Below are 57671 nucleotides of genomic sequence, written 5' to 3'. Positions count from 1 at the left end.
GGCATCGATATCGCCACTGGGAGCCGGCATATCAGAAACAATGCGCTCCAAGACTTCCGGAATGCCCAGGCCAGTTTTCGCACTGGTCAAAATGGCTTCCGAAGCATCCAGACCAATCATTTCTTCAATTTCTTCTTTGACGACATCCGGCTGGGCGCTTGGCAAATCGACCTTGTTGATGATGGGCACAATTTCCAAGTCATCATCGAGCGCCAAGTAAACATTTGCCAGCGTCTGCGCCTCAACCCCTTGCGCCGCATCCACCAGCAACAGCGCCCCTTCACAAGCTGCCAGGCTGCGGCTGACTTCATACGAAAAGTCGACGTGCCCTGGCGTGTCGATGAGGTGGAAGATATAGGTTTCGCCGTCGTTGGCTTTGTAATGCAACTCAACGGCATTTAACTTGATGGTGATACCGCGCTCACGTTCCAGCGGCATATCATCCAGCACCTGCGCCTGCATATCGCGCTTGGCAATGGTGTCCGTTAGCTCCAAAATCCGATCCGCCAAGGTCGACTTGCCGTGATCGATATGCGCCACAATGGAAAAATTGCGGATATGCTTTTGCCGGTCTAATAATTCTGCTTTATCGATATTTTCCATACGTGCCCACTTTCCTGAAAGTCATGTCACTCTATTATAGCAAGCCCGCCAACCGGACTCAAACAGAGCCTTTGCCACACGCCAAGCATGAATTGATTGCTGTGTCGCGCCCCAGCGCCGCCTCAAGCGGACCCGCGGCACAAGCCAAAACAAAAGGAGACCAGCCTCAACTGATCTCCATTCGTTTATTTACCTTTGAATGCATCCTTGACGCGGTCGAACAGTGAACCTTCATGCGGGGTGACGTCTTCGCCGCTCGCCGCAGCAAAGGCCATCAACGCATCCTTTTGCTTCTGGTTCAGCGTCTTTGGCGTCTTGACCGTCACCGTGACGATTTGATCACCAATGCTGGCTGGCCGATTCGGATTCGGCGCGCCTTTGCCGCGCAAGCGGAACTTGGCTGCGGTTTGGGTGCCGGCCGGAATCTTCAGTTCCACTGGGCCATGGACGGTGTCGACTTTAATCGTGTCGCCCAGCGCCGCTTGCGCGAAGCTGATTGGCAGTTTGAAGTAAATGGTCGAGCCATCGCGTTCGAACTTGTCGCTTGGCGCCACGCGGAAGACGATGAACAAGTCACCATAAGGGCCGTTGTTCGCGCCAGCTTCCCCGGCGTCGCGCAAGCGCATCTGCTGACCATCTTCAACGCCACCTGGAACTTTGACGTCGATGGTGTGGCGCTGCTTTTCATGGCCGGTGCCGTGGCAAGTTGGGCACTTTTCTTTGATTTCTTTCCCGGTGCCGTTGCAGGCGTCGCAGACCTGGCGCGTCATCATGGCGCCAAGTGGCGTGTTGCGCTGGACCTGGATGTAGCCACTGCCATGACACTTCGAGCAAGTCACAGGACTGGTGCCAGGTTTGGCACCAGAGCCGCCGCAAGTGTGACACATGGCTTCCCGGTCATAAGAAATCTTGGTGTCTTTGCCGAACACCGCTTCTTCAAAGGTCAGATCCATCCGGTACTGAAGATCTGCCCCTTGCCGTGGTGAAGTCGCGCTTTGGCCGCCTTGACCACCGCCGCCAAAGAATTGACTGAAGATATCGTCGAAGCCGCCAAAACTTTGACCGCCGCCAAAGTTGGAGAAGCCTTGACTATAACCGCCCTGGCCGCCGAAGCCTTGCGGGCCATCAGCCGAGCCGTATTGATCATAAGCGGCGCGTTTTTGCGGGTCGGATAAGACTTGATACGCCTCATTGATGTCTTTAAACTTCTGCTCCGCCCCGGGTTCATGGTTAATATCGGGGTGGTATTGTTTCGACAGGCGCCGAAAGGCCTTTTTGATTTCATCATCACTAGCATCACGACTGACGCCAAGTGTTTCATAGTAATCTTTTTGATCTGCCATTATTGCCTCCTCGATTTGGAGCTGCGTGCCCCAAAAAGCTTATTCAGGATAACATACCTCGTCGATCCAATCAAAAAGCCAAAGCCGCGTGGCCTTGGCTTTTTAACGTGAGGCAAGCTGATTACTTCTTGTCGTTGTTGACGTCTTTGTATTCGCCGTCAAACGTTTGGCCATCGTCGCCGGAATCCTTGCCTTGGGCGTTCGTGTTGTTGTCAGTGCCGCCTTCAGCTTGACCCTTGGCTTGTTGTTCCTTTTGGGCCTGTTCGTAAAGCTTGACTGTCAGATCTTGCACGATCTTGTTGAGGTCATCGCGCTTGGTCTTCATGTCTTCGATGTTGTTTTCTTGTTGCGCCTTCTTCAAGGCATCTTCAGCATCCTGGGCCTGCTTGATTTCGTCGTCAGAAACCTTACCCTTGAGATCCTTCAGGGTCTTATCAGTCTGGAAAATCAGTTGGTCAACATCGTTCTTCAAGTCGACTTCTTCCTTGCGCTTCTTGTCGGCTTCTTCGTTTTCCTTGGCTTCTTTCATCATGCGATCGATTTCATCATCGGACAACCCTGATGAACTCTTGATCGTGATGTTCTGAGACTTGCCAGTGCCAAGATCCTTCGCGGAAACCTGCACAATGCCGTTCTTGTCAATATCGAACTTAACTTCGATTTGTGGAACGCCACGTGGAGCGGCCGGAATGTCGGTCAACTGGAAGCGGCCTAGGGTCTTGTTGTCCGCTGCCATTGGGCGTTCGCCTTGCAGGACGTGGATGTCAACGGCAGGCTGGTTATCAGCGGCCGTAGAGAAGACTTGGCTCTTCGAAGTAGGAATGGTGGTGTTGCGGTCGATCAGCTTGGTGAACACGCCGCCCATGGTTTCAATCCCTAAGGACAGTGGCGTAACGTCAAGCAAAACGACGTCCTTCACATCCCCGGAAATGACCCCACCTTGCACCGCCGCGCCAAGCGCAACGGCTTCGTCAGGGTTGATGCTGTGGTCAGGTTCCTTACCGGTCCAGCTCTTGACCGCTTCTTGGACGGCTGGAATCCGAGTGGAGCCACCGTTCAAGATGACCTTATCGATATCAGCGTTGGTCAGGCCAGCATCCTTCATGGCGTTTTCCACTGGGATGCGAGTCTTGTCAACCAAGTCAGAGGTCATGTTGTCGAACTGAGCCCGGGTCAACGTGCGTTCCAAGTGCAGTGGGCCATTGGCACCGGCGGAGATAAATGGCAAGGAAATCTGAGTCTGGGAAACGCCAGACAGGTCCTTCTTCGCCTTTTCAGCGGCATCCTTCAGGCGCTGCATGGCCATCTTGTCTTGGCTCAGGTCGATGTTGTTGTCCTTCTTGAATTCAGCAACCAACCAGTCGATGATCTTGTTATCAAAATCATCACCGCCCAGGTGCGTATCGCCGTTCGTGGACAGCACTTCGAACACGCCGTCGCCTAACTGAAGGATGGAGACATCAAACGTCCCACCACCAAGGTCGTAAACCAGGACTTTTTCATCCTTGTCGCCTTTGTCCAAACCATAGGCCAAAGCAGAGGCGGTTGGTTCGTTAACAATCCGGGAAACGTTCAGGCCGGCAATCTTACCAGCATCCTTGGTCGCCTGCCGCTGTGAATCGTTAAAGTAAGCAGGCACCGTGATGACCGCATCTGTCACTTCTTCGCCCAGGTAGTCTTCAGAGAACTTCTTCATGTATTGCAAGATCATCGCAGAGATTTCTTGCGGGGTGTATTCCTTATCGCCGACCTTCACTTTGTAGCCGGCTTCCCCCATGTGACGCTTGATGGAGGTAATGGTATCTGGGTTGGTGATGGCTTGACGCTTAGCGACTTCACCGACTTGGATTTCGCCGTCTTTAAACGCGACAACAGATGGCGTGGTGCGGTTGCCTTCTGGGTTGGTGATAATCTTTGGTTGGCCGCCTTCAAGCACCGCAACCGCAGAGTTGGTGGTCCCTAAGTCAATGCCGATAACTTTACTCATAGTTAAATCCCCTTCTTAATTCAGTTTTTAAAAATTGAGTTGACTAATTTGCGACAACAACCATCGCTGGCCGCAGCACGCGATCCTTCAGCATGTAACCACGCTGCAGGACCTGCACCACAGTGTCTTTGGGATGGTCATCATCCGCCGGCACAGTTTGCACCGCTTGATGCAAGGTCGGGTCAAAATGGCCCTTGGTGTCGATTTCGGTGACGCCATTTTCTTTCAGCGCCGCCTCAAGATGATTGTAAACCATTTCGACCCCTTGCTTCAAAGACACCGCGCTGTCCTCTTTCACGTCGGCCGTTAAGGCGCGCTCCAGATTATCCAGCACCGGCAGCACCGCCTTGGCGAGCTTTTGCCCGTCATACTTAGCGGCGGCCTCGCGCTCTTTGTTGAAGCGCTTGTTCATGTTGTTGATTTCTGCCGCGGCCCGCAGGTATTTGTCTTCGAGCTCATCGCGCTCTTTTTGCAGTGCCTTCACATCGACTTTTTCGTCTTTGATTTCAGCATCCAAATCGGCGGTCATTTCCGCGGCGATTTCTTCTTTCAACGATGGCTGTTTGGCCGGCTCAGCTTTTGGCTGCTCGGCCTTCTTCTTCTCAGTCATGTCGTGCCTCCCTTACCGTTTTACTGATCAAAATGCGAGTAATAATCGGTCAAGCGTTTTGCCAGCTCCTCACGGAAGGCATCCAGTAGTCCGATCATCTTAGAATATGGCATTTGGGTCGGGCCAATCAAGGCAATCATCCCGGTCCCATGCTCGCCGACAGAGTAGTTCGCCGTCAGCAGGCTTAAGTTTGCCAGCACATCTGGCGTCAGCTCTGAACCCAGCTTGACCTTGATGTGCGAGTCATGGAGCGGCCCCAGCAAGGCATTGACGTTGCCCTGCTCGGAATCCATCATGGCCAGCAGGTGCTTGAGCTGATCCACGTCGTTATCGCCTAGGTAATCCATCAAATTCAACCGGCCGCCGACGTAAAAGCGTTCAGCCGCGGCTTTTTTGAGGACGTTCCCGAAGATATCCAGGAAGCCATCAGGCGAGGTCATGTACTTGAACAGTACCGCGGGCACCTCAGTTTGCAGCTTCTGGGCCACTTCACCGAGACTCAAGCCGACCAATTCGTCATTGATGATACGAATGGCCTTCTCGACACCATCGGAATCAACTTCCGGCGGCAAGGTGAACAACTGGCTTTCAACACTGCCGTTGGAAGTGACCAGAATCGCCATCACCTGATGATTGCCCAATGGCACCATCCGAAACCCGGTTAACTTGAGGTTGGTGACCTCAGGCCCAAGGGTGATCGCCGTGTAGCTAGTCAAGTTAGACAAAATCCGCGCACTTTGCGCCACGATTTCGTCGATTTTGTAAAAATGACCGCCGAAACCTTGTTGAATCGCCGCAATCTCATTGGCCGAAACCGCCGTCGGTTCAACTAGGTTATCCAAGTAGAAGCGATAACCCTTGGTCGATGGGACCCGGCCAGAGCTGCTATGCGTTTTTTTGATCAGGCCTTGCTCTTCGAGTGCCGCCATATCATTTCGTATTGTCGCTGAACTGACGTGAATCGGCAGTTCAGCCATCAGCGTCTTGGAGCCGACCGGTTGGCCACTTTCAGTGAATGACCGAATGATCTCCTTCAAGACGAGCAGTTGGCGTTTCGTCAACATAATCCCACCTCTTTTAGCACTGATACTGTTTGAGTGCTAAGTACACTACATAATATAGCAACCACGCTTAGCAAAGTCAACCTCTGCCTGCTAATTCCTTGCCGTTAAGCCAAAAATCGGCCCCAAGACGGAGGCCGATTCATCATACCAACTGATCATCCAGCAGAAACTGCTGAAAGACTTCATTGCCTAAAAACTGGCCCTTGTTAGTGAGCCGAATGCGCTGGTCATCCACTTCTAGGAGCTGCTGAGCAACCAGCTGATCCAATAGCTCGCCATACACCGCCTCCACGCTCATATGGTAGCGGTCGGCAAAGCGCTGGCGCGACACGCCTTCGCGGGTGCGGAGGCCGAGGAACATTTCTTCCTCAACTTGCTCTTCCAGTGGGACCAAGTGATGTTCAATCACCGGCACCTTGTGGTCATGCAGCGGCGCCAGATATTGCTGAATGGGACCAAAGTTGTGGTACCGATCGCGGCCCACATAGCCGAACGCGCCTGCTCCGAACCCGAAGTAATGGTCATTGCGCCAGTACAGCAGATTATGCTGACACTGGTAGCCTGGTTTGGCAAAGTTCGAAATCTCATATTGGGCCAAGCCGTGCGTGGCCATCAAATCAATGGCATCTTGATACATATCTGCTTCAGTATCTTGGTTAGGCAGCTGCAGTCGTCCTTTGCGCATCAAGTTGTAGAAAATCGTTTTGCGCTCCAAAATGAGCGAGTACGTCGAGTAATGCGGCAGCTCCAAATCTAGAGCCTGATGCAAACTCGCGAGAAAGTCTTCGCGGGTTTGCTGCGGCAGGCGGAAAATCAGATCGATGGAGAGATTTTCAAAGCCAACTTTGTGGGCGTTGGCAATGGCCTGGTAGACATCCGCAGCGCGGTGAGTGCGGCCAATGCGCTTAAGAATGTCATCATTGAAGGATTGCACCCCAATCGATAGCCGATTGACGCCATTGTCGTGCAGCACCTGCAACTTTTCCGTCGTCAATAAGTCATTGGGATTGGCCTCAAAGGTAAACTCGCCATCGTCAAAGTGTAGCGCCTCGCGAATCCCGGTAATTAACCGCTCCAATTGCGCTGGCGTCAGTGTCGTCGGGGTCCCACCGCCGACATAGACGGTTTCAATGCGTTCATCGCGGTGACTGGCCATCACCAGATTCATTTCCCGAATCAGCATGTCGACATAGTCATCGACCGGCTGGCCTTCAATGAAGACCTTATTGAAGTCGCAGTAGTAACAAATATGCGAACAAAAAGGAATATGGATATAAGCGCCTGCCATTATGCCTGCTCCTTCAGCGTGCTGCGCGCGTGCTGTTCGTCTTGGGCCAGCTGATCAATCAACCCTTGCGCGCCATCAAACTTCACTTCACCGCGCAAGTAGCGCCACCATTCGACCACCACCGGCTCACCGTAAATATCTTGGTTGAAATCAAACAAGTTGATTTCCAGCGTGATGGGCCGATCGGCGCCAAACGTGACATTACGCCCGACTGATGCCATGCCGCCGTACCACTGCCCCTTCACCTGTAGCCGCACCACGTAAATGCCAATGCCTGGCAAGCGCTCGGCGGCCGGGGTGTCAATGTTAGCCGTGGGATAACCCAACGTGCGCCCGCGCGCCTCGCCATGGATGACCTTGCCAGTCGTTTGGTAGCGATAACCCAGCAAATGATTGGCTAGGGTGATGTCGCCGGTATCCAAGGCCTGGCGAATGCGAGTGGAAGAAATCTTCTGGCCATCGTCACTATCTTGAGGGACCACGATAATCTCAAACCGTTCTTTGGCATACTTGGGCAAATTCGTCATGGTGGCGATATCGCGCTTGCCATAAGTATAATCAAAGCCGGCCACCACCACTTGGGCCTTTAACCCCACCAGGTAATGGTCCACAAAAGCCTGCGGCGACTGACGAGCAAACTCAGGGGTAAAATGGACAAAATACAGCAAATCTACGCCTAGGCCGGCCATCAATTCAATTTTCCGTGGCCGCGTTGACAAGTATTTCACGTCATTAGCCGCCATGCCGCGGTAAATCACTGCCGGATGGACGTCAAAGGTCATCACTGCCAGGGGCAAATCGCGCGCCTGCGCGGCCTGCTTGGCCTGGCGAATCACTTCTTGATGGCCGCGGTGGACCCCATCAAAAAAACCTAGGGCCAGCACAATGGGGCCGGCTGGCACCTGCGCCGCCTGCAGCGGCGGCATGATATCAATCACTTGCATTGTTTTAATCACCTAATATGTCTGACAGTCCAGCATTGGCCAAAAACATGACCGCCGGGCGATATTCGTTTTCTTGTTGTTCGTAAACGGCTTTGAGGATGCCTTGATACGTCAGTCCCACTTGCGGTGCGGTTTGCGGCAAACTCAACCCACGGCCATCTTGCACCCGCTGCCACTGAGTTTCATCCAACGCGGCCAAAGGCAAATGAGGATAAGCAAATTCAATCGGCTGCAAATGCGCGGCTACCACTGCCGGCGCCGTTTCGCGGGTCAAAGGCCGCAAATCCAAGGTATCGGCCAGCGTAAAGCCACCGCTTTGAATCCTAGTCAGCTGCGCCATCACTGCCGGCACGCCGAGCCGGCCGCCAACATCCACCGCCAATGTGCGAATGTAGGTGCCTTTGGACACTTGGGCCTCAAAGCTGAAGGTCTGAGTGCCGGCTGCAGCATCAAAAGTACTCGGCGCCGTGCGGTCAAAGCGATAGACCGTGGCTTGCCGCCGCGGCCGCTCAACAGTTTCACCTTTGCGGGCGTAATCATAAAGCCGGCGGCCGTTGACCTTGACCGCTGAATACATCGGCGGAATTTGGGTAATCTCGCCAGTCAACGTGGCGAGCGCCGCATCAATGGCCCCGTCCGTGAAAGGCTCGACCAAGCGCTGACGCGCCACTTCGGCCCCATCGAGGTCTTCTGTTTCCGTCGCTAAGCCGAACGTGGCTGAACCCGTGTAGGTTTTACCCAAATTCATCAGCGCCGGGACGGCTTTCGTCGCCGCGCCCAAGGCAATCGGCAGCACACCATCCACGCTTGGATCAAGGGTGCCGGAATGCCCGACTTTTTTCATGCGCAATAAATAGCGCAGTTTGCTGACGACATCGGCTGAGGTCATGCCAGCGGGTTTATAGACCGGTAAAATGCCGTCCATGCTTATCCTTTCCCTCCTGCGTTGCGGACATGCTGGCGATGCACCAGCCAGGTGACGAAAAACGCGCCGAAGACGAAAATACTGAAGGCCCAGTTCGGCACTTCAAGATTGATTTGCGGTAGGCTCAGCGCCAGCTTCAAGGCAATCACACCGATCAGCACATACGCCATCACTTCCAGCTCTGGCACCTTGGTGATGAAGTCCGTAATGACTTGCGCGACAAACCGCATAGCCAAAATGCCTAAGCAGCCGCCGATCAGCACAATCACCGGATTATTATCAATGGCCAGCGCTGCCAAAATCGAATCCACGGAAAAAACAATATCCAGCGCCTCGATTTGCGCCACCGTGCGCCAGAAGTGACCGGCGCCTTTTTTGACGGTGGTCGGCTTAGGGCCGCTATCAGGGTGCCGCTGCTCGTAGAAGAAGTGCAGTGACATCCACAGCAGATACGCCGCGCCCAGCGCCTTAATGCCCCAGAAATGCAGCAGATAGGTGCCGAGACCGATGGCGATGAAGCGGAAGAGATAAGCGCCCCACATGCCGTAAATCAGGGCATGATGCTGCTCTTTTTTATCTGGCAGCGACTTGGTTTGCGCCGCCAGCACCACAGCGTTATCCACCGAGAGCAGGCATTCGAGCATGGCCAGAGTCAAAATCGTGACCCAGCCTTGCGTGGTCATCACAGCCTGATGCCAATCTGTGGCCTCAAAGAAAGGCATATATAATTTCTCAATCAAACTCAACCGCGCCACCATCCTTATTCGTCCTATTATACCGTTGTCTGCCAGCTCATGCACCCGGAACTCGCGGGTTGATCTTTGGCGGGCGCGGGTTTGGTGGCGGCAGACTCCGCTTGGCGGGGGTACTGGCTGTGCGGCCGGTCCGAGCCACAGATCGGTCTCGGACCTAGTTTTGAAGCCGCAGTCGCTGCGCTCCGGTGCGTCTTCAAAACTGCCGCGATTAGCTCTGGGAAGCCCAGCGCCAAACCCGCGCCGGTCTTCCTGTCGCTAATCGATTCACTGCCAGACCCCTGCCAAGCTCCGCCCACCACCACCAATCCCACTCGATAACAGTAATGGCTATCAGCCCGACAACCTGCGTCCAGACAATAAATGAATATACTCACAAATAGTGGCCACATCAGGTCCAGAGCTAGCCAACGAAAACCTCTTTCTGAGATAAAAGAACCGCTTGGCCTTCTCTAGCGGGGCAGGTCGGGATGGCAGAGGGGCACGGCGGTCCAGCCGCGAAACGGTCAGCACACGAGGAGACTGCGTTTTTTGCAGGCTGCTCCTGTGCTGACCGGGGGCAACGATGAGACAGCGTTGAGCGCGGTAGCGCGATGCTGGCTCACCGTTGAGGCTGGAGACCGCTCTTTGGCTCCAGCCGGCCCCCGCAGCCGGACCACCGCGCCTCGGCGCCACCCCGACCTGCCCCGCGGCCCGCTGCAGACAAACATCAAACAAAAACACCTCCGTAACTAAACAGTTACGGAGGTGCGGACGGCTATTCGAGGCCGTCTTTTTTGACTTCGTTGAGGAGTTGATCGATATGTGCCCCGTATTGAACAGAGGCATCGTGCGTGAAGGTCAAGGTTGGCACCTTGAACAACTTAATCCGCTGACCAACTTCGCTGCGAATCAAACCCTTGGCTTTATCCAAGCCGGCTTGCGCGTCGGCCAGGGCTTTTTCATCATCGCTCCAAACACTGAAGTAAACTGTGGCCTGCTGGAGGTCGCCGGTTAACTTCACGCCGGTGATGGTGACGCCTTTGACCCGCGGATCGTTGACATCTTTGAGCAAGATATCATCGACTTCGCGCTGAATCTGCGTTTCGACGCGGCCAATTCGATGCTTCATAGGCTGCTCCTTTGATGGTCTGAATTCCTATTTAACCGGGACTTCTTCCATCGTGTAAGCTTCGATTTGATCATCCACCTTGATGTCATTGTAACCATCAATCGTCAGACCCAGTTCGAAGCCTTGACGGACTTCCTTCACGTCATCCTTGAAGCGACGCAGTGAGCCCAGTTCGCCTTCGTAAATCACGATGCCATCGCGAATCAGGCGGACCTTGGAGTCGCGGCGGATGAAGCCGGTGTCGACAAAGCCACCCACAACGGTCCCAATCTTGGAAACTGGAATGGTTTCGCGCACGGTGATCGAGCCGGTGACCTTTTCTTCGTAGGTCGGTTCGAGCATGCCCTTCATCGCGGCTTCAACTTCTTCAATCGCCTTGTAAATGACGCGGTGCAAACGAATGTCAACGTCTTCAGCATCGGCTTGCAGCTTCGCTTGCGGCGTTGGGCGCACATTGAAGCCAATGATGACCGCGTTAGAGGCAGAAGCCAGGGTCACATCGCTTTCGTTGATGGCCCCAACAGCTTGGTGAATGATGTTGACGCGCACGCCTTCGACTTCGATCTTCTGCAGACTGCCAGCCAAAGCTTCAACCGAACCCTGCACATCCGCCTTGATGATGACGTCAACTTCCTTGAGTTGACCTTCCTTCATGGTTTCAAACAGGTTATCCAGCGTGACGTGATGCGTCTGCTGGCGTTCACGGTCTTGCGCTTGTTGCGCCCGCTTTTCGCCGGCGGCCCGGGCGGTCTTTTCATCGTCAAAGACGACAAACTTATCGGCGGATTGCGGCACGTCATTCAAACCGGTGATTTCCACTGGCATGGATGGCAAAGCTTCCTTGACGCGGCGGCCATGATCGTTGGTCATGGTCCGGATGCGGCCGAATGTGTTCCCGACAACGACAGGGTCGCCGACGCGCAGCGTGCCTTCTTGAACCAGCACGGTGGAAACAGGGCCACGACCTTTATCCAGCCGAGCTTCGATGACGGTCCCAATGGCCTTTTGGTCCTTGTTGGCCTTGAGTTCCAAGACGTCAGCTTCCAGCAGAATCATTTCGAGCAGTTCGTCGATGTTCTTGCCGAACTTCGCGGAAATGTTGACGAAAATCGTGTCGCCACCATATTCTTCTGGAATCAGCTCGTACTTCATCAACTGTTCGGTCACGTGCTGCGGGTTGGCGCCTGGCTTATCGATTTTGTTGACCGCGACAATGATCGGCGCATTGGCCGCTTTGGCGTGGTTAATCGCTTCGATAGTCTGTGGCATCACGCCATCATCTGCTGCGACGACGAGGACGATGATATCGGTGATATCCGCCCCACGCGCCCGCATGTTGGTGAAGGCCGCGTGCCCTGGCGTATCCAGGAACGTGATCAGACGATCATTGAGCCGGACTTGGTAAGCCCCGATGTGCTGCGTGATCCCACCGGCTTCACCGGCAGTGACATGCGTGTGGCGCAACTTGTCCAGCAGGGTCGTCTTACCATGGTCAACGTGCCCCATGATGGTGACCACCGGTGGCCGCGGCGTCTGAGTGGCCTTGTTGTCGACTTCTTCTTGGAACATCTTATCCAAGTCGGTGATGTCTTCTTGGACCTTTTCTTCAGCGTCGATGCCATAGTCGGTGGCGACCAGTTCGATGGTATCTTTATCCAAGCTCTGGTTCTGGTTCACCATGATGCCGAGCATGAACAACTTTTTGATGATTTCTGCGGGTTCGCGGTGCAAAATCTTGCCCAGATCCTGCGCATTCATCCCAACAGTGTAAACGAGTTTTTCTGGCAATGGCCGCTCCTTGCGCTGTGGCATTTCTTTCTTCGGCTGACTTTGAATCTGACGCTTGTTCTTACGCTTATTGCGCCGGTTGTTGTTGCCAAAACCGCCTCGGTTGTTATCGAACCGGCCGCGGCCTTGGTTGCTATTGTTCCGAGCAGGCCGACTGTTGGCACTTGGCCGCTCATTGCGGCGGGTTTCTGCCGGCTTGGCCGGCGTTGGCACTGGCGTTGGGGCCACTGGCCGACTTTGTTCAGCCACCAGTTTTTCGGCGACTTTTTCAGCTTCACGGGCTTGCGCCTGTTGGGCCTTTTCGCGTTCCTTCTTAGCCGTTAACTGCTTGATGAACTTTTCATCATTCCCAGCGACTGGCCGCGGATTGCCGTTCGCCTGTGTGGCGCGCCCAGCGCGCGGCATTGGGCTGGTCGTCCGGTTTATGAAGCGATTGTCTCCGCGGCGATCGTCACGGCGACCATTGCGATTGTCGCTACGCTGGTCATTGCTACGCGGATTGCGCTGATCTTGCGGCCGATTTTGCTGCCGGCCGGCGGGGCGATTGCCTTGCGTACCTTGACCTTGGCTGCGCCGGTCATCTTGACCGAAGCGGCCTTTGCTGCGGTTGTTGGCCTGCGTGTTATGCGGCCGGCGAATCGCGGACTTGCTGATCAGTGTTTTGCCATCGGCCGTTTTCTGCGGCATGTGGTGCGTGCCCGGCGCGGCTTTTTTGGCTTCCGCCGGCTTCGCCTCATTGGCAGGCTTGACTGCAGCAGGCTTAGCTGATTCTGGCTTAGCTGCAGTCGCTTTTGCTTCAGACTTAGCTTCGGCTGGCTTGGCAACAGGCTTCGTTGTAGCAGCCGGCTTAGCAGCGGCTTTAGCGGCAGGCTTGGCAGCCGCGGGAGCCCCTGTCTTGCTTAGCGCGCTGCGCAGCGTCTTTTCCTGACCTTCGTCAAGCGTTGACATGTGATTTTTGAATTCGATACCTTGCTGCTTGGCGGTGTCAATCACCGTCTTGCTTGGTACCCCGATTGCTTTGGCAAATTCATATACTCGTTGTTTGCCCATTTCTTCACGCTCCCTGTTAATTTTTAGGTGAGCAGCTTCAGTAACTTCTTGGCAAAGCCGTTATCTTGAACGGCAATCAGCGACCGCTGACTGCCAATGGCATCAGTCAATTCCTCAGCACTGAGGGCAAAGGAAATGGGCACTGCATAGAAGTCACTTTTATCGGAAAACTTTTTCCGGGTATTCGCTGAGGCATCGCTAGCAACCAGCACCAGTTTGGCGCTTTGGTCGCGGATGGCACCGAGGACGAACCCTTCGCCTGTGATCAGGCGGCCGGCACGCTTTGCGAGCCCCAGCAAGTTTAACGCTTGCTGCTTATTCATGCTTGATCGCCGAAAAGCTCTTGACGAGCCTTTTGATGGTCAACATAGGCGAACAACTCATCGTAAAAGCTGGGATCAATCTTGATGCTAAAGGCTTTTTCGATCAGTTGCTTCTTTTTTGCTTTTTGAACCGCGGCTGGATCGAGCGCGACATAGGCGCCGCGACCGGCTGCTTTACCAGTGGGATCGATGGCAACAGTGTTATCTTGTTGCTTCACAATGCGCACCAGGGATTTCTTCGGAAACATTTCGCCCGACAAGAGATCCTTGCGCATCGGGATTTTCCGTTTCTTCATGCGACGGCCTCCTATTCAGCAGCCGAATCAGACGCTGCTTGATCATCATCAGGCAAGTCAACGGTTGCTTCTTCAAGGGCTTCATCGTTTTCTTCGAGTTCTTCGTCATCGACAAACTCAACATCGGATTCGGCCTTGATGTCGATCTTGTAGCCGGTGAGCTTAGCCGCCAGCCGGGCGTTTTGACCCTTTTTACCAATAGCCAAAGACAACTGGTGGTCAGGCACAATGACCGTGCAAGAGCGGTCGTTGTCTTCGTCGTTGAACTGCACCGCAATCACTTGGGCTGGGTTCAAGGCGTTGGCAATGTAATCCACTGGGTCTTCTTCGAATTGAACGACATCCATGTTTTCACCAGACAGTTCGTTCACCACCGCCTGCACTCGCGCCCCGCGCGGGCCAACCGTGGTGCCGACTGGGTCAACGGATGGGTTCGTTGAGCGCACGGCAATTTTGGTGCGATCGCCAGCTTCACGGGCAATCCCAGCGATTTCGACCGTACCATCAAAGATTTCTGGCACTTCTTGTTCAAACAAGCGCTTGACCAAACCAGGGTTGGTGCGACTAACAAAGACTTGCGGGCCCTTGCTGGTGTTTTCCACCTTCGTCACGAACACTTTGATGCGATCATGAGGTTCATATTGTTCATTCGGCATTTGGTCTTGGCGGCCGAGGACCGCTTCGATTTTGCCAAGGTTCACATAGATGAACTTGTTATCGCGGCGCTCCACTTCCCCAGTCATGATTTCATTTTCATACTGAGAGTATTCGTCGTAGATAATGCCGCGTTCTGCTTCGCGCACCCGCTGCATAATGACCTGCTTAGCGGTTTGGGCGGCAATCCGACCAAAATCCTTCGGGGTCACTTCAAACTTAATGTTATCGCCGACTTCGTAAGCCTTGTTGATACTCAAAGCTTCCTTGAGGCTGACTTCCAGCCGCGAGTCGAAGACTTCTTCAGTCACTTCCTTGACCGCATAAACGTGAATGTCGCCTTTTTTGGCGTCAAACTCAACATCCACATTCTGGGCCTGGTTGTAATTACGCTTGTAAGCTGAGGCCAAGGCGTCTTCCAACGCGTCGATCACAACTTCCTTTTTGACTCCTTTTTCAGTTTCAAGGGCGTCAAGCGCTTCAATCATTTCCTTTGACATGTTGATCCTTCCTTTACCAGGCGGCAAACCGCCGGATTAAAATTCAATCGCTAACCGGGCGTTGGCAATGCTGGCGCGGTCAAACACTTGGTCAAACCGGCGCGCCTTGTCCTTCAACGTTAACGTCAGCTCGGTGGCGGTTAAAGCTTTCAAAGTGCCTTCGAACACTTTTTTCCCATCGAGCTTTTGAAACAGTGAGATATGAATATACTCACCGATGGCATTTTCAAAATCCTGCTCAGATTTGAGCGGGCGTTCTGCGCCTGGTGAGGAAACCTCTAAGAAATAGGCTTGTGGAATCGGGTCAGGGTCCATCGCATCAAGTTGCTCAGACAAGCTTTCTGACACCGCCACGCATTCATTCAATGCGATGCCGCCTGGCTTATCAATATAGACCCGCAAGTACCAGCTGCCGCCTTCCTTGACGAACTCGATATCGCTCAGCTCAAAGTGGTTTGCCTCTAAAATTGGATCAACGAGCGTTTTCACTGTATCGACAACCGTGCTCAAGTCTTTCCCCCCTTTTGGTTGTTTGTGCGTGCTACTACCTAGCCTAAGGCGCTAGGCTTAGGCAGCCTGACGCCTACTTTCCAAGAAAAAGAGTGAGCATCTCTGCTCACTCCTTTTCAAAGGATTTAACTACTAGATGTAACTTACCATAGAATAGGCCTTTTTGCAAACGCGATTACTATTGAGGCTTAGTGGGACGGGCCGCGCGTGTGAGCGGGGTGGCTCTGGACGAGGGGCTACTGCGGGGGCCGGCTGGAGCCATAGGGCGGTCTCCAGCCTCAACGATGAGCCAGCATCGCGCTATCGCGCTCAACGATGTCTCATCGTTGCCCCCAGTTGCCCCTCGTCCGCCGCCACTCCACTCTCACCCGCTAGATAACACATCAATCACCCAAGGTATATTCAAGCTTGCTTGAGCATCAGGAACGATTTAGATAGGCCATTTGTTCCAGATAACTCTGTTTGCCTTACTATACTTGAGCGTTTAGCAATTTTCGTGACACCATTTCCGTGGCTGCTACATCTGTATTGCCGGTCACGTGGGCGGAGCTGGGGGCGCGAGGCCAGCCGTGAAACGAAAATAAGCCTTTAACCTGCGCACTTGGCAGGCTAAAGGCTTATTTTCGCGGCAGTTGTGAAGACGCACTGGAGCGAAGCGACTGCGGCTTCACAACTAGGTTGGAGACCGCTTTATGGCTCCAACCGGCCGCACCGCAGGCCTCGCGCCCCAAGCGGAGCCCCCCACCTAGCCATAGAAGGGCTAGAACAGGTTATCGAACAAGGACAGCTGGTTTTCATCCGGCAAATCATCTAGCACGTGGTTTTCAGTCATGTAATCGATCAACGTCTTGGAAACCTTGCCGCGGTTGGCGAGGTCTTCCTTCGACAGAAATGGCTTTTCTTCCCGGGCCGAGACGATTTGCTTCGCAACGTTATCGCCCAAGCCTGGCACGGCGCGGAATGGCGCCAGCAGCGTGTGATCATCCACAATCAGGAAGTCATGCGCATCGGAATGGTTGATGTCGACCATTTTGATTTTGAACCCGCGTTCCAGGCACTCGTTCGCCAGTTCCAAAATCGTGAGCAGACTCTTTTCCTTCGCCGAGGCGTCGTTGCCTTGATCCGTGATGGCTTTGATGGCGGCCTTGGTGGCTTCTTTACCATGGCTCATCGCCACCAAGTCGAAATCTTCGGCGCGGACAGAGAAGTAGGAAGCGTAGTACACCAGCGGGAAGTACACTTTGAACCACGCAATGCGCAGTCCCATTAGGTCATACGCGGCCGCGTGGGCCTTCGGGAACATGTACTTGATTTTCAGGCAGGAATCAATGTACCAGTCTGGCACATTGGGGTTGTCTCGCATCGCCTTCTGCCAGTCGTCAGGAATCCCGCGGCCTTTACGCACGTGCTCCATGATGTTGAAGGCCATGGAGTCATCCATCCCCCAGTGAATCAGGTCCATCATGATGTTATCACGACAGCCGATCACTTCTTTAATGGTGACTTTCCCCTGCTGAATCAGCTCTTCGGCGTTGCCCAACCACACATCCGTCCCGTGAGACAAGCCGGAAATCTGCAGGAGTTCAGAGAATTTCTTCGGATGCGTTTCTTCCAGCATCCCACGCACGAAGCGGGTCCCGAATTCTGGCACGCCCAGCGTCCCGGTTTTCGAATTGATCTGCTCTTCGGTGACGCCTAGGACTTCCGGACTGGAAAACAGGGACATGACACCAGGGTCATCCATGGGAATCGATTTTGGATCGACCCCAGAGAGATCTTGCAGCATACGAATCATGGTCGGGTCATCATGCCCCAGCACATCCATTTTCAAAATGTTGTCGTGAATCGAATGGAAATCAAAGTGGGTGGTTTTCCAAGCTGCGGTTTGATCATCGGCTGGGTACTGAATCGGTGAAAAGTCGTAGATATCCATATCTGCCGGCACAATCAAAATCCCCGCCGGATGCTGACCCGTTGTGCGCTTCACCCCGGTGGCGCCTTTGGCCAAGCGGTCAATTTCCGCCCCGCGCAGCATCTGCCCGGTGTCGCGTTCGTAGGCTTTGACGTAACCATAAGCGGTTTTATCCGCCACGGTGCCAATGGTCCCGGCCCGGAAGGCGTGATCTTCCCCGAACCGCACTTTGATGTAGTTATGGGCCACTGGTTGGTAGTCCCCGGAGAAGTTCAGATCGATATCAGGCACCTTATCACCATGGAACCCAAGGAAAGTTTCAAAGGGAATATCCTGCCCGTCTTTGGCTAGCTCGGCGCCACACTTGGGGCACTGCTTGTCCGGCAAGTCAAACCCGGAGCCGTACTCCCCTTTGGTGAAGAATTCCGAGTACTGGCACTCTGGGCAGCGGTAATGTGGCGGCAGTGGATTGATTTCGGTAATCCCAGACATGGTCGCGGCCAAACTCGAACCGACGGAACCACGAGAACCAACCAAGTACCCGTCTTTGTTCGATTTTAAAACCAGCTGTTGGGCGATGTTGTAAATCACCGAGAACCCATTGCCGATGATGCTCTTGAGCTCTTTATCGAGCCGCGCCTGCACGATTTCTGGCAGCGGATCGCCGTAAAGCCGGTGCGCCGTCGTCATCACGTCATTTTGCAGGTGTTCCTCCACGCCGGGAATATCTGGCGTGTAGAGCTTGGTTTTAACTGGCGTAATGTCATCATCGATCATATCCGCCACTTGGTGCGTGTTCTCAACGACTAGGTGGTGTGCCAGTTGGTCGTCCTTCAGCCAGGCAAAAGCATCCAGCATCTCTTGGGTCGAGCGAAAATGCACATCTGGCAGCTCATGGCGATTCAGTGGATTGGCCCCGCCTTGACTGTGAATCAAAATCTTGCGATAAATCGCATCGGTGGGATCAAGATAATGCGCATCCCCTGTGGCCACCACCGGCTTGCCTTGTTCCTGGCCGATTTTGATGATTTGCTTGATGATTTCTTGCAAATGGGCCTGGCCTTGAATCAAACCGCCCTCAATCAGGGGCTGGTAGTTGGCCAGCGGCTGGACCTCCAGGTAGTCATAGAACTTGGCCTTGGCGGCAGCTTCGGCATAGCCTTTTTGCATGGCGGCCACAAAGACTTCGCCAGAAGCACAGCCAGAGCCAACCATTAGGCCTTCACGCAGCTTCTGGAGCTGGCTGCGCGGCACCCGTGGCAGGCGGTAGTAGTATTTAACATTCGACAGTGAGACGAGTTTGAACAAGTTTTTCAGTCCAGCTTGGGTCTTGGCCATAATCACCGCATGCACTGGCCGGCTTTGCTTGTAAGCATCGTCTTCACCAATGCGGGAGTTCAGTTCATTAAGCTTGGTGATGCCGTACATGCTCTTGGCTTCTTTTTCCAAGGCATACATCAAATAACCGGTCGCCTCGGCATCGGCGTTGGCCCGGTGGTGATGATTCAGGCTGATTTTGTAGGCCTTGCTCAACGTATCCAGTTTATGATTTTTCCGTTCCGGATGCAGCATCCGCGAGAGCTCCAGCGTATCAATAACCGGATTTTGAATGGTTTCTTCATTCATCCGTTGATAAGCCGTGTTCAAAAAGCCCACGTCGAAAGTGACGTTATGGCCACACATGATAGTGCCTTCACAGAACTGGCGGAAGAGATGTAGTACATCGGCTTCAGACTTGGAACCGCGCACCATTTCATCGGTGATATGGGTCAAATTGATGGTGGTTTCCGACAACGCGAACCCTGGGTCGATCATTTCCTCGAAATTATCGATCACCTTACCGTCTTTCATCTTCACAGCGGCCAATTCGATAATTTTGTCGTAAACGGCAGACAGTCCGGTGGTTTCGATATCAAACACGACATAAGTGTCTGATTCCAAATCCCGAGGGTCATCAGCTTGATAAGCCACCGGCGTGCCGTCATCCACCAAGTTGACTTCCACACCGTAGAGCATTTTCAGTCCGGCCTTGGTCGCGGCTGTATGCGCTTCTGGATAGGCTTGCAGCCCGGCATGGTCAGTCACCGCAATGGCAGAATGGCCCCAGGCTTTGGCGCGAGCCACATAAGCCGAAATGCTAGGCATGGCGTCCATCTGGCTCATGTTGGTGTGCAAATGCAACTCGATGCGCTTCTCACCCTCAGCGGTATCTTGGGGCGCGGCGTGATGCACTTCTTCAATCGCTTGGGCGTTCACCGTGAGTTCGCGCGAGTAGTTATCTTCTTGAACACTGCCGCGAATGCGCAACCAAAGCCCCGGTTTGATGCGCTCAAACGCAGCCTCATCGTCGGCGTCATTGCTGAATTTTTTCACCACAAAACTCGAGGTGTAGTCGGTCACTTTGAAAATCAAAAGCGAGCGCTTTGAGCGCAGTTGCCGCACCTCGGCATCAAAGGCATAGCCCTCGATGACCACTGAGCGTTCTTCTTGGGTAATGGCCACCATTTGGGTCGGTTCATCGCTGGCCTTGATGTTGCGACCAAGCTGAATCGGGCCGTTGCTAGCGGCTGGCGCTTGTTCGCGCTGTGCCACCACCGCCTGCGCTCGTTTGGCCAAGGCTGCGGCTTGCTCAGCTTTTTGAGCCTGAAAAGCCGCCAGTTTGGCCTGGGTTTCCCCAGCATCCACTCGGGCCACCAAGTTGACCCCAGGGAGACCAACTTGCGCATAGGTTTCGGTGAGTTTACCCAGCCCTTGGTTGATCAAAAAGCCTCGCACCGGCTCATTTTCCGCTGTGAGTGTGATTTTACCGTCCTCAAACTGCGGGGTTTGGCGCATGCAGGTTTCTTGAACAATTGCGGACTCAATCTGCGCATGGGCCACGACATAAGACCAATAAGCGGACAGCTTGTCAGCACCCAGGTCGACCTGCCGCGGGTTGATGCGCAAGGTGGTTTTGGCGATGGTTTTGAACGCCGCCGTCAAATGCGCCTCAAGTTGCACATAAATGGCATAAGGCAACACTTGGTCGGTATTCAGAGTAAAGTCATACCGCTTGGTTTGGCTATGCACCGTGACCGTTTCAACGCTTGCGTGGGCTAGGCTGTCATCTTCGCTAATTTGCTGCGGCAATTGCAGCTGCTCGACCAGCTTCGCAAACATTTCCTCTTTCGATAGTGCCAAATCGGCCACACTCCTTTTTTGTCATGCAACTATCGTAACCCGAAACTAGTGATTGAACAAGCCGCCATCACTGGGGTCAATACACGAAAAAACGCCGGCATCAAAGCGATGCCGGCGTCCTCATTACTTTAGGCTTGATCAAGCAAAATCTTCAAGGAAGCAGTGAGCTCGTCGGCTTTCACCTCCAGGGTTTCACCGGATTTACGTAGCTTGAGTTCTACGATTTCATCAGCGGCTTTCTTGCCGACGGTGACCCGCACTGGCAACCCAATCAAATCCGCATCCGCAAATTTGACCCCAGGGCGTTCGTTGCGATCATCGACCAACACCTCATACCCGGCTGCTTCCAGCAACTTGGTAATTTTCGCAGTGAGATCGGCTTGGTCTTGCTTCTTCAAGTTAACCGGCACCACGTGAACGTCGAATGGCGCCACCGCCCGCGGCCAAACCAGCCCGTGTTCATCGAGGGTTTGTTCCGCAATCGCTGACAGCAAACGCGACACCCCGATGCCATAAGAGCCCATGATGATCGGCTTGGCGCGGCCGTTTTCATCCAAGAAGTTGGCCCCCATCGCTTCGGTGTAGCGCGTGCCTAGCTTGAAGATATGGCCGATTTCGATGCCTTTGGTGAAGTGCAGCACCCCTTCGCCGTCTGGGGACAGTTCCCCTTCCGTCACAAAACGAATGTCGGCAGTTTGAGCCGGCGTGAAGTCACGGCCGAGGTTGACGTTCTGCAGATGCTGGTGAGCGGCATTGGCGCCAGCCACCATGTTGGCACTGCCGGTCAGGCTGTTGTCAGCAATGATGGTGACATCCTCATCGACGTTCACCGGCCCGATATTGCCGATTTCACAGTGCATGTACTGCTCAACTTGCTCTGGCGTGGCCATATCTAAGAAGTCAGCGTTCAGCAGGTTCTTCAGCTTGACGTCATTGACGTCATAGTCGCCGCGGACCAAAGCCAGCACCGGCTTTTCGTCGGCGATGAACAGCACTGCTTTGATCAGCTTGCTGGCAGGAATCGCCAGGAATTCAGCCACCTCAGCAATGGTCTTGGCGTCTTTGGTGTCAACCGTGGTCAACTCGCCCAGGTCTTCGTGGCTAGGCGTTGGCACGGTCATACTGGTGGCCATTTCAAGGTTGGCTGCATAGTCGGAGCCATCCGAGTAGACAATGGTGTCTTCCCCGATCGGCGCAATGGCAGAAAATTCCTTGGAGTCTTTGCCACCCATCGCGCCGCCATCCCCAACAATGGCCCGGAAGTCCAAGCCGAGTTCGTTAAAGATGTTGGTGTAGGCTTTTTCCATCTGATTGTAAATGGTATCCAAGTCTTCCAAGTTCGCGGTGAAGGAGTAGACATCTTCCATGATGAATTCCCGGGAACGGAGCAAACCATAACGTGGCCGATCCTCATCGCGATACTTGGTTTGGATTTGGTACAAAACCAGTGGCATCTTCTTGTATGAGTTCAGGTCATTGCGGACCAAATCGGTGAAGGTTTCTTCGTGGGTTGGGCCGAGAATGAAGTCGCGATCATGGCGATCCTTCAGCTTGAACAGATTTGGACCGTAAGTTTCATACCGGCCGGATTCTTGCCACAATTCTGCTGGCAAGAGGCTTGGCATCCGCATTTTCACGGCATCGATTTTGGTCATTTCAGCATCGATGACCTTTTCGATTTTGGCCAGCACCCGGTCAGCGAGCGGCAAATAGGCATAAGCGCCCGCCGCCACCTGGCGAATAAAGCCAGAGCGCAGCATCATTTGGTGTGACTTGGCCTCCGCCGTACTTGGCACTTCTTTAACGGTGGGGATGAACATTCGAGATTGTTTCATTAACTTTTTGCCTCCAAAGCATTTCGATTAAAAACTGCGCATGATATCGTTGATGGTCACCGCGATGATTAAGGCGAACATGATGCCCGCCCCAATCAGCGTCACCATACTTTCGTGTTCTTGTTTCAGCGGCTTGCGGCGAATCAGTTCAATCAGATTCAGCAGCAGCTTGCCCCCATCCAGCACTGGAATGGGAATTAAATTCATGATGCCTAAGTTGACACTCAGCGCCGCCAAGAACACTACCAGGGATGCGATACCGGCCTTAGCTGCCGAGGCGGTCATCGTGTAGATGCCCACTGGCCCGGCTAATTGATTCAGGGAGAAGTGGCCCGTGACCATTTGCCCCAAGACATGGAAGATGGAGCTGGCCACCCCCCAACTCGCGGTGAAGCCATACTTGATGGCCCCTAGCGGATTGTGGCTAACGGCGGTGTACACCCCGATGGTACCTTGTTTGCTTGGGGTAATGGTGAGGTGCTGGGTGACGCCGGCCTTGGTTGCCACCAACTTGACGGGTTGCCCTTTATGTTTGGCCAAAATTGGGCCAATATCTTCAAAGCTATGGATCTTTTGGCCGGCAATGGTCTGAAGATGTGAATCGGCTTTCAACCCCGCCACGGCCGCTGGCGAATTCGGCTGAATTTGGCCGATTTGATTCGTATTAGTGACCGCGACCCCATTGGCTAGGCCTAAACCGATGAACACCACAATTGCCAGCAGGAAGTTGTTCAACGGCCCGGCAAAATTGACCAGCATCCGTTTCCACAACTTGGCATTTTGAAACTGCACATCTTCCGGGGCAATCACGACTTCCGTGCCATCTTCTTCGATGATGGTCGCATCATGATCCACCCGCCAGGTCTTCAGTTCACTTTCATCGCCGTTGGCATAACCGCTGACTTCAAGGGCGTGCACCAAGTCGACATGATCGACCTGCACCGGAATGCCGCCTTGCAAGGTGGTTTTTTGACTTAAGTTGATGCGGCTGACCACGCCTTGTCCATTGGTTTCAATGGCGAGCATCGTGCCTGGTTTGATTTCATCATCTTCGTCTTGCCAACCCGCCATCCGCACATACCCGCCCAGTGGCAGTAGCCGCAAGGTATAGGTGGTGTGGTGCCGGTGCCAAGCGACGAGCTTGGGGCCCATGCCGATGGAAAACTCCCGCACCAAAATCCCGGACCATTTAGCAAAAATGAAATGTCCGAATTCATGGACTAGCACTAAGATGACGAAGACAATCAAAAATTGAATGATGGTAGTCATGAATCGTTCCTTTCCGGCTTATAGAATACCGAAGAAGTGAATCATCGGCAGCACCAGCAGCAAGCTATCAAAGCGATCGAGGATGCCGCCGTGCCCAGGCAAAATCTTGCCAGAGTCTTTGACGCCATAGAAGCGCTTGAGCGCGGATTCGATCAAATCGCCTAGGGAGCCAATAATCGACAACACCAAGGCAATCCCCATCATTGGCCAGAAGCCATACGCTTGCGGGAAGAATTGCAGGTAAATGGCGGCAAAAATCAACGCCACCACATTACCGCCAATGCTCCCTTCCCAAGTTTTGTTGGGACTGATGGCAGGCCACAGTTTATGTTTGCCCAAGGCGCGCCCGACAAAGTAAGCCCCCGAGTCAGTGAGCCACACAATGATCATGGCAAACAGCAAGGTATCCAAGCCGCCAGCCGGGCTATTGCGAACCGCGATCAAATAATGAAACCCAGTGCCGATGTAGAAAATCGATAAGGTCGACACCGCCACATCATCGTAGGTCACCCGATTTTTGCTGGCCACGGTATGCAGCAGCAGGAGCACCACCACCACATAGACGATATCCAGCCGCGAAATAAAGCTTGGCACCCAAGCCATCATATTGTCCGGCAAGGTTACCGCCAAAATTCCGATGGCAGAAATCAGAAAATCAAAGGAAACGATAATGCGTTTGCGCATGATAAAGACTTCTGACAAGGCCACCAAAGCCAAGGCTGACCCGGCAATTTCAAGCCAGATCCCACCTAAAATCAAAATCGGGATAAAAATCGCCAACGCGACGACTGCGGTAATGATTCGCTGTTTCATTAAAGATAACCCTCCATGTTTCGCTTATTTGAGTCCGCCAAAGCGCCGATCACGGCTTTGATAGTCAGCAATGCAGGCCTGCAGCGTCGCGGCGGTGAAATCTGGCCAGAACGTGTCGGTAAACACCAGCTCGCTGTACGCCAGCTGCCAAAGCAGGAAATTTGAAATGCGTTCTTCCCCGCTGGTTCTAATCAACAGATCGGGATCAGCAAGCTCACCTAAGGGCTGCGTCATCAGATGGTCAGCGATAGTTTCCGCATCAATGGCGCTGGGATCAATTTTGCCTGCGGCTGCTTCAGTCGCAATCGCCTGGGTGGCCTGAATCAATTCGTCGCGGCCGCCATAATTCAAGGCAAAATTCAAAATCATACCGGTATTCGCCGCGGTATCCGCCATCGCATCGCGGGCGGCTTGCTGGGTTTTGGCTGGCAGTGCCGCCAGTTCGCCCATCACCATGACGCGCACGTTTTCTTCAATCAGTTCCGGCATAAAGGTGCCGAAGAAATCCACCGGCAGCCGCATCAGATAACTGACTTCGCTGGTCGGCCGTTTCCAATTTTCGGTAGAAAAGGCGTATAACGTCAAAACCTTCACGCCGAGGTGGCTGGCTGCCTTCGTGATGGTTTTAACGGTTTCCATGCCTTGCTTATGGCCGGCCACTCGCGGTAAATGGCGCTGTTTGGCCCATCGCCCGTTACCATCCATGATAATGGCGACATGAGCGGGTATCCGCGCCGGGTCTAACGCATGCGCTAACTCTGCCACACTGAATCCTCCTGTTCCCAAACGCTTATAGTCTTATTGATTGTAGCAGAAATCAGGCGGTTTAAACAGCAACGTCCGCCGCCCTAATCAAAAAGCTGACCAGGCGGCCTCCCAAAATGGGAGCGCACTGGCCAGCCGAAGGCAATCAGCCTTCTTTGATTTCGGCTTCTTTTTCCGCGGCGATTGCTTCAAGCCGCTTGGCTGAAGCATCGGTCACCTTTTGAACGGCCTTTTCATCGCGGTGCAAATCGTCCTCCGTGATCTCGCTGGCTTTTTCCTGCTTCTTGAGCTTGTCCAAGGCATCGCGCCGGACATTGCGAATCGCGATTTTGGCTTCTTCTTCATACTTGCCGACTTCTTTGGCAATTTCTTGCCGGCGTTCCCCAGTGAGCTGTGGCACCACTAAGCGAATGGCGTTACCGTCATTGGCCGGATTAATCCCGAGGTCGCTGGCATTCAGTGCGGCCTCAATGTCCTTCAGCGCCGTTTTGTCATAAGGGGTGATCAACAGCACCCGGGCTTCTGGCACCGTGATGGCGGCAATTTGGTTCAGTGGCGTATCAGCACCGTAGTAACTCACCGTGATGCGGTTGAGTAAGCTGGCATTGGCCCGGCCGGCCCGAATGTTGCCTAGCTGACGGCCCAGTGCCTCTTCAGTCTTTTTCATTTGCGTTTCCGCTTCAGCAATGATTGGATTGGCCATGTTATTCTCTCCCTTTAATGGTCGTGCCGATGTTTTCACCTTCAACGACCTTCTTGATGTTGTCCGGATCGTTCAGGTTGAAAACGACCAGCGGAATGTCATTATCCATCGACAGCGTGCTAGCCGTGGAGTCCATGACATGCAAATCTTTGTTGATGATGTCCATGTGGGTCAACTCTTCAAACTTCACCGCAGAAGCATCCTTATTCGGATCTGCCGAGTAAACGCCATCGACCCCATTTTTGGCCATCAAGATCACATCGGCATCGATTTCAGCCGCCCGTAAAGCCGCAGTGGTATCCGTGCTGAAGTATGGATTCCCGGTGCCGCCAGCAAAAATCACGACCCGGCCTTTTTCCAAGTGCCGCACGGCCTTGCGCCGGATGTAAGGTTCAGCGATTTGGCGCATTTCGATGGAGGTTTGCACCCGCGTTGGTACACCCAGGTTTTCCAGGCTGTCCTGGAGCGCCAAGCCGTTCATCACCGTTGCCAGCATGCCCATGTAGTCCGCCTGCGCGCGCTCCATGCCCATCTGGGCGCCAGTTTCACCCCGCCAGATGTTGCCGCCGCCGCAGACGATGGCAATCTGCACGCCTAGTTCGTGGACCTTTTTAATTTGTTCAGCGATTAATTTAATCACTGGGGGCTGAATGCCAAAGCCGTTCGCGCCGCCTAAGGCTTCACCGCTCACCTTCAGTACAATGCGTTTATATTTGATCATGATGAATTGTCCCTTCTTATTTGCTGGTATCAGTTTACCATATTCAACCCCACCGCTGGGCTTTCGCCGCGGGAATTATCAAAATCTTGACTACCTACGCCCTAGCAAAAAGCAGCCTCCTCTTGCGGGGAAGCTGCCTTAAGTTAAGCCTTAGTCTTTGATTTGACCCATCACTTCATCAACAAAGTTATCTTGCTTCTTTTCGATCCCTTCGCCGACTTCGTAACGGACAAAGCCCTTCACCGTGGCGCCTTTGCTCTTGGCAAATTGGGCAACCGTTTGGTCTGGGTCCTTGACGTATTCCTGGTCAACCAGGGAGCTTTCGCTCAGCCACTTGTTGACCCGGCCTTCAACGATGCGTGGCACAATCTTCTCAGGCTTGCCTTCATCAAGCGTTTCCTTGGTGAAGATGTCGGTTTGCTTCTTCAGTTCATCAGCTGGTACTTCGCTCCGGTCGAGGTAAGTGGGGTTGATCGCCGCCACGTGCATCGCGATGTCGCGCGCGGTTTCGTCATCCCCGCCAGCCAAAGTCACCAAAGCGGCAATTTGGCCACCATTGTGCAGGTACGCGCCAAAGTGGTCGCCATCTTCTTTTTCCACGACGGTGAACCGACGCAGGTCGATCTTTTCACCAATGACCGCGGTCAACGCCTTAGCGGCATCATCCAAGCTCTGGCCGTCAACATCCAAGGCCAATGCGGCGGTCAGGTCAGCTGGCTTGCCGGCAACAATCGCAGCGCCGGCTGCCTGAACAAAGTTTTGGAACTTGTCGTTGCTAGCCACAAAGTCGGTTTCGGAGTTCACTTCGATGATCGCGGCGGTGTTGCCGTCAACCGTGATCGCCGTCAAGCCTTCAGCCGCAATGTTGCCGCTCTTCTTCGCCGCTTTCGCCAACCCTTTTTCACGCAGGACGTCGATGGCCTTTTCCATGTCACCATCAGCCGCCACCAGTGCCTTTTTGGCGTCCATCATCCCAACTTGAGTGCGGTCGCGTAGTTCCTTGACTTGTTTAGCAGTAATCGCCATTGTAGTTCCTCCTTGTTTTGTCTAAAAAAGTCGCCTGCGCCTGCATTTGCTGCAAAGCACAGACGACTGAGTCTTACTTATTTATTATTTTGCTTGGTTATCGTTGTCGCCTTCAACGGCTTCAACAATGTCTTCGATCGAGTCAGCCTTGGCGTCTTCAGCTGGTGCCTGAACGTCTTGCTGGTCGTCTTGGTCTTCACCCTGGTTGCCTTCGATGATGGCATCGGCCATCTTGGCGGTGATCAGACGAACGGCGCGAATCGCGTCATCGTTTGATGGGATGATGACATCGATGTCATCTGGATCGGAGTTGGTATCAACCATCGCCACGATCGGAATGTTCAGCTTTTGTGCTTCCTGAACGGCAATCTTTTCCTTGCGAGGGTCAACGATGAAGATCACATCTGGGATGCGAGGCATGTCTTCGATCCCGCCCAAGAACTTGGTCAGCTTTTCTTGCTGCTTCTTCAGCAAGGAAACTTCTTTCTTAGGCAGCTTGTCGAAGGTGCCGTCAGTGGCCATCTTCTTGATGTCCTTGAGGCGCTTGATCCGGGTCTGGATGGTGTTCCAGTTGGTCAAGGTCCCACCGAGCCAACGGTGGTTAACGTAGTACTGGCCGGCGCGAGTTGATTCTTCAGCAATCGCATCTTGGGCCTGCTTCTTGGTCCCAACGAACAGGAATACGCCGCCGTCAGCAGCTTCGTCCTTGACGAAGTTGTAGGCGTCGTCAATCATCTTAACGGTCTTTTGCAGATCGATGATGTAGATACCGTTCCGTTCGGTGAAGATGAATGGCTTCATCTTTGGGTTCCAGCGACGAGTCTGGTGACCGAAGTGGACACCAGCTTCAAGCAGTTGTTTCATGCTTAATACAGACATGTGTAGTCCTCCATATGGTTTTATTCCTCTCAAGGTCGTCAGCTCGCCGCCCCACTTCTCCCGAAGCACCGGGGCGACAATCTTACCTTGATGTGGTTTGTGCTTTTCACACTCAGATGATTATACAGAAATACTTCTGTTTATGCAAATACTTTAACAGCCGGGCAGGGCGGCCTCCGCAGGCAGGAGCGAAAGCGGGGTGGCCAGCGCTTTGAGCCTCGCTTTGCGAGTCTTAAAGTCGCGGCTTGTTCTAAGCCAACAAGTTGGCTAAGAACAATTTCACCCCTGAGCCCCTGCCTGCTCCGGCTGCCCTGCCCTACTGTGATGTGTTGCTGTTCGATACTGTACCTTCGAGATTGAGCAAACATGCGCCGCTGTCCAAGAGCGTATCACTTTTTCTACCACTCAACTTTCTTGTCAGCGAGGAACGCCTCTTTCGCTTTACGACTTTGGTGCTTGAAGTGCCACTCGGCGGATAAGGCGTCGTGTTCGTTGGTGAAGGCTTCTTGATAAAGTAGGCGCACGGGACGGCGGGTTTTGGTGTATTTGGCGCCTTTGCCGGCGTTGTGGGTGGCAACGCGGGCTTCAACGTCGGTGGAGTAGCCGCCGTAAAAGGTGCCGTCAGCGCAAAGCAAAACGTAAAAATAATAGCTATCCATAGAGTAAGTGTTCCACCTCCGGCGTGTAGTGGCTACTTTCATCATAAACCACCAATGGCGGCATGATGCGAAGGCCATCCGGTTTACCGGCGCGAATGCCTTCTATCAACACCATGTTGGCTTCCTGGTTGGCCCGCGGGTGAATGAAACGCAACTTCTTAGGCGCAAGTTTCGCAGCGGCCATAGTGCTCAAAAGCTCCTCCAAGCGGTCAGGTCGATGGACGAAAAAGGCTTTACCTTGATACTTGAGCAGCGCGCTAGCGGTTTGGCAGACCGTGGCAAAGTCAGTGGTGAGTTCGTGGCGGGCCAAGGCGAGGTGATCGTTGGGGTTGGTTTTACTGTGCGGGCTGACTTTGAAATACGGCGGGTTGCAGACCACCACGTCAACGGAATCTTTGGCCACAACCTCCGGGGTGGTTTTGAGATCGCGCGTCAGCACCTCTACATTTGCCAGCTCATTCAAGGCGACACTGCGGCGCGCCATTTCTGCCAGGCGCGGCTGCAGTTCCACCAAAGTCACCCGCTGATCGGTGCGCCGAGCGACAAATAAGCCGACGGCGCCGTTGCCAGCCGCAAGATCCACCACCCGGCTGTGTTGGCCAATCTCGGCAAACGCCGCCAGGACAACGGCATCTAAGGAAAAAGCGAATAACTTGGGGCTTTGGATGATTTTGATGCCCACACTGGCGAGTTCATCAATGCGTTCATCAGGCTGAAGGGTTGGTTGCGTCATTAAAGTGGTCCTTTCTACAGCTATCAACTATTGTGGTATAATTTATCGAACTTAATGCTAGTGGCAACGCGCCACGAGTCTTGAATGGAAGGATTAAAAAAGATGTTTTATTCATTTATCCGCGGGTTGGTCCGGATTTTGATTTTGATCATCAACGGCAACACCCATTATGAAAATAAAGAAGCGTTGCCTGACGGGCCTTACGTCCTAGTCGGTCCGCATCGCACCTGGCTCGATCCGGTGTTTTTCGGGTTGGCCGCTAGCCCCCGCCAGTTCGCAGTCATGGGCAAGGACGAGCTCTTCGAAAATCCGGTGCTGGGCTGGTTTTTGCGCCACATGCATGCCTTTGGCGTTAACCGGGCCAATCCCGGTCCAAGTGCCATTAAAACACCGGTGCGCCTGCTAAAGCAAGGTCAATTGTCAGTGATGCTGTTTCCTTCCGGCTCACGCTATGCCAACGACCTGAAAGGCGGCGCGGTGCTGATTGCCAAACTGGCGAAGGTGCCGATTGTGCCGGCGGTCTACCAAGGCCCCATCAAATTCTCCCATGTGCTGCTGCGCAAACGCATCACGGTGCGGTTCGGTGAGCCGATTGAAGTACCAGCCGGCCGCGTCACCGATGAGATGACAGCCCAGATGGGTCTGAAAATGCAGCAGGCCTTCGATGCCATTGATAAGGAAATTGATCCGAACTTTAAGTATGTCCCCGACCAAAAGAAGTATTTGGCAGAAAAAGAGGAAGGCAAGGTCAAATGAAACCTCATTCTTTTTGGCAGCAGCTCACCCGCAAGCCTGACGTCGCCCAAACCTTGCAAAGCGATCATCAGCTCGCCCGCACCTTGACCACCCGCGATTTGATTGCGCTGGGCATCGGGGCGGTGATTGGCACTGGGATTTTCATCTTACCCGGCACCGTTGCGGCCACCACTTCAGGGCCAGCCATTACGCTGGCTTTTGTTTTGGCCGCAGTCGTGTGCTCGCTTGCGGCGATGTGCTACGCCGAGTTTGCCTCGGCACTGCCGGTAGCGGGTTCGGCGTATGCGTATGGCAGCATTGTCTTCGGCGAAATTTTTGGCTGGATCATTGGCTGGGCGCTGATTTTGGAATACATGTTGGCGGTGGCCGCGGTTTCAACGAGCTTCGCCGCTTACTTTGCCAATTTGATCAGTGGCTTTGGCCTCCACATCCCCCATGCGCTTAGCGGTGCCTTTGACCCCGCTCACGGGACTTACATCAACCTGGTGGCGGTGGTCGTGGTCCTGATTATCGGCTTGATGTTATCCCGCGGCATGACCACCTCGATGGCGGTGAACCGAGCCATGGTCTTGGTCAAACTGCTGATTATTGGCCTGTTCGTCGTGGTGGGGGCCTTTTACATCAAACCGATGAACTGGCAGCCGTTTATGCCATTCGGGTTCAAAGGGATTCTCGCTGGTGCTTCACTCGTCTTTTTTGCCTATCTTGGCTTTGACGCTGTTTCCGCCTCCGCCCCGGAGGTCAAAAACCCGCAGAAGACCCTGCCCCGGGGAATTATCGGGACCTTGATTATTGCCACGATTTTGTACGTGCTAGTGGCAGTGGTGCTGACCGGTATCGTCAAGTACACCCAGCTTAACGTAGCTGACCCGGTGACTTTCGCCTTGAACCTGATCCACCAGCCGCAGCTCGGCGGCATCATTGCTGTGGGGGCATTAGCTGGCATGTTCACCATGATGATCACCATGGTCTACAGCTCCAGCCGGCTGGTCTACGCGATTGGCCGCGATGGGTTACTGCCAAAATGGTTCGGTAAAGTCACCCACCAGCTGCCTTTCAACGCCTTGTGGACAGTGACCTTGATTATTGCGGTCATGGGCGGGTTCGTGCCGCTGACGCAACTCGTCAATCTCGTGAACATCGGCACCTTGATTGCCTTCGCCTTTGTCAGTCTGGGGATCATTCCGCTCCGCAAGCATGAGCAAATTGACAACCACGGCTTCCAGGTGCCTGGCTATCCGGTGGTGCCAATTATCTCGTTTCTCTTCTGCCTGCTTTTGATGAGTCAGCTAAGCGCCGAAACTTGGGTCATGAGTCTCATCTGGTTCGGCATCGGCATGGTCATTTACTTCGCTTACGGGTACCGCCACGCCAAGTAAATTGCTCACGCAAAAATAGCGTCATCCCTTCACGCAAGGATGACGCTATTTTTGTGGCCTATTCCAGCTGTTGGGCGTAATGAATCCAGCCTACTTCCTTAGTGGCCACCTGATCATACAAGTGCTGGGCGCCCAAGTTGGTGGTGCGGGTTTGCCAGATCATCTCTGCGCATCCCTGCGCCTTGGCCCAGTCGCCGCTAGCGGCGGTGAGGGCACGGGCGAGGCCTTGCTGGCGGAATGGCGCTGCTACGAATAAGTCATTCAAGATGGTCAGCGGTTTCATGGCCCGGGTTTCGTAGGTTAAATACAACAGCGCAAACCCGGCCAGCTGCCCGGTTGGTTCAGCCAACAATAGCGCGCCTTGCTGCTGGGTCAGAACACGGGTCAAAAAAGTTTGCAACTCTTCATCTGCGAATTCATGGGGTACCGTGCTCGACGCGTAGTAATCATGAAACATCGGCACCACCAGGGGCAATTCCTCAACTTTCAACGCTCTAATCATCGGTCAGTCCCCCTTTGTCTTCAGTATACGAAAAGGCCAAGGGAAACGCCACCGCGCTTGAGTGTCTTTAGTGTTCTGCCTTGGTAATATCCCCTAACAAATCGCCATCTAAATCGGCGTTCAGGAATTCTGAATCAGTGGTTGGCAGGTGTAATTGGATATCACTAAACACCTGCGTCGCCAAGGTACCGGCTGCCACTGTATAGTCCAGCACATGGCCGCCAAATTGATGGTCATCTGCCAGAAAATGCAAGTGGAACCCCGGCGAGGCCATGCCGGCGTAAAGCTGCGGCGACCAGTAGCCTAGCAAAGTGCCTGCCACCTGTTCCCGGGTAAAGACGGCTTGGTCTGCCGCCGTCGCCGCCAGGCCAGGATAGGGCCGTTGTTGCGCCTTCACTGCGCGCGTGGTCATGTGGGCAAAGGTGCCGCGGATTTGCACCGCCGCAAATAAATTATGGGTGCCAAGTGCCGCCAGCATCTGCTGCTGCACGGTAGCGGCCGCCCCGCTGATGTCACCCGCAGGCTTGAAGTCAGCAAAGTGTACGTTAGCAAAAGGCACCTCGCCGTTTTCAATCACCGTGACCTGGCCAGTGGCACTGACTTGGTAAACGACCCCATCGATCATGATCAGTTCGCCGTCAAGGCCGGTGAGGGTGCCGATGCCGGTATCACCATGCTTGAGCAGCTCCCCAATGGCCAACGTACCTTGAAACAAGCCAGGCACCAAAGCGCCTAACGTGCCATGTTGATATAAAAGCTGATTATTCACCTTGTGCCTCCTAGAATTGGTCATCCAACATCGCCGCGCCAAGCTTCGGGTTGTCGCTGTAGTCCACTGGAATATCCACGACTACCGGTCCAGGCGTGTTGAACGCTTCATCCAACACGGCATCCAGCTGACTGGGATCGGTCACTCGCAGGCCTTTGGCGCCGAAGCTTTCGGCGTATTTTACAAAGTCGACCGGGCCAAAGTCGACGCCAGCTGAACGGCCATACTTCATTTCTTCCTGAAACTTAACCATGTCATAGTAGCCATCGTTCCAGATAATGTGCACGAGGTTAGCCTTTAAGCGCACCGCTGTTTCCAGTTCGGCCGCCGAAAACAGGAAGCCGCCATCGCCGGACACGGACACCGCTTTTTCACCTGGCCGCACCAATGTGGCTGCAATCGCCCAAGGTAAGGCCACGCCCAGTGTCTGCATCCCATTGGAGAACAAGAGCCGCCGAGGTTCATAGCTGCGGAAGTGGCGCGCCATCCAAATGTAGTGACTGCCGACATCAACGGCCACGGTCATTTTGTCGGTGACCCGGGCCTGCAGGGCTGCCACAATGCTGAGGGGATGCACCCGGTTATGGGCCGCTGCTGGGGCGACATCGCGGGCCTGCAGCTGGGCCTGCAGGTCGGCCAGGTAGTTTTTAGCGGCCGGCGCCACCTGGTAACCGCGCACCAGCGGCGTCAAAATACTTAGAGTTTCGGAAATATCGCCAATCAGCTCTTCCTGCGGCTGGAAGCTTTGATCCAGTTCGCTTGGCTGGGCATCAATCACCACAATCGCCGCCTTGCCGTCGGCGTTCCAGTTCCGTGGTTCGTATTCGACCGGATCATAACCGATGGCAATCACCAAATCACTCTTTTGCAGCAACTGGTCCCCTGGCTGATTGCGGAACAGGCCGACCCGGCCAAAGAAGTTACTTTCTTGTGCGCGGGGCACAATGCCTGCGCCTTGGAAAGTCTCAACCACCGGCAAATCCGCCGTTTGGAGCAGGTCGCGCACGGCCGCAGTGACATCAGCCGACGACGCCCGCATGCCCAGCAGCAGCACGGGTAAAGCTGCTTCTTTGATGCGACGCGCCAGGTCAGTCATATCGCCAGGCGCAGCGGGACCGAGCTTGGGCGCCTTGACGGCTGCCAGCGACTGGGCAGTGGTTGGAGCATCAGTCACGTCTTGCGGCACCGACACAAAGCTGGCGCCTTGCTTACCAGAGCCGGCGGCCCGCCAAGCGTTCGCCATCAGTTCTGAAATGTTGTCAGGATCCTGCACTTCGGCCGCGTACTTGGTGATTGGGGCAAACATTTCAGCGTTGCGCATGCTTTGGTGAGCCGAACGCAGTAAGTCCTTACGTTGGACCTGGCCCGCAATGGCCAACACGGGATCCCCTTCCGCCGTCGCTGTCACCAGGCCAGTGGCAAGGTTAGCGGCCCCCGGTCCAGAGGTCGTCAGCACGACCCCTGGGTGGCCGGTGATGCGACCCACGCCAGCGGCCATGAAAGCGGCGTTTTGTTCATGGCGGGTCACCACCAGCTGCGGCGTTCGTGGATCGGTCGGATGCTCCAACTTCTCAAAGACCCGGTCGATTTTTGCCCCCGGAATGCCAAAGACAAACGGGACCTGGTGATTGATCAGGCTTTCAACAATTAAATCTGCACCATACCGCTTTTCTGTCATGTTTAAGTCTCCTCTTGAATTCGTATGTTTCAAATCATACGCCTTCTGTTTCATAAATGAAAGGGATAAGCTCAAATTGTTTTTATTTTGGGCTTTTATCTGTACTATCGATATTTGTAATCTGTATTATATTTGGGCCAAAAAAAGTCTTGCTGTTATCATCAGCAAGACTTTTTCCTTTATTCAACGGCCGTATCACCGTTTTGCAGTTCATACATATCGAAGTAACGGCCTTTTTTGGCCAACAGTTCTTCATGGGTACCACGCTCAATAATGCGCCCGGCATCCAGCACCAAGATCAAGTTAGCATCTTTAATGGTCGACAGCCGGTGGGCAATCGCAATCGACGTCCGCCCTTTGCGCAACCGGCGCAGGCCCTCTTGAATCATGGTTTCGGTTTCGGTATCAATGTTCGCCGTGGCCTCATCCAACACCAGAATTTTCGGGTTAGTGACAATGGTGCGGGCAAAGGACAACAGCTGGCGCTCACCACTTGAGAATTGACTGCCGCCTTCAATCACGCGGGCATGATACTGGTTTGGCAATTTCTCAATGAATTGATCGGCCTGGACGAATTTCGCTGCCGCTTGCACCTGTTCGTCGGTGATGTCCTGGTTAAACAAGCGAATGTTCGAGGAAATATCACCATAGAACATGAAGGAGTCTTGGAGCACCAGCCCCAATTTCTGCCGCAGCTCTGGCATTGGGTAATCGCGAATATCGCGGTCGTCGATCAAAATCTCCCCGGTGCCGAACTCATAGAACCGCATCATGACATTGATGATCGAGCTTTTGCCGGACCCGGTGTGCCCGACCAGCGCGACCGTTTCGCCGGGATTAGCGACAAAGCTGATGTCATGCAAGATATCATGCTTGCCGTCATAGGCAAACGACACATGGCGGAATTCGATTTTGCCCTTGGTAATGGTGCCATTGGCCCCAGGATTTTGCGCCGGCGCGTATTCCTGGTCATCCAGAATGCGGAAAATTCGGCTGCCGGCGACTATCCCGTCTTGGAAGAAGGACAACGAATCCATCATGTTGGTCATCGGATTAAAGAAGTTCGCCACGTACTGGGTGAAGGCGTAAACCACGCCAGCCGCCACGAAGTTATCCAGCGACATCACCCCAAACGCCCACAGCACTACGACTAAGCCGAGGCTGTAAAGCAGGTTGATAATTGGCGAAAGCAACAGCGAATTGGTTCTGATCATCGCTTTGCGTGTGGCCAGGTAATCTTCGTTGGTCGCTTCAAACTCCTTGGTGATGCGTTTTTCTTGGCGGAATTGTTGGATAATGCCGATGCCTTCAATGGACTCATTCAGCTTGGTGTTCAATTCGCTGAGTTTTTCGCGCATATGCCGATACACTTTGGAACTGTACTGACTGTAATACCAGATTGCGAACAACAGCAGTGGCATGAAGGCCAGCACATACAAGGCAATGCGGTGATTCAAATTCCACATCATGACAAAGCTCGAGACCACCGAGAACAAGCCGACGATCACGGACAGCAGGACGTTCCAAAAATCACCCAAAGTCATCGTATCATTGGTGACGCGGCTGACAATCGAGCCGGCTGGCGTTTGATCAAAATACCGCATCCCCAAGGTGTGCAGCTTACGGAACAACTCACGCCGCACATCTTCCAGCCCGCGCTCCGCCCCCATCAAGAAGGCAAAGTTCTGAATAAACTGGAACACCGCCTTCATCAGGACGCCAAAAGCATACAAAGCCGCAAAGCCCAGCAAAATCTGCACGGTAGCGGATTTGTTTTGCAAATAGCGATCCATGAATTCTTGCAGAATGTAGGGCAAGGCCACGTTCGTCCCAGCCAGCAGCCCTGCCGCTAGCAGTGCGCCCAGGAACTGGCGCCAGTAAAGTTTGGTGTACCCCATCAGCCGGACAAAAATGCGCATTTGTTGCTTGAACGGAATGCTCTTGGACCAAGCACTTTCATATTTAGCCAATGGTTTCACCTTCAATCTTGTTTTCAATCTGGCTTTGCAGCTCTTGCTTGGCCCACATTTCGGCGTACCAGCCGTCGCTGGTCAGCAGTTGTTCATGTGTGCCGCGCTCGATCACATGACCGTCTTGCAGCACAATGATTTGGTTGGCGTGCATCACCGAACTCAGGCGTTGGGCCGCGATAATCGTGGTTTTGTTCTGCCGCTCATGCTTCAAGTTGGCCAGAATTTCTGATTCCGTTTTGGCATCAACCGCTGACAACGAGTCATCCAAAATCAGCAACTCAGGCGTGGTAATCACGGCGCGAGCAATGGCTAGGCGCTGCTTCTGGCCGCCAGACAAGCTGACGCCGCGTTCACCGACCAAGGTACCGTAGCCTTCGGTAAAGTCGAGGATATCGTTGTGGACGGCACTTTCCCGCGCGGCGTCTTCCACTTCGCCTTGCGCCTTGTCAAAGGAGCTAAAGCGGATATTATCCGCCACACTGGTGGAGAACAGGAAGTTATCCTGCGGCACATAGCCAATTGAATCCAGTAGCGCATCCAAGGTGTACGCCTTTATGTTGTGGCCGCCGAAATCGATTTCGCCATCGTAATTGTCGAATTCGCGCAGCAGCAGCTTGAAAATCGTGCTCTTCCCGGCGCCAACCCGGCCCACAATGCCTAGGGTTTCCCCTTCTGGCAAGGTGAAATGCACATTCACCAAGGTAGCGTGGTCGTCATCCGGGTAGCTGAACTTGTTCACCTTGAAGCGAATATCACCTTGCGCCGGGGTTTGAATGGCGTCAGGCGCTTCAATGATCGCACTTTGCTCGTTCAGAAGGGACTGAACCCGGTCATAGGACGCGTTCCCGCGTTCCAGCACGTTGAATAGGCGGCCAATGGCGAACATCGGCCAGACCAGCGAGCTGACATACGACACGAAGGACACCAGCTGACCAATCGTGATTTGACTGGTGACCACCAAATGGCCACCGTAAATAATGGTGACCACATAGGTAATCCCCATTATTAAACTCGTGGTGGGATCAAACAACGAATCAATGAAGTTGACTCGCTTATTGATGCCGATGGTGCGGTCCACAATGCGGTCGAAATCTTCAGTGTCTTCTTTTTCCTGGCCAAAAGTCTTGATCACCTTAATCCCGGAAATCGATTCTTGCGTCTTATCATTTAACCGGGAAAATGCCGCTTGCGAATGGGCAAATTCGCGGTGCAAGCGCATCCCTAACCGCCGGGCCATCACAGCCAAAAGCGGCATGGGCAAAATCGCCAAAATCGTCAGCCGCCAGTCGACAAACATGATCATGGCAATAATCGTGGTCGTGCCGGTGATCAGCGAATCAAATAAGGTCAAAATCCCAGCGCCGGCCACGTTTTGAATCGCGTTCAGGTCATTGGTGGCATGCGCCATCAAATCACCAGTGCGGTGGCGTTGATAAAAGGTGGCATCCATTTTCATAAAATGCCAAAACAGCCGCGACCGCAGCGTTTTTTCCAGCTGCGCGGCGCCGCCCCAAATCGCAGTGCGCCAGCCGTAGCGGAACAGATATTGGCCAACGCCGGCGGCAATCAGCAGGCCAAGCATCAGCCAGAGTTTTTCGGCCGTCAGTGCATGGCCGTCCATTAGGTCAATCAAGCTCCCAATCACCTTGGGTGGAATCAAATTGACCAGGGCGACCAGCACCAGAAACAGAATGCCAAACAAGTAGCGTTTGCGCTCTGCTTTAAAGTACCAACCTAATTTTTTGAAAATCCCCATGCCTCGCAACCCTCCTCATAATTAGAACCCCTAAGGCGCCAATGATGAGCGCCTAAGAGTTCAATAATAATCGCGTGATAATTCACCTTTTGATGACAAAACAAAACGGCCCAGTCATTAAGGAGACCGAACCGCTTCCTAGATCATCATCGTCAGACTACTTGCCTGAGCGTTTCTGAGCTTGCTTCATTTGGGCCATCATCTGGTTAAGCTTTTTCTGGGATGGCTTTTGCCCCATTGACATCATCATGGTTTGAAGCATTTCCTCATTTACAGGAGGATTATCGCGGAAGTATTTTTTCATATAAGCACGCGCGCCGAAGAACCCAGCGGCGCCGCCGGCCAGCAAGCCGACGATCAATCCGAATACAAACATCATCATTTATTCCTCCCCTCGTCGTGTCGATGCACGTAATTCAACTCTTTCATTGTACAAAACGAGCCTGCAGTTTGAAAGCCTAATCTTGCCGTAATCCGTGTTTCTTTTGTAAGTCGCGAATCTTTTTCGGCGTGACTTCGTGGCCTTGCTTGTCAAAAAACTGCGTGGTCTCGAGTTGCTGCGCAAAACCAGCGCGAAAGTCTTTGATATAAGCTGCGCGCAATTCTTTTCGTTCGGCCTCTTCAGCAGCGGTTAAGCCTTCCGCTTTGGCCTTATGCGCCAGCTCATTGATCCTATCCAGGCGTGCTTGTGGTTGTTGAGCCATGACTATTCACCTCTAATTCAAATGAATCGTGCGCAGGTGGTACCCGGCTGGCACTTCACCAGGAAACGGGGCCGCCTGCATCATCTGCAGATACTCTTGAGCACGCTTAGCAGAACGAAAAGCCTTGATCAGCCGCAGTGCGGTACCTTGAGCATAATACACAATCGTGACGACATCATCCATCCTAAGCGCCTCCTTTCGCAATGCATAAAAAAAGACCGCAAGCGCGGCCTTTTCCGAATTAACGGCGCTTCTCTTTGATCCGAGCAGCCTTCCCGCGCAGTGCACGCAGGTAGTAAAGCTTGGCCCGGCGAACTTGGCCGTGACGAACAACTTCAATCTTCTCAACGCGAGGCGTGTGAAGTGGGAAGGTCCGTTCAACGCCAACGCCATTGGACATCTTCCGTACCGTGTAAGTAGCGGAAATGCCAACGCCGCGCCGCTTGATGACAACCCCTTCAAACAGCTGGATACGTTCGCGTTCGCCTTCAACGATCTTGGCGTAAACCCGAACCGTATCGCCAGGCCGGAAGTCTGGGATATCTGTGCGCAATTGCGCTTTGGTAATTTCTTCAATCAATGGATTCATCGATGTTTCTCCTTCTTCCGACATTCATAAGCGTCCCGCCCAGCGGAATATCGTTGTTATGTGATTGCTCACAGTCAAAAATTTTAGCATACGTTGCCAGCGGTGTAAAGAGAATTTGTTGACAGGCAACTTTCGGCTACGCAAGGTGGCCGCACTTAGCCGGATGGGTTGCCTATCATCAGGCGTTGGCGCCAGATTTTGGCGCCCAGGGCTGATGCGTAGCAAACCACGCCGGCGTTGGCCACCTGCAGTGCAACTAAAGGCCACGCAAGGTGGTTACGCCTAGACGAGCAATCCGGCTTAATCTGCCTCCGGCTCGCCGGCATCAATCGTACGCACCTCCCGTTTCACTTCAGCCAAGAGCTTCTGGGCGGTTTTATCTAAGGTCAACCCATCAAGCAAATCCGGCCGCCGCTGCCAGGTCCGGCGCAGCGATTCCTTGAGCCGCCACTGGGCAATCAACTGGTGGTTGCCATTTTGCAGTACCTCAGGCACCGCCATGCCGCGATATTCTGGAGGCCGGGTGTATTCAGGATACTCTAACAAGCCGTTTTCGAAGCTGTCGGTCGGGGCACTTTCGGCATTGCCCAACACACCGGGCAACAGCCGGGCAATCGCATCGATCATAATCATGGCTGGCATTTCACCACCGGTCACCACGAAATCGCCCAGCGAGTACTCATCGGTGACGAGGCTGCGAATCCGTTCATCATAGCCTTCATAGTGGCCGCAAATGAACACCAAATGATCCGCTTGCGCCAGCTGTTTAGCTTCAGTTTGGTCAAAGCGTTTGCCTGCTGGATCCAGCAAAATCACACGCTTAGGCCCTGGGTGCTGGGCAGTGAGATCATCCATTGCCTCAAATATCGGCTCTGGTTTCAGCAGCATCCCGGCGCCGCCGCCATAAGGGGTATCGTCAACGTGATTGTGCTTGTCATGGGAATACTGGCGAAAGTCAGTCACGGCAAAGTCGAGTAAGCCTTTGTCGAGCGCCTTACCCATGATGCTTTCGGTCAAAGGGGCAAACATGCCTGGAAACAGGCTTAAGACATCAATCCGCATCATCAATCAACCCTTCCGGCACCTCGACATGGGCCACTTTTTGCGCCAAGTCGATGTCCAGCACCACGCTTTTGAGAAATGGTAACAGAATATCGCTTTTACCCGGCCGGGGAATGACCCACACGTCATTGGCGCCAGGACTCAGGATTTCGCTGACTTGGCCTAAGGTTTGGCCCGCTTGGTCAATCACGGTCAGACCCACGAGGTCATGATAGTAGTATTCGCCTGGGGCCAGTTCTGCCTGGTTCGCTTCATCAACGGTCAGCTCGCAGCCTTTGTACTTTTCGATGGCATTGATGTCATCGAATCCGGCAAAGGTGAGCAGATACATCTGCTTTTGCATCCGGGCGTTGACCACCGTCACTGGGAGCGGAGTTTTCGCTTCAATCACCAGCTTGCTACCTTTTGCGAATCGTTGCTCAGGAAAATCGGTCACCGGTACCACCTTGACCTCGCCGCGAATGCCGTGCGTATTCACGATTTTGCCGACCAAATAGCGCTCTGCCATAACTACCTCCTTGATGATGTGAAAAAAGACCGGCGGCTGCCGGTCTTTTTACTGCTCTGAATGCGAAGCATCCAGAATATTTAACCGCACTCGCTTGGAATACGGTGACTTGACGGCATAAACGATAGTGCGAATCGCTTGAGCGACCCGACCCTGTTTACCAATGATCCGGCCGACATCGTCCGGAGCCACCGTCAGGTCAAAAGCCATGTAATCGTCCGTTTCATGCGGCGTAATCACAATGGCGTCGGGGTGTGTGACTAATGGCGTCACGATTGCTTTGATGAGCGCTGCAATATCCACCGTTTAACTCCTACTTGTTTGTGAAACGAGATTCGTGGTACTTCTGAATAATACCATGGCTGGAGAGCAACGTCCGAACAGTGTCGGAAGGTTGTGCGCCTTTTTGGAGCCATGCAAGGATCTCGTCGTCATCCAGCTTCAAGTCAACTGGATCGGTAAGCGGGTTGTAGTAGCCGACTGCTTCGATAAACCGGCCATCACGCGGAGAGCGTGAATCAGCGATTACAACGCGGTAGAAAGGCTTGCGCTTCGAACCCATCCGCTTCAAACGAATTTTTACTGCCATTAAGTCCACCTCCTGTAAATTTCTCAACTTCAAAATCATACCAAAAGATACTCGGTGTGTAAAGAGTTTTTTCTTTACAACCCAAAATCCGGGTATGACCGGGCTTTGATGCCTTAGGACTTGAAATGTTTGGCTGCTTTAAGCCGCTTTTTCTTGTTCTTCTTTTGTTTGCGGACCATGTTGTTCATCGCCATTTTGCCTAAACGGCCGGAGATACCATTGCCCATCAAGCCTTCCATGCCAGAGAAGTTGCCTTTATACATCTGGTTCATCATCTTCTTGGCTTGGTTGAACTGCTTGATCATTTGGTTAACTTTGACGATTGGCACCCCGGAACCAGCCGCGATGCGGCGGCGGCGACTCGGGTTGAGCAAATCAGGGTCTTCGCGTTCCGCAGGCGTCATGGAATACACAATCGCGCGCTGGTGCGCCATATCTTTGGGGTCCACATGGAAGTTCTTCATCGCCGGATTGTTGGCGAGGCCTGGAATCATTTTCATGATTTCATCCATGGAACCCATGTTTTGGACCTGATCCATTTGGTCGAGGAAATCGTTAAAGTCAAAGGTGTTTTCTTTGATTTTCTCGGCGACTTCTTGCGCCTGCTTTTCGTCGTAGTTCTTTTGGGCCTTGTCGATCAAGGTCAGCATGTCACCCATGCCTAAAATCCGGTTCGCCATGCGGTCCGGATAGAAGACATCAAGGGCATCCATCTTTTCCCCTTGCCCAATGAACTTAATCGGCTTGCCAGTGACTTGGCGAATTGAGAGTGCCGCCCCACCACGGGTATCCCCATCGAGCTTGGTCAAAACGACGCCGGTGATGTCGAGGCGTTCGTTAAAGCCTTTCGCCACGTCGGTTGCCGCCTGCCCGGTCATACTATCGACCACCAGCAGAATTTCGTCTGGGTGAGCCAGGGCCTTGATGTTCGCGAGCTCGGTCATGAGTTGTTCGTCAATCTGGAGCCGGCCGGCGGTATCGATCAAGACATAGTCATTCTTTTGCAGTGCCGCTTGGGCCAACCCTTGGCGGACGATTTCCACGGGGTCGGTGTCAGTGCCCATATCAAACACTGGGACCTGCAGCTGCTCGCCAATGACTTTCAGCTGATCAATCGCCGCTGGTCGGTACACGTCAGCGGCAATCAGCAAAGGCCGGGCATTGTCGTTTTCCATCAAGTACTTGGAAAGTTTGCCGACCGTGGTGGTTTTACCAGCCCCTTGGAGCCCAGCCATCATGATGACGGTTGGAATCTTCGCGGATTTGTTCAGCGGCACTGCCGCCTCACCCATCGTTTTGGTTAACTCATCATTAACGATTTTAATGATCTGTTGAGCGGGAGTTAAGCTGTCCAGCACCTCGGCGCCCAGGGCCTGCTCACGGACTGTTTTGACAAAGTCCTTGACCACGCCAAAGTTAACGTCGGCTTCGAGCAGCGCCAAGCGGATTTCCCGCATGGTGTCGCGCACGTCAGCTTCTGTGACTTTGCCTTTGCGGCGCAGGCCGGAAAATGCTTTTTGTAGTCGTTCTGATAAACCTTCAAATGCCATGGTTGCCTCCTATTGTGCGGCCTGATCCGCCACGCGGACGGCCAACTCACTGAGCTGTTCATCTGCGGGATAATGGGCCCGAACATAGCGCACCAATTGGTCGACCGCTTGGTTCTGCGCCTGGTAATTGGCCAGCAGATGCAGTTTGCTTTCGTATTCTTCTAAACTACTTTCAGTGCGGCGGATATTGTCGTACACCGCCTGCCGGGAGACATCAAATTCCGTGGCAATTTCGCCGAGTGAATAGTCATCGCCGTAATACAATTCTAGGTAGCTGTGTTGCTTATCTGTCAGCAACGCCCCGTAAAACTCAAACAGCGAGTTCATACGGTTATTTTTTTCAATTTCCATCTATTATCCCTCATTTTTCGCCTTGCTTAAGCATACCGACCAATGCCCGTGGCGTCAACAACCGGAGCACAACTACAGACTTAAGAGATTGCGGGCACTGCCGGGGTGGTCAGCTTCCGCAGAAATGGGCTGGAACGTGGTGGCCAGCACTTTGAGCCTCGCGCTGCGAGTCTCGAAGTCGCGGCCTGTTCTAAGCCAGAAAACCGCTGGCTAAGAACAATTTCACCACTGAGCCCATTTCTGCTCCAGCTGGCCGCCCCTAAACAGGTTGCAATCGTTTCCCGATGCCCTGAACGGCTATCGTCATCTGGCCTCTGGAGCAATTGCCGATCCTAAGTACGTGCCGCACAGCCTTGATGACTAGATTCTACTCGGCGAAGCAGGTCATTCACTGATGCTGGCAACTCTTGTCTAAAGCCAAAATAATCGATCGGACAAAAACTCTGCTCGCTTGCTCACAAAAGAGTAAGTGTTCCGCTTACATTCGTGTTAAACTATGAGAGTAATGAATTGGAGGGAACACTATGGTTGCAACTATTTTATACTGGGGCATCGTCGCGGCGTTCTGCGGCTGGGGTCTCTGGAATCTTGTTTTTTCTGGCATTTATCTGCACAATCATGAGAATGGCAATCTCTGGTTCTTCGCCATCTTGAACGCGCTTGGCGCCTTGTTGGGAGCAATCTTCCTGTGGGTCATGAGCAATGTCTCTTGGCAAAAGTACTGGTTCGATAGCTCCGTTAAGATTGGCCCTTGGCTTGGCTACATCTTGATTTTCTATGTGGTGCTGATCGTGTTGCAGCTCATCTTGGGCCGCGAAAAGAAAGCGCCAGCGGCTGCATAACTGGCCAATCAAAAAGCTCTGCCAACCTCGGCAGAGCTTTTTTCGTGCCTATTCTTCTGGTGCGGCTTTGATGAGTCCTTTAAACAGGCCGTAAACGAATTTATCTGGGGCAAACGGTTGTAAATCATCCATTTTTTCGCCCAGCCCAACAAGCTTCACCGGTACGTGCAACTCATTGCGAATCGCCAAAACGATGCCGCCTTTGCCGGAGCCATCAAGCTTGGTTAACACGATACCGGAAATTTTGGTGGTTTGATTGAATTCCTTGGCCTGGCTCAAGGCGTTCTGGCCGGTGGTCGCGTCAAGCACCAGCAGGACTTCTTGCGGCGCTTCAGGCAACTCGCGGACAATCACGCGCTTGATTTTGTCGAGCTCCTTCATCAGATTAACTTTGTTCTGCAGCCGGCCAGCAGTATCCACCAGCAGCACGTCAAAGTTTTCCTCCTTGGCCCGCTTGACCGCATCGAACACCACTGCGGCGGGATCACCGCCGGCTTGGGTCGCCACGACCGGCACGTCATCGCGCCGGCCCCATTCCTGGAGTTGTTCGATGGCACCGGCTCGGAAGGTATCCCCTGCGGCCAACAACACGGTTTTGCCAGATTCTTTGAGCTGATGGGCCAGCTTGCCAATCGTGGTCGTTTTGCCGGCACCGTTGACCCCGACGAACAGAAACACAGTCGGGCCGCTTTCGGCAAAATGCAACGTGTTGTCCTCGCCTTTGCCGGCTTCACCATAGATGTCAACCAGCTTTTGCACGATCACTTGCGAAACTTCATCTGCTTGCTTGGCATTTTGTAACTTGACCTCGTCGCGCAGCTCATCGGTGAGCTTCACGGCGGTTTCAAAGCCAACATCCGCCCCAATCAGCATTTCCTCTAAGTCGTCGAAAAAGTCGTCATCCACGCTCCGGAAATTCGCAAACAAGGCATTGAGCCGCTCGCCAAAGGTGCTGCGGCTTTTTTTGAGGCCTTCATCATATTTCTCGGTTTCAGCCGCTTCAGGCTGGCCGCCGCCAAAGGCTTTCTTGATTGAATCGAATAATCCCATTTTCTTCTCCTTTAGGTTAAGCCGGTGCTTGTTCGGATTGCATCTGGTCTAGCGATACCGACACCATCTTCGAAATCCCACTTTCCTGCATGGTCACACCGTACAGCATGTTCGCCGCCAACATGGTGCCGCGCCGGTGCGTGATCACGATGAACTGAGTATCGGAGCTGTAGTCACGCAGGAACCGGCCAAAGCGATCAACGTTGACTTCATCCAGACTGGCTTCGACTTCATCCAGAATGGAAAAAGGCACTGGCCGCACTTTCAAAATCGCAAACAGGAGCACAATCGCGGTCAACGCCCGTTCGCCCCCAGACAGCAGCGACAGGCGCTGGAGCTTCTTGCCCGGCGGCTGAGCGGAAATTTCCAGGCCGGAATGGAGCAGGTCGTCGGGATCAGTCAGGCTCAAATGGGCCTCACCGCCCCCAAACATCTGCGGGAAAATCTGCTCAAAGGCCGCGTTGGTCTGATCAAACATCGCCTTAAAACGGGTTTTGACTTCATCATCCAGCTCGTTCATCGTGGCTTCCAGTTGCCCCTTAGCATCCAGCAAGTCATTTTGCTGCTTGGTCAAAAAGTCAAAGCGAGTCTTGACGTTTTCATACTCCGCAATCGCATTTGGATTAACCGGCCCTAGATCGTCTAAGCCACGCTTAATTAGCTTCAGTTTAGATTTGAGCTGAGGCAGTTCCTCAGGCTTCGCGGTGGTTTGGGCCAAGGCCGCTTCAAACGTCAACTGATAGGTTTCCGCCAAGGTGCTCAGGCGGTTGTCTAAGTTGATTTTGATGCGGTTCTTCGCCACCGACTGCTGTTCGGCTTCGGCCATCGCTGTGTGTTGCTGGGTATAGGTCGTGGTGATGGTGGCAGAAACCTGGCTCAATTCACCGCGGTTGGCAGCCTTAGCCTTGGTCAATCGGTCTTGCTCCGCCCGCAACTGCGCCGTGCTGGTTTTCAGCGCGGCAATGGTTTGCGTGCGTGTTTGCTTGTCTTCAGTACTTTGCTTAGCCTCTTTGGTGATTTTGTCGATGCGCGTCGTTAAAGATTCAATCTCGGCCTCACGATCGCGGGTCGCTTCTTGCCACTGCGCCAGCTGAGCCGTGGTGGTTTTGGCCTCGTTTTTCAGCACCGCCAGCTGAGTTTGCAAGTCGCTAATTTGCGTCTGCACTTCGGCGGCCGAGGCTGCCGCCTGATTTTGCTGGGCCTTGGTCGTATCAATCAACTGCTGGGCCGCGGCTAAGTCGGCCTTAAGGTCACGCGCCTTTTGCTGCAACATGGCCAGCTTACTTTCATAATCGGCCTCAGTCACCCCAGCGAGCTTAAGCGCTTCACGTTGCCGTTTGAGCTGGGTTAAACTCGTCTGCTGGGCCTCAAGTTGGACCTTCTGCGCGCGCAGGTCGGCCTCATCTCGACTAGCTGCCTGCGCCTTGGTGGTGGCCTCAGCTTGAGCCGCCGTCAAAGCGGTTTTCAGCGCCGCCACTTGGCTCTGCTGCTTGGTCAAGGCCGCCGTCATTTCCCGTAGCTGCGCGTGCAGCTGCGTCACTTCTTGCGTCCGGGCCAAAGGAGACACGCCTTGTTTCTTGACTTGCCCCCCTGTTAGCGCGCCACCAGGGTTGAGAATATCACCATCTAACGTCACGATCCGGTAGCGATGATGGGTCAAATTCGCCAGCTTAATCCCGGCGTCCAAGGTTTCGGCCACCAGCAAACTGCCCAGCAGATTTTCCATCACCGGTGCGACGTTATCGCGATACCGGACCAGCTCGACCCCAATTCCGACAAACCCTGGTGCATGTGCCACCGTAGCTTTGATCGCCGCCGGTAGCAACCGCGGCTTGATCACACTGGTGGGCAAAAAGGTCGCCCGCCCAGCGCGGGTTTGTTTCAGGTAAGTAATCGCCTGCTTGGCCGCTTCTTCACTTTCAGTGACCACCGCTTGAAGATTACCGCCAAGGGCAATGTCAAAGGCCTGCTGATACTTGGCCGGCACCGCCAGCAATTCCGCGACCGCACCAATCACCCCTGGCAATGCTGCTTTGTGCTTCAAGACAGCGCGCACCCCAGAGTAGAACCCGGCGTAGTCGTCTTTCAACTCCTGCAAGGTTTCATACCGAGCTTTGGCGCGTTGATAAATGGTTTGGGCTTGGTTGAGCCGGTCAGCGGCGTCCGCATACTCGCGCTGCGCTGCTTCCGCCTTGGCTTGCGCCTGACCGCTGGCGGCCCGGGTTTCTTCGACTGCTGTGGTGGCGGTGGCCACTGCCGCAATCAAACCGTCAACGGTTTCCTGTTGTGCTTGTTGGCGCTTATTGAGTGCCGCGAGCCGTTCCCGATCTGCCGCGTTTTGGTTGTGTGCCACCTGCTGGTCTTTTTCCGTAGCGGCCAAATCGTTGTTGGTTTGGGCTTGTTGCTGCAACAAATCAATGTACTGGGCCTGCGCTTTGTCCAGTTGGGCACTCAAAGCCTCAGGTGACGCCGCGCCGGCTTGCGCCTGGTTCAGCTGCTTTTCCAAGGCCAGCTTCTGCTCGTGCTGGTGCGCCTGCAGGGTTTTCAGCGTGGCCACTTGCTGTTCGGCGTCGGCCAGATCATCTTTGGTCTTGGTCACTTGCGCCTTCAAATCCGTTAAGGTTGCTTGAGCATTGTTCGCCCGTTCGGAAGACAAGTTGACCGCGCCAGTCAGGTTTTCCAGCTTCATGGACTGCCCCAACAAATCATCATTCACCGTAGTGAGTTTTTGATCCAAGTCCTGGTCCTTGGCGGTCAAGGTTTCAGACTGGGCTTCCAGATGCTTGATTTTTTCGGTTAGCGCCGTCACTGTCTCCGCGGTCACTTTGGCCTTGGCTTCGGTGTCGGTTTGTTCAGCAGCGAGCTGCTGAATTTCCAGGGCCAGAATACTTTTGTGGGCGGCTTGATAATCTGCAGTTTGGCGCTCGTAATCTTTGGCCAAAGAGGCCTGCTCGGCCAGCGGCGTAACCTGGCGATGCAGTTCAACCACGATATCATTGACGCGATCCAGGTTATCCTGGGTGGTTTTCAGTTCGCTGTCGGCCTTGGCCTTTTGCTGCTTGTACTTCAAAACGCCGGCGGCTTCTTCCAAAATGCCGCGCCGGTCTTCAGGTTTGCTATTAAAAATGGCTTCCACGCGGCCCTGAGAAATAAACGAGAAGCTCTCTTTCCCGAGCCCGGAATCCATGAATAGATCCACGATATCTTTCAACCGCACATTTTGATTATTAATCAGGAAATCCGATTCGCCATCACGAAAAAGCCGGCGCGTCACAGTGACGACTGCCGGCTGATGCGGTAAATAGCCATCGGCGTTGTCAAAAGTCATGGTGACCTCGGCGCGATTAAGCGGTGGCCGCATCGCGGTCCCGGCAAAAATCACGTCGCCCATTTTTTCGCCGCGCAAGCTCTTGGCGCTTTGTTCACCAAGGGTCCAGCGAATGGCTTCGGTGATATTACTTTTACCGGAACCATTGGGCCCAACAATCCCGGTCAAGCCAGGGACAAAGTCGATTTCGGTTTTATCCGCAAAGGATTTAAACCCGTTGATAATCAGATGTGTTAACTGCATGAACCATCACTCACTTGACTAAGCCTTCAGCTTCAGTAGCGCGTCATTGGCGGCTGCTTGCTCGGCGGCTTTTTTGTTTTTACCAAATCCGGTGCCCAGCACCTTATCATCCACCGTCACGTCCACTTGGAACTGGCGGTCATGCGCTGGGCCACTTTCACTCAACAAATGATACGAGATTTCCACTTCGCCATCTTGTTGAACGAACTCCTGGAGCGCGGTTTTGTGATCCATCGCGGCAGAAAATTGGCCGGCATCGATTTTAGGAAAAATAATTTGTTCGGCAAACTTGATATTGGCTTCGCGTCCCTGATCAAGGTATAGCGCACCATTGAACGCTTCAAACAGATCTTCTAGCAAGGTCTTGCGCTGACGGGCCCCAGCATTTTCCTCGCCTTTGCCCAGTTTGATGTATTGATCAAAATGCGCTTCTTTGGAAAAAGCAGAGAAAGCACGAGTTTGTACCGTGGCGGCGCGCATCCGGGTCAACTGGCCCTCAGGCAGGTCCGGAAACTTGCGGTAGAGATAGTCGGAAACCGTCAGTTCAAGCACGGCATCCCCTAAAAATTCCAACCGTTCATTATCCTTCAAGCCTAGCTCCTTATGCTCGTTGACATAAGATGAGTGGGTGAACGCTTCATCCAGCAGCGCCAAGTTGCGGAATTCGATTCCGTAACGCTGCCTTAGTTCACTCACAAACTCCGATGCGACCATGGTCGTCCTCCCTCTTCTGCCGCAGACCAAACATCCGCGTACTCCTAATCATTATACAGAATCTTGGGACACAAGCAAAGGCAGGCTGTGGAGGTCGGCGGGCTGAGCTCGACGAGTAGCCTAGCATTGGAGCTTGCCGTCGTCCTTGACGGCGAGGCCCAGTGCGTAGCTAATCGCTCGAGCGTTGCCGACCGAAGCGCGACTTAGCTGTGGAGGCTGTGGAGTGGCGCCGCTCTTAGCCGGATGGGCAGCCTAGCTCACGGCATTGCCGTCGCACTTGGACGGCGAGGTCGTGGGCGTAGCTGTCCACTCCGGCGTTGGCGCCACGCAGCGCGACTACGATAGCAGTAATACCGCCGGCTACGCTAAATTGATGTGGGCCGCCTTTGCCCCCACCCTGGTCAAAACCTCGGCACCCATCAGTGTTCAGCAAGTGCCATCGTTCAATCATTTCGAACCCGTACAAAAAAGACAACCCCGACTTTGACCAGTAGGTGGCTGTCTCTCTAACTAAGGCGCCAGCGAAAGCTATGATTTAGTTTTAGCAAAGTATTGCACCACCATACCAGCAATCAGAACAATGACGAACGTGAGAATACCTCCCAACAAGTCGTTCAGTTGGAGGTGAAGCATCACCAAAACCGTGACTGCACTGATGATTCCTAAGATAATTGTCTGCATCGTTTTTGACATCGTTACCCTCCGTGTCAGTGGCCGCCAATCATCAATGGAAATCGACATCGCGCAATTGTCTACCAGCAATGATTAGATTCTTAGGCCGAATCTCTACCCGCAAACAACGCCACGAAAAAAGCGATGCCGCAACGACATCGCCATAAGTATTACTTCGTTTGGTGTGCGATCACATAGCTGACAGCATCGCCAACAGTAGCAATTTTTTCTGCGTCTTCATCGGGAATTTCCGCGCCGAACGCATCCTCAAGCTCTAAGACGAATTCCACGGTGTCGATGGAGTCGGCATCGAGGTCTTCCTTAAAGTTCAAGTCATTAGTCACCTTGCTTGCTGGCACTTGGAAATGGTCCTCAATCAGCGCGGCGATTTTGTCAAATGCTTCTTGCTCTGTCATTAAAGCGCCTCCTTGGTCTATTACACGGCTTTTAGCATAACCGATTCAGGTGGTAATGTCACGCCTGTTTCTTCGCGTCAAAATAAGCGACGACTTTTTGCACGGTTTGTGCTTCAAGCATTTTCTCCACTTGCCGCACGGTGTAATAGACCGCTTTGGCGTCGGCGCCGCCGTGGGCTTTGACCACTGGCGCTTTCAGGCCGAGCAGCACAGCCCCGCCATAACTAGAGACATCAAAGGTGGTGGCAATTTCTTTAATGCCATTGCGCAGCAAGGCGCCGCCAAGTTTAGCTTTCAGGCCGTTGTCCATGATGGCGTGCTTCAACAGGCCCAAAATGGTTTTAGCTGACCCTTCAATCGCCTTCAGTGCCGCGTTACCGGTAAAGCCATCGGTGACGACCACATCGGCCGCATGCTTCAGCAGGGAATCGGATTCGACGTTACCTATAAAGTCGATGTCCTCAAGCTCGCTCAGCAACTGGTAGGTTTCCTGATGCAGCGCGTCGCCTTTGTTGGCTTCGGTGCCATTGTTTAAGAGCCCTACCTTAGGCTTAGCTAGGCCGCGTAAATCGTGAGCATAAAAGTTCCCCATGACGGCGTATTGCACCAGCTGGGAGGCCCGATTTTCGGCGTTGGCGCCCACATCCAGCATCACAAAGCCAGCACCATCGGTAGTTGGTAAAGTCGGCATCAAACCGGGCCGATCGATGCCGCGAATCCGACCAACGATGAAAAGCCCGGCAGCCAGTAGCGCGCCGGTAGAGCCCAGGGAAATCATCGCGTCGGCTTCCCCGCTTTTCACCGCTTGCGCCGCTAGCACCATCGAAGCCTGTTTTTTGCTCCGAATGGCACGGACCGGTTCATCGTCGCTGTTGATTTTCTCTTTGGTATCAATGATTGTCATGCGGGTATCATCGGGCAGCAGCGGGCGAATTTTCGTTTCGTCGCCATACACCAAAAACTCCAGCTCTGGGCGTTCATCGCGCACCTGCGCGATACCCTTAATCACAACTTCTGGGGCGTGGTCGCCGCCCATGGCATCAATGGCAATTTTCATCTTGATCACTCCAATTCGTTAATCTAAACTTCCGACTTTTTGCTGCTGAGCCGCGAGATAAGCACGCAGCGGCGCAAACTCAGCGGCGGACAAGCTAGGATCAGCCTTGAAGAGTTGCACCGCCGTCTGCTGGGCGGCATTCAATGTGTTGTAGTCATTCACTGGATCGGCGATTTTGAACGACGGCAAGCCGCTTTGGGCGGCGCCAAAAATATCCCCACTGCCGCGTAATTCCAAATCCTTTTCGGCAATGGTGAAGCCGTTGGTCGTTTCCACCATCACCTGCATGCGCGCCACGCCGGTGTCATTCTTGGGATCCGCCACCAAAATACAGTACGCAGCCGCATGACCTCGACCGACCCGGCCGCGCAACTGATGCAACTGGGCGAGGCCAAAGCGATCGGCATCAAAAATAAGCATCACCGTGGCATTCGGCACATCCACCCCGACTTCCACCACCGTGGTCGACACCAGCACCTGGACTTCATTTTGACTGAATGCCCGCATAATGTCATCTTTTTCTTCCGCCTTCATTTGGCCGTGCAACAAAGCGACTTTGGCCACGCCGTCAAATTCACGGCTCAAATCCTCGTAAAGCTGCTCAGCGTTCTGTAAGTCGATTTTCTCAGACTCGGCGATCAGCGGCGTGATGGCAAACACTTGGTGCCCGGCTTGCAGCTCTTGCTGCACCCGGTCAAAGGCGCCACGCAGTTGATTTTTACGCACCCAGGTCGTGGTGATCGGCTGGCGGCCTGCTGGTAGTTCGTCAATCGTTGAAACATCCATTTCACCATAAGCCGTGATTGCTAAGGTCCGCGGAATCGGCGTAGCGGTCATCGCCAGCAGATCGGGCTTCAAGCCTTTGTCTCGCAAAATCTTTCGCTGATTGACCCCAAAGCGGTGCTGTTCATCGATGACGACCAAACCGAGGTTAGCAAAGTCGACGCTTTTTTGGATTAACGCGTGGGTCCCAATCACCAGATCAATCTCGCCGCTGCGCAGGCCCGCCGTGATGTCGCGGCGGGCAGCCGTCGTGGTGTTCCCTGTCAGCAGCGCCAGCTTCACTGGGAAATCGGCAAAGAGTTTGGTCAGCTTGGCGTAATGCTGCTCTGCCAGCACTTCTGTTGGCACCATCAAGGCGGCCTGATAGCGGGCCGTAATCGCGGCGTACATCACAATCGCCGCCACAATCGTTTTCCCACTGCCGACATCGCCTTGCAGGAGCCGGTTCATGTGATGCGGCGATTTCATATCGAGGCAGATCTCGTTGACCACCCGCTTTTGTGCAGCGGTTAGCTCAAACGGTAAGGTCTGGATCAGCGCCTTCAGCGCGGCGTTGTCATAAGGAATCGCGAGGCCATTGCTGACGGTTTGACTGTCTTCGCGTAGGGCTTGAATTTGGCATTCAAACAGGAAGAACTCGCGAAAAATCGCGCTGCGGCGCGCGGCTTTGGCTTCCGCCGGCGTATCGGGAAAATGCATGCCGTGGACAATTTCCTGATCAGACATCAGCTTAAACCGCTCTCTCACGGCAGCAGGCACGACATTCTGAATCTCACTGCCAGCGTCGGCCCAGGCATCCTTCACCAGCTGAACAAGGGTGCTTTGGCGAATGTTCTTGTTGGTTGGATAAATCCCAGCCAATGACGGGGTGTCCTCGGTTTGCGTCGCAAGCACCTTCATGCCCAGCAGCGTGTGGCGCTTCGCATCCCACTTCCCATAAATCGCAGCCTCGGTGCCTTGCTCAAACTTATCCTTGAGCCAAGGCTGATTGAAAAACGTCACCAACACAATGGCATGATCGACCTGAACCCGGACATTGACGCGGCTTTTCCGCGGTCCAAACCGCGTCACCACAGCCGGCGTCACCACGACCCCTTTCAGCGTGACCTTCTCTTGATCGGCAGCCTCTGCTAGGTCTTTAACCTGCAGATCATCATAGCGAAAAGGAAAATAGAACAGCACATCCGAAACCGTGCGTAGGCCCAATTCCGCTAGGGCTTGCTGGCGCTTTGGTCCCACTCCAGGCAGAACCGTCACTGAATCTTGAAGGGTCAAGCAAACCCCTCCTTTCCCAAAAGACAGAAAACGTGGCGGCAAAGCGACTCTGCCTCCACGTTTTGCAAAAAGCGCGGCGAACCGCGCAGCTAGCTTTATTCGACAGAAACCAAGTATGGATAAACTGGTTGGTCCCCATCGTGAATTTCAACTTCGAGGTCTTCATGCGCATCGGTAATGGCCGTTTCAATGGCTTCTGCTTCATCGCGCTTGCCATCTTCACCGACAATCACGGTCACGATTTCACTGTCTTCATCGACCATCGCTTCAATCATGTCAATGGTGGCTTGCAGCCGGTCAGGTTCGCTGACCTTGATCTTGTTGTCGATAATCCCCATGTAATCATCTTTGTGGATGGTGAGCCCATCGATCACCGTGTCACGAATGGCTTGGGTCACGCTGCCAGAAACCACGTTGCCGAGTTCCTCGGTCATGGATTCTTGGTTGGCCGTCAGAGTTTGATCCGGGTTGAAGCCGAGCATGGCAGTTAAGCCTTGGTTAATCGTCTTGCTTCGGACCAGGGCCACATTGACTTCGGCCGCCTTGCCAGCTTCTTCCGCCGCCATGAAAATGTTGCTGTTGTTCGGCAGCACGATGACATTCTTCGCATGCGCTTGGTTGATGGCTTCGAGGATATCGTTCGTACTTGGGTTCATGGTTTGGCCACCGTTAAGCACTGCGGTGACGCCCAAGCCCTTGAACAGGTCGCCTAAGCCAGCCCCAGCCGCGATGGCTACCACGCCAATTTCGGCTAATGGTTGCGGTGCTTTGGCCTGCTCATTTTCGCTTTCACGTTCGATGATGCTTTCATGCTGCAAGCGCATGTTGTCAACTTTGATCTTCGCCAAGGCCCCAAATTGCTGGCCATAGCGGAAGACGGTGCCGGGATGTTCAGTGTGCACATGGACTTTGACGACTTCATCATCAGCAATGACCAGCGTCGAATCGCCAAGACTGTTCAGGTAATTGCGGAACGCTTCATAGTCAAACGGCTTCGGCGCCTCGCCTTTGCCCAGTTCCACCATCATTTCCGTGCAGTAGCCATAGACAATATCGTCAGGATTGAGCTGGGTCTGGGCGCCTTGGTGATGCTTGGCGTTGACCATCTCTTCCATTTCTTTATCGTCGGGGGTGTACGCTGGGTCGCTGGCCTTGCCAGACAGCCCTTCTCCAAAGCCTTCATACAAAAAGACCAGCCCTTGACCGCCGGAATCGACGACGCCGACTTCTTTGAGCACAGGCAACAGATCTGGCGTCTTCGCCAAAGCACGCTTGGCGGCTTTAGTGACAGCATCCATCACGACGATGGTGTCGTCAGACGCCGCGGCGGCTTTCAGCCCCGCTTTAGCCGCTTCCCGCGCGACGGTTAAAATCGTGCCTTCAACCGGCTTCATCACTGCTTTGTAGGCTGTTTCGACCCCAGCGGCAAACGCATCGGCCAAATCCTGCGCTGACAGCGTCTTTTTATTGATCACGTTCTTCGCAAAGCCGCGGAACAGCTGGGAGGAAATCACCCCAGAATTGCCCCGCGCGCCCATCAAGAGCCCTTTACCAAGATGCTGAGCCAGTTCACCTACGGAATCACGATCACTTTCCAAAACTGCTTTGGCCCCGCTTTGAAAAGTCAGCGTCATATTGGTACCGGTATCGCCGTCTGGCACTGGAAAAACATTCAGTGAGTTCACGAACTCGGCATTTTGTTTAATGCGATGCGCAGCGACGCGGATCATATCCTGAAACTTCGCTGCTGTGATTTCTGTAACTTCCACTCGATAATCCTCCTTGACCTGCCGGCTTAGTCCGTGCCCAATACACGCACACCTTGGACGATGACGGTCACTTCTTGGGTGGTCACGCCAAGCATTGTTTCAAGGTTGTATTTGACTTTTTCCTGCACATTACGGCACACTTCGGAAATCTTCGTGCCATAGCCAACGATGATATTGACCTCGATGGTGACCCCGTTGTCCGCCTGGCGAACCACGACGCCCCGCGAATAGTTCTCGCGATTGAGGATATCGTTAAGATTATCGCGAATCTGGTTGCGACTGGCCATGCCGACGATACCGTAAATATCAGTCGCCGCCCCGCCAACCACTGTGGCGATAACATTATTCGAAATATCGATGGTACCGTACTTGGTTTTAATTTTCACCGCCATGCGATGACCCCCTATACTTAGGTATTTCCCAAATAGTTTAGCATAGCCTCCCGGGATTTGAAAGTAAGGGCTGTGGAGGTCGGCGGGCTTAGCTCGACAAATAGCCTAGCTTGAGAAATTGCCGTCGTCTTCTCCACATCCAACTTTTGCTGCTCCTACGATCCCCAGCCCCCATTGCGCATCGGCCGCGCATCCCACTGTCAAGTAAAATTGCTTGAAATGCTTGCAATCAACCCGGCCGTATGATAAGTTAGTTGAGTGAAAAATTCGCAACACGCGAATAAGCAAGGAGGTCCGAGAATTGGCAAAAGACGTCATTACCGGCCGCCACACGACTTTTGGGAACAAGCGCTCACACGCTTTGAACTCCAGCCGTCGTGCATGGAAGGCTAATCTCCAGAAGGTTCGTATCTTGGTCGATGGCAAGCCGAAACGCGTTTGGGTTTCTGCTCGCGCCCTTAAATCAGGTAAAGTGACCCGGGTCTAACCGGAGTTAATGAAAATGCGTCCCCTATTGGGCGCTTTTTTTGTTGGCTTGAATGAAATGACTCAATTATCATCATATAAAAAGCAGGCACCGCGTCAGCCCCTCATTGCACTTGGCCCTGTCAAGTTGACAGATGAAATAATATAAAGTTTTGTCTGTTTCTAAACGGCTTCACTCCAGTATTCATCAGGGGTGAGGCCGTTTCTTTGTGCTGAGCGATTGTGGTGATTGAAG

Annotated in this window: 54 protein-coding genes (1 of these 54 running past the window's edge); 4 read left to right on the top strand and 50 right to left on the bottom strand. The window is 53.6% G+C overall.

Translation table 11 applies throughout. The annotated features are described in order from the left end of the window. The 26 genes from lepA to AAA927_RS07205 all read right to left on the bottom strand — a co-directional run. Positions 1-603: the 5' end (the start) of a translation elongation factor 4 gene (gene lepA, locus AAA927_RS07330; protein WP_435891516.1), read on the bottom strand. 1245 nt of this gene lie to the left of the window's left edge; 603 of the gene's 1848 nt are visible here — the first part of the coding sequence; its start codon is at positions 601-603; its stop codon lies off the left edge, out of view. A 185-nt stretch (positions 604-788) separates the two neighbouring features. Beyond that, positions 789-1946, bottom strand: coding sequence for a molecular chaperone DnaJ (gene dnaJ / locus AAA927_RS07325; protein ID WP_338217073.1), 1158 nt, complete (start codon positions 1944-1946; stop codon positions 789-791). A gap of 121 nt (positions 1947-2067) precedes the next feature. Beyond that, on the bottom strand, positions 2068-3933 hold the full coding sequence (dnaK, locus tag AAA927_RS07320) for a molecular chaperone DnaK (RefSeq protein WP_338217071.1): 1866 nt from the start codon (positions 3931-3933) through the stop codon (positions 2068-2070). 43 nt (positions 3934-3976) lie between these two features. Further along, the gene (gene grpE / locus AAA927_RS07315) at positions 3977-4543 is read right to left on the bottom strand and encodes a nucleotide exchange factor GrpE (RefSeq protein WP_338217069.1); all 567 of its coding nucleotides are present in this window, start codon (positions 4541-4543) and stop codon (positions 3977-3979) included. A gap of 20 nt (positions 4544-4563) precedes the next feature. Continuing rightward, complete coding sequence (gene hrcA / locus AAA927_RS07310; protein ID WP_338217067.1) at positions 4564-5607, bottom strand: heat-inducible transcriptional repressor HrcA; 1044 nt, start codon at positions 5605-5607, stop codon at positions 4564-4566. A 142-nt stretch (positions 5608-5749) separates the two neighbouring features. After that, positions 5750-6895 carry a radical SAM family heme chaperone HemW gene (gene hemW / locus AAA927_RS07305; RefSeq protein WP_338217066.1) on the bottom strand — a complete coding sequence of 382 codons (1146 nt, stop codon included), beginning with the start codon at positions 6893-6895 and terminating at the stop codon, positions 5750-5752. Next, on the bottom strand, positions 6895-7839 hold the full coding sequence (gene ribF, locus AAA927_RS07300; protein WP_338217064.1) for a riboflavin biosynthesis protein RibF: 945 nt from the start codon (positions 7837-7839) through the stop codon (positions 6895-6897). Before ribF ends, hemW begins: the two co-directional genes overlap by 1 nt. 4 nt (positions 7840-7843) lie before the next feature. Beyond that, positions 7844-8764, bottom strand: coding sequence for a tRNA pseudouridine(55) synthase TruB (gene truB, locus AAA927_RS07295; protein WP_338217061.1), 921 nt, complete (start codon positions 8762-8764; stop codon positions 7844-7846). Between the two features lie 2 nt (positions 8765-8766). Next, a complete protein-coding gene (locus tag AAA927_RS07290) occupies positions 8767-9522 on the bottom strand; it encodes a TerC family protein (RefSeq protein WP_338217059.1) in 756 nt (251 codons plus the stop codon). A 751-nt stretch (positions 9523-10273) separates the two neighbouring features. After that, positions 10274-10627 (bottom strand): 30S ribosome-binding factor RbfA, encoded by a 354-nt coding sequence (gene rbfA / locus AAA927_RS07285; protein ID WP_125579635.1) that lies wholly within the window; start codon positions 10625-10627, stop codon positions 10274-10276. A 27-nt stretch (positions 10628-10654) separates the two neighbouring features. Beyond that, positions 10655-13465: a translation initiation factor IF-2 gene (gene infB, locus AAA927_RS07280; RefSeq protein WP_338217058.1), complete on the bottom strand. Its 2811-nt coding sequence runs from the start codon at positions 13463-13465 to the stop codon at positions 10655-10657. Between the two features lie 23 nt (positions 13466-13488). Then, positions 13489-13788, bottom strand: a complete 300-nt coding sequence (locus tag AAA927_RS07275) for a YlxQ-related RNA-binding protein (RefSeq protein WP_125579633.1) — start codon at positions 13786-13788, stop codon at positions 13489-13491. Beyond that, entirely contained in the window at positions 13785-14084 is a 300-nt protein-coding gene (gene rnpM / locus AAA927_RS07270) for an RNase P modulator RnpM (protein ID WP_125579632.1), read from the bottom strand. The genes AAA927_RS07275 and rnpM overlap by 4 nt, the downstream gene beginning before the upstream one ends. 11 nt (positions 14085-14095) lie before the next feature. After that, a complete protein-coding gene (gene nusA / locus AAA927_RS07265; RefSeq protein WP_125579631.1) occupies positions 14096-15238 on the bottom strand; it encodes a transcription termination factor NusA in 1143 nt (380 codons plus the stop codon). Between the two features lie 36 nt (positions 15239-15274). Further along, positions 15275-15748 carry a ribosome maturation factor RimP gene (gene rimP / locus AAA927_RS07260; protein ID WP_338217054.1) on the bottom strand — a complete coding sequence of 158 codons (474 nt, stop codon included), beginning with the start codon at positions 15746-15748 and terminating at the stop codon, positions 15275-15277. A gap of 760 nt (positions 15749-16508) precedes the next feature. Further along, positions 16509-20840: a PolC-type DNA polymerase III gene (locus AAA927_RS07255; RefSeq protein ID WP_338217052.1), complete on the bottom strand. Its 4332-nt coding sequence runs from the start codon at positions 20838-20840 to the stop codon at positions 16509-16511. A 128-nt stretch (positions 20841-20968) separates the two neighbouring features. Next, the gene (locus AAA927_RS07250) at positions 20969-22675 is read right to left on the bottom strand and encodes a proline--tRNA ligase (protein WP_338217050.1); all 1707 of its coding nucleotides are present in this window, start codon (positions 22673-22675) and stop codon (positions 20969-20971) included. Between the two features lie 27 nt (positions 22676-22702). Next, the gene (gene rseP, locus AAA927_RS07245) at positions 22703-23944 is read right to left on the bottom strand and encodes an RIP metalloprotease RseP (protein ID WP_338217048.1); all 1242 of its coding nucleotides are present in this window, start codon (positions 23942-23944) and stop codon (positions 22703-22705) included. Between the two features lie 18 nt (positions 23945-23962). Then, entirely contained in the window at positions 23963-24757 is a 795-nt protein-coding gene (locus AAA927_RS07240; protein WP_125579626.1) for a phosphatidate cytidylyltransferase, read from the bottom strand. Between the two features lie 24 nt (positions 24758-24781). Next, on the bottom strand, positions 24782-25543 hold the full coding sequence (gene uppS, locus AAA927_RS07235) for an undecaprenyl pyrophosphate synthase (protein WP_435891515.1): 762 nt from the start codon (positions 25541-25543) through the stop codon (positions 24782-24784). A 124-nt stretch (positions 25544-25667) separates the two neighbouring features. Further along, complete coding sequence (frr, locus tag AAA927_RS07230; RefSeq protein ID WP_125579625.1) at positions 25668-26225, bottom strand: ribosome recycling factor; 558 nt, start codon at positions 26223-26225, stop codon at positions 25668-25670. A 1-nt stretch (position 26226) separates the two neighbouring features. Then, positions 26227-26946, bottom strand: coding sequence for a UMP kinase (gene pyrH / locus AAA927_RS07225; RefSeq protein ID WP_204118020.1), 720 nt, complete (start codon positions 26944-26946; stop codon positions 26227-26229). 150 nt (positions 26947-27096) lie between these two features. Next, positions 27097-27972, bottom strand: coding sequence for a translation elongation factor Ts (tsf, locus tag AAA927_RS07220; RefSeq protein WP_125579623.1), 876 nt, complete (start codon positions 27970-27972; stop codon positions 27097-27099). Positions 27973-28056: 84 nt separating this feature from the next. Further along, on the bottom strand, positions 28057-28851 hold the full coding sequence (gene rpsB / locus AAA927_RS07215; protein ID WP_204118021.1) for a 30S ribosomal protein S2: 795 nt from the start codon (positions 28849-28851) through the stop codon (positions 28057-28059). Positions 28852-29249: 398 nt separating this feature from the next. Next, positions 29250-29510 carry a GIY-YIG nuclease family protein gene (locus tag AAA927_RS07210; RefSeq protein ID WP_338217041.1) on the bottom strand — a complete coding sequence of 87 codons (261 nt, stop codon included), beginning with the start codon at positions 29508-29510 and terminating at the stop codon, positions 29250-29252. Next, positions 29503-30243 carry a tRNA1(Val) (adenine(37)-N6)-methyltransferase gene (locus AAA927_RS07205; RefSeq protein ID WP_338217039.1) on the bottom strand — a complete coding sequence of 247 codons (741 nt, stop codon included), beginning with the start codon at positions 30241-30243 and terminating at the stop codon, positions 29503-29505. Before AAA927_RS07205 ends, AAA927_RS07210 begins: the two co-directional genes overlap by 8 nt. A 102-nt stretch (positions 30244-30345) precedes the next feature. Between AAA927_RS07205 and AAA927_RS07200 the strand changes: the two genes are divergently transcribed. Both AAA927_RS07200 and AAA927_RS07195 read left to right on the top strand, forming a co-directional pair. Then, positions 30346-30999 carry a lysophospholipid acyltransferase family protein gene (locus AAA927_RS07200; RefSeq protein WP_125579619.1) on the top strand — a complete coding sequence of 218 codons (654 nt, stop codon included), beginning with the start codon at positions 30346-30348 and terminating at the stop codon, positions 30997-30999. Further along, a complete protein-coding gene (locus AAA927_RS07195) occupies positions 30996-32378 on the top strand; it encodes an amino acid permease (protein WP_338217037.1) in 1383 nt (460 codons plus the stop codon). Before AAA927_RS07200 ends, AAA927_RS07195 begins: the two co-directional genes overlap by 4 nt. A 58-nt stretch (positions 32379-32436) precedes the next feature. Here the strand turns inward: AAA927_RS07195 and AAA927_RS07190 are convergent, their stop codons facing one another. From AAA927_RS07190 to AAA927_RS07120, 15 genes are all read right to left on the bottom strand, one after another. Further along, positions 32437-32880 (bottom strand): GNAT family N-acetyltransferase, encoded by a 444-nt coding sequence (locus AAA927_RS07190; protein WP_338217035.1) that lies wholly within the window; start codon positions 32878-32880, stop codon positions 32437-32439. A 67-nt stretch (positions 32881-32947) separates the two neighbouring features. Beyond that, positions 32948-33649 carry an acetolactate decarboxylase gene (gene budA / locus AAA927_RS07185; RefSeq protein ID WP_338217033.1) on the bottom strand — a complete coding sequence of 234 codons (702 nt, stop codon included), beginning with the start codon at positions 33647-33649 and terminating at the stop codon, positions 32948-32950. A gap of 10 nt (positions 33650-33659) precedes the next feature. Further along, positions 33660-35327: an acetolactate synthase AlsS gene (alsS, locus tag AAA927_RS07180; protein WP_338217031.1), complete on the bottom strand. Its 1668-nt coding sequence runs from the start codon at positions 35325-35327 to the stop codon at positions 33660-33662. Positions 35328-35506: 179 nt separating this feature from the next. Further along, positions 35507-37246: an ABC transporter ATP-binding protein gene (locus tag AAA927_RS07175; protein ID WP_338217178.1), complete on the bottom strand. Its 1740-nt coding sequence runs from the start codon at positions 37244-37246 to the stop codon at positions 35507-35509. A gap of 43 nt (positions 37247-37289) precedes the next feature. Continuing rightward, on the bottom strand, positions 37290-39056 hold the full coding sequence (locus tag AAA927_RS07170) for an ABC transporter ATP-binding protein (RefSeq protein ID WP_338217029.1): 1767 nt from the start codon (positions 39054-39056) through the stop codon (positions 37290-37292). A gap of 157 nt (positions 39057-39213) precedes the next feature. After that, a complete protein-coding gene (locus AAA927_RS07165) occupies positions 39214-39438 on the bottom strand; it encodes a YneF family protein (protein WP_125579613.1) in 225 nt (74 codons plus the stop codon). 76 nt (positions 39439-39514) lie between these two features. Beyond that, positions 39515-39760, bottom strand: coding sequence for a DUF896 domain-containing protein (locus AAA927_RS07160; protein WP_125579612.1), 246 nt, complete (start codon positions 39758-39760; stop codon positions 39515-39517). Between the two features lie 12 nt (positions 39761-39772). Continuing rightward, positions 39773-39943, bottom strand: coding sequence for a hypothetical protein (locus tag AAA927_RS07155; RefSeq protein ID WP_204118029.1), 171 nt, complete (start codon positions 39941-39943; stop codon positions 39773-39775). A gap of 58 nt (positions 39944-40001) precedes the next feature. Further along, entirely contained in the window at positions 40002-40349 is a 348-nt protein-coding gene (gene rplS / locus AAA927_RS07150) for a 50S ribosomal protein L19 (RefSeq protein WP_125579611.1), read from the bottom strand. 300 nt (positions 40350-40649) lie between these two features. Continuing rightward, the gene (trmD, locus tag AAA927_RS07145) at positions 40650-41411 is read right to left on the bottom strand and encodes a tRNA (guanosine(37)-N1)-methyltransferase TrmD (RefSeq protein WP_338217176.1); all 762 of its coding nucleotides are present in this window, start codon (positions 41409-41411) and stop codon (positions 40650-40652) included. Continuing rightward, complete coding sequence (rimM, locus tag AAA927_RS07140; RefSeq protein WP_338217025.1) at positions 41401-41919, bottom strand: ribosome maturation factor RimM; 519 nt, start codon at positions 41917-41919, stop codon at positions 41401-41403. The genes trmD and rimM overlap by 11 nt, the downstream gene beginning before the upstream one ends. 48 nt (positions 41920-41967) lie before the next feature. After that, positions 41968-42222 carry a KH domain-containing protein gene (locus tag AAA927_RS07135; protein WP_338217023.1) on the bottom strand — a complete coding sequence of 85 codons (255 nt, stop codon included), beginning with the start codon at positions 42220-42222 and terminating at the stop codon, positions 41968-41970. A 10-nt stretch (positions 42223-42232) separates the two neighbouring features. Further along, positions 42233-42508, bottom strand: a complete 276-nt coding sequence (rpsP, locus tag AAA927_RS07130; protein ID WP_338217021.1) for a 30S ribosomal protein S16 — start codon at positions 42506-42508, stop codon at positions 42233-42235. Between the two features lie 113 nt (positions 42509-42621). After that, a complete protein-coding gene (ffh, locus tag AAA927_RS07125) occupies positions 42622-44058 on the bottom strand; it encodes a signal recognition particle protein (protein ID WP_338217019.1) in 1437 nt (478 codons plus the stop codon). A gap of 9 nt (positions 44059-44067) precedes the next feature. Beyond that, a complete protein-coding gene (locus AAA927_RS07120) occupies positions 44068-44409 on the bottom strand; it encodes a putative DNA-binding protein (protein ID WP_125579606.1) in 342 nt (113 codons plus the stop codon). A gap of 524 nt (positions 44410-44933) precedes the next feature. On the opposite strand from AAA927_RS07120, the gene AAA927_RS07115 reads away from it, so the two are divergent. Beyond that, positions 44934-45251, top strand: a complete 318-nt coding sequence (locus AAA927_RS07115) for a hypothetical protein (protein WP_204118033.1) — start codon at positions 44934-44936, stop codon at positions 45249-45251. A 48-nt stretch (positions 45252-45299) separates the two neighbouring features. On the opposite strand, the gene ftsY is transcribed toward AAA927_RS07115, so the two are convergent. The 9 genes from ftsY to AAA927_RS07070 form a co-directional block, all read right to left on the bottom strand. Continuing rightward, positions 45300-46301: a signal recognition particle-docking protein FtsY gene (ftsY, locus tag AAA927_RS07110; RefSeq protein WP_338217017.1), complete on the bottom strand. Its 1002-nt coding sequence runs from the start codon at positions 46299-46301 to the stop codon at positions 45300-45302. Between the two features lie 16 nt (positions 46302-46317). Then, the gene (smc, locus tag AAA927_RS07105; RefSeq protein ID WP_338217015.1) at positions 46318-49872 is read right to left on the bottom strand and encodes a chromosome segregation protein SMC; all 3555 of its coding nucleotides are present in this window, start codon (positions 49870-49872) and stop codon (positions 46318-46320) included. 18 nt (positions 49873-49890) lie between these two features. Continuing rightward, a complete protein-coding gene (rnc, locus tag AAA927_RS07100; RefSeq protein WP_125579602.1) occupies positions 49891-50586 on the bottom strand; it encodes a ribonuclease III in 696 nt (231 codons plus the stop codon). A 528-nt stretch (positions 50587-51114) separates the two neighbouring features. Further along, the gene (locus AAA927_RS07095; RefSeq protein ID WP_338217011.1) at positions 51115-51279 is read right to left on the bottom strand and encodes a hypothetical protein; all 165 of its coding nucleotides are present in this window, start codon (positions 51277-51279) and stop codon (positions 51115-51117) included. Between the two features lie 149 nt (positions 51280-51428). Further along, positions 51429-51674 carry an acyl carrier protein gene (gene acpP, locus AAA927_RS07090; RefSeq protein ID WP_125579601.1) on the bottom strand — a complete coding sequence of 82 codons (246 nt, stop codon included), beginning with the start codon at positions 51672-51674 and terminating at the stop codon, positions 51429-51431. A 58-nt stretch (positions 51675-51732) separates the two neighbouring features. After that, entirely contained in the window at positions 51733-52731 is a 999-nt protein-coding gene (plsX, locus tag AAA927_RS07085; RefSeq protein ID WP_338217009.1) for a phosphate acyltransferase PlsX, read from the bottom strand. Between the two features lie 18 nt (positions 52732-52749). After that, positions 52750-54789 carry an ATP-dependent DNA helicase RecG gene (gene recG, locus AAA927_RS07080; protein ID WP_338217007.1) on the bottom strand — a complete coding sequence of 680 codons (2040 nt, stop codon included), beginning with the start codon at positions 54787-54789 and terminating at the stop codon, positions 52750-52752. 95 nt (positions 54790-54884) lie between these two features. Further along, a complete protein-coding gene (locus tag AAA927_RS07075) occupies positions 54885-56558 on the bottom strand; it encodes a DAK2 domain-containing protein (protein ID WP_338217005.1) in 1674 nt (557 codons plus the stop codon). A gap of 26 nt (positions 56559-56584) precedes the next feature. Continuing rightward, positions 56585-56950 carry an Asp23/Gls24 family envelope stress response protein gene (locus tag AAA927_RS07070; protein ID WP_125579598.1) on the bottom strand — a complete coding sequence of 122 codons (366 nt, stop codon included), beginning with the start codon at positions 56948-56950 and terminating at the stop codon, positions 56585-56587. Positions 56951-57251: 301 nt separating this feature from the next. On the opposite strand from AAA927_RS07070, the gene rpmB reads away from it, so the two are divergent. After that, positions 57252-57437, top strand: coding sequence for a 50S ribosomal protein L28 (rpmB, locus tag AAA927_RS07065; protein WP_082603255.1), 186 nt, complete (start codon positions 57252-57254; stop codon positions 57435-57437). Positions 57438-57671: the final 234 nt, after the last annotated feature.

The sequence above is a fragment of the Lacticaseibacillus salsurivasis genome, from assembly GCF_036246225.1.
GTDB lineage: Bacteria > Bacillota > Bacilli > Lactobacillales > Lactobacillaceae > Lacticaseibacillus > Lacticaseibacillus salsurivasis.
This window is presented reverse-complemented; position numbering and strand designations above follow the sequence as displayed.

Coding starts and splice junctions, on each gene's coding strand:
- smc (WP_338217015.1), bottom strand. CDS start 49,872: ATGCAGTTAACACATCTGATTATCAACGGGTTTAAATCCTTTGCGGAT.
- nusA (WP_125579631.1), bottom strand. CDS start 15,238: ATGTCAAAGGAAATGATTGAAGCGCTTGACGCCCTTGAAACTGAAAAA.
- tsf (WP_125579623.1), bottom strand. CDS start 27,972: ATGGCGATTACTGCTAAACAAGTCAAGGAACTACGCGACCGCACTCAA.
- AAA927_RS07165 (WP_125579613.1), bottom strand. CDS start 39,438: ATGATGATGTTTGTATTCGGATTGATCGTCGGCTTGCTGGCCGGCGGC.
- AAA927_RS07205 (WP_338217039.1), bottom strand. CDS start 30,243: ATGACGCAACCAACCCTTCAGCCTGATGAACGCATTGATGAACTCGCC.
- AAA927_RS07195 (WP_338217037.1), top strand. CDS start 30,996: ATGAAACCTCATTCTTTTTGGCAGCAGCTCACCCGCAAGCCTGACGTC.
- rpsP (WP_338217021.1), bottom strand. CDS start 42,508: ATGGCAGTAAAAATTCGTTTGAAGCGGATGGGTTCGAAGCGCAAGCCT.
- rnc (WP_125579602.1), bottom strand. CDS start 50,586: ATGGTCGCATCGGAGTTTGTGAGTGAACTAAGGCAGCGTTACGGAATC.
- infB (WP_338217058.1), bottom strand. CDS start 13,465: ATGGGCAAACAACGAGTATATGAATTTGCCAAAGCAATCGGGGTACCA.
- AAA927_RS07120 (WP_125579606.1), bottom strand. CDS start 44,409: ATGGAAATTGAAAAAAATAACCGTATGAACTCGCTGTTTGAGTTTTAC.
- AAA927_RS07275 (WP_125579633.1), bottom strand. CDS start 13,788: ATGAATAAGCAGCAAGCGTTAAACTTGCTGGGGCTCGCAAAGCGTGCC.
- AAA927_RS07190 (WP_338217035.1), bottom strand. CDS start 32,880: ATGATTAGAGCGTTGAAAGTTGAGGAATTGCCCCTGGTGGTGCCGATG.
- rbfA (WP_125579635.1), bottom strand. CDS start 10,627: ATGAAGCATCGAATTGGCCGCGTCGAAACGCAGATTCAGCGCGAAGTC.
- plsX (WP_338217009.1), bottom strand. CDS start 52,731: ATGAAAATTGCCATTGATGCCATGGGCGGCGACCACGCCCCAGAAGTT.
- rplS (WP_125579611.1), bottom strand. CDS start 40,349: ATGAATCCATTGATTGAAGAAATTACCAAAGCGCAATTGCGCACAGAT.
- ffh (WP_338217019.1), bottom strand. CDS start 44,058: ATGGCATTTGAAGGTTTATCAGAACGACTACAAAAAGCATTTTCCGGC.
- rpsB (WP_204118021.1), bottom strand. CDS start 28,851: ATGTCTGTATTAAGCATGAAACAACTGCTTGAAGCTGGTGTCCACTTC.
- AAA927_RS07200 (WP_125579619.1), top strand. CDS start 30,346: ATGTTTTATTCATTTATCCGCGGGTTGGTCCGGATTTTGATTTTGATC.
- AAA927_RS07240 (WP_125579626.1), bottom strand. CDS start 24,757: ATGAAACAGCGAATCATTACCGCAGTCGTCGCGTTGGCGATTTTTATC.
- AAA927_RS07290 (WP_338217059.1), bottom strand. CDS start 9,522: ATGGTGGCGCGGTTGAGTTTGATTGAGAAATTATATATGCCTTTCTTT.
- AAA927_RS07170 (WP_338217029.1), bottom strand. CDS start 39,056: ATGGGGATTTTCAAAAAATTAGGTTGGTACTTTAAAGCAGAGCGCAAA.
- truB (WP_338217061.1), bottom strand. CDS start 8,764: ATGGACGGCATTTTACCGGTCTATAAACCCGCTGGCATGACCTCAGCC.
- trmD (WP_338217176.1), bottom strand. CDS start 41,411: ATGCGGATTGATGTCTTAAGCCTGTTTCCAGGCATGTTTGCCCCTTTG.
- rseP (WP_338217048.1), bottom strand. CDS start 23,944: ATGACTACCATCATTCAATTTTTGATTGTCTTCGTCATCTTAGTGCTA.
- frr (WP_125579625.1), bottom strand. CDS start 26,225: ATGGCCAATCCAATCATTGCTGAAGCGGAAACGCAAATGAAAAAGACT.
- dnaJ (WP_338217073.1), bottom strand. CDS start 1,946: ATGGCAGATCAAAAAGATTACTATGAAACACTTGGCGTCAGTCGTGAT.
- acpP (WP_125579601.1), bottom strand. CDS start 51,674: ATGACAGAGCAAGAAGCATTTGACAAAATCGCCGCGCTGATTGAGGAC.
- hemW (WP_338217066.1), bottom strand. CDS start 6,895: ATGGCAGGCGCTTATATCCATATTCCTTTTTGTTCGCATATTTGTTAC.
- AAA927_RS07115 (WP_204118033.1), top strand. CDS start 44,934: ATGGTTGCAACTATTTTATACTGGGGCATCGTCGCGGCGTTCTGCGGC.
- AAA927_RS07210 (WP_338217041.1), bottom strand. CDS start 29,510: ATGGATAGCTATTATTTTTACGTTTTGCTTTGCGCTGACGGCACCTTT.
- AAA927_RS07160 (WP_125579612.1), bottom strand. CDS start 39,760: ATGGCTCAACAACCACAAGCACGCCTGGATAGGATCAATGAGCTGGCG.
- grpE (WP_338217069.1), bottom strand. CDS start 4,543: ATGACTGAGAAGAAGAAGGCCGAGCAGCCAAAAGCTGAGCCGGCCAAA.
- AAA927_RS07175 (WP_338217178.1), bottom strand. CDS start 37,246: ATGCGCATTTTTGTCCGGCTGATGGGGTACACCAAACTTTACTGGCGC.
- dnaK (WP_338217071.1), bottom strand. CDS start 3,933: ATGAGTAAAGTTATCGGCATTGACTTAGGGACCACCAACTCTGCGGTT.
- AAA927_RS07070 (WP_125579598.1), bottom strand. CDS start 56,950: ATGGCGGTGAAAATTAAAACCAAGTACGGTACCATCGATATTTCGAAT.
- ftsY (WP_338217017.1), bottom strand. CDS start 46,301: ATGGGATTATTCGATTCAATCAAGAAAGCCTTTGGCGGCGGCCAGCCT.
- AAA927_RS07155 (WP_204118029.1), bottom strand. CDS start 39,943: ATGGATGATGTCGTCACGATTGTGTATTATGCTCAAGGTACCGCACTG.
- ribF (WP_338217064.1), bottom strand. CDS start 7,839: ATGCAAGTGATTGATATCATGCCGCCGCTGCAGGCGGCGCAGGTGCCA.
- alsS (WP_338217031.1), bottom strand. CDS start 35,327: ATGACAGAAAAGCGGTATGGTGCAGATTTAATTGTTGAAAGCCTGATC.
- AAA927_RS07250 (WP_338217050.1), bottom strand. CDS start 22,675: ATGAAACAATCTCGAATGTTCATCCCCACCGTTAAAGAAGTGCCAAGT.
- rimM (WP_338217025.1), bottom strand. CDS start 41,919: ATGGCAGAGCGCTATTTGGTCGGCAAAATCGTGAATACGCACGGCATT.
- hrcA (WP_338217067.1), bottom strand. CDS start 5,607: ATGTTGACGAAACGCCAACTGCTCGTCTTGAAGGAGATCATTCGGTCA.
- pyrH (WP_204118020.1), bottom strand. CDS start 26,946: ATGATCAAATATAAACGCATTGTACTGAAGGTGAGCGGTGAAGCCTTA.
- AAA927_RS07095 (WP_338217011.1), bottom strand. CDS start 51,279: ATGTCAAAAACGATGCAGACAATTATCTTAGGAATCATCAGTGCAGTC.
- rnpM (WP_125579632.1), bottom strand. CDS start 14,084: ATGAAGAAACGGAAAATCCCGATGCGCAAGGATCTCTTGTCGGGCGAA.